Below are 56,655 nucleotides of genomic sequence, written 5' to 3' on the forward strand. Positions count from 1 at the left end.
CTCGTGGGCGACGAGGTACGGCCGGACGAGCCCGAGCGCCTCACCGCAAAGCGCGGGCACCGGGGCGGACGGGGCCGCCCCGGCCTTCGTACGTACGGGTCAGCCGGCGCGGCGGACCCGGGCCGCCTTGCGGGCGTCGGCCAGCTGGCGGGCCTCGGCGGACCGGCGCGAGCCGCCGCCCTCACGGCCGGGACGCGAGCCGATGCCACGGAACGGGGCACCGCCGCGCTTGGGCTTCTCCGCGGTCGGCGCGCTGCCCGTGATCGGGACGCCGGACGGCGCCTGCGCACCGGTGATACGGCTCAACTCGGCCTCGCCGGAACGGACTTGGGTGATCTTCGGCCGGATACCGGCGTCACGCATCAGCCGGCTCATGTCGCGGCGCTGGTTCGGCAGAACGAGGGTGACGACGCTGCCGGACTCGCCCGCGCGGGCCGTGCGGCCGCCCCGGTGCAGGTAGTCCTTGTGGTCGCTCGGCGGATCGACGTTGACGACGAGGTCGAGGTTGTCGACGTGGATGCCGCGCGCGGCGACGTTCGTGGCGACGAGCGCCGTGACCGTACCGGCCTTGAACTGGGCCAGGGTGCGGGTGCGCTGCGGCTGGGACTTCCCGCCGTGCAGTGCGGCGGCCCGCACACCGCTGCCGAGCAGGTGCTTGGTGAACTGGTCGACGGCGTGCTTGGTGTCCAGGAACATGATCACGCGGCCGTCGCGGGCGGCGATCTCCGTGGCGGCGGCGAACTTGTCCGCGCCGTGCACGTGCAGCTCGTGGTGCTCCATCGTGGTGACCGCGCCGGCCGACGGGTCGACCGAGTGGACGACCGGGTCGTTCAGGTAGCGGCGGACCAGCAGGTCGACGTTGCGGTCCAGGGTGGCCGAGAACAGCATCCGCTGCCCGTCGGGCTTCACCAGGTCGAGCAGCTCGGTGACCTGCGGCATGAAGCCCATGTCGGCCATCTGGTCGGCTTCGTCGAGGACCGTGATCTGGACCCGGTCCAGGCGGCAGTCCTTGCGCTCGATGAGGTCCTTGAGGCGTCCGGGCGTCGCGACGACGACCTCGGCGCCCTTGCGCAGCGCTCCCGCCTGGCGGCCGATGGACATGCCGCCGACGACGGTGGCCATCCGCAGCTTCAGTGCCTGCGCGTACGGGGTGAGGGCCTCGGTGACCTGCTGGGCGAGCTCACGCGTGGGGACGAGGATGAGTCCGAGCGGCTGCTTGGCTTCGGCCCGCTTGCCGGCCGTGCGCGCGAGGAGCGCGAGACCGAACGCGAGGGTCTTGCCCGATCCCGTACGGCCGCGACCGAGGACGTCCCGGCCCGCGAGGGAGTTCGGCAGGGTGGCCGCCTGGATCGGGAACGGCACGGTCACGTCGAGCCTCGTGAGCGTCTTGAGGATCTCGGCGGGCAGGTCGAGCTCAGCGAACGTCTCGGCCGCGGGGAGGGCGGGCGTGACGGTGACGGGGAGAGCGAACTCGCCCTGCGGTGCGGCGGGCCTGCGCCCCTGACCTCGGGACCCCTGGCCGGGACGCCCCTGGCCATGGCCCTGGCCCTGACCCTGGCGAAAACGGGCGCCGCGGTCGCCGCCGGCGGAACCCCTGCGGGGATTGGAGTAACGGTCGTTCGTGCGAGCTGAACGGTTCAAGGAGAACCTTCCTCGATATGGCACGTATCGAGGAATTCCCGGCGCAGCTGGGCCGGACGAATTGCAAGAACGAGCCGAATAACAGACTGAAAATCATCTGGCGCGCCGGTACTCGGAGAGTGGCGCTGCCGGAAGTAGTAATTGCGGGGAATTCACCGCAACGGCCGGAACCCGGACGGACCTGACCAATGAGACACGGCGTCCGTGGGCCCCGCGGGGGCACCGCGGCGCCCGGCGGACCTGCCTGCCGGGCGGGTGACCCCTCAAACAGCAACGAGCTGGTACCCGCACCACGAGGGTGCGGGTACCAGCTGTGCTGGGTGCTTCAGCGTCAGGCGGGAACGATGTTCTCGGCCTGCGGGCCCTTCTGGCCCTGCGTCACGTCGAAGGTGACCTTCTGGCCCTCGAGGAGCTCACGGAAGCCCTGGGCGTTGATGTTCGAGTAGTGGGCGAAGACGTCCGGGCCGCCACCCTCCTGCTCGATGAAGCCGAAGCCCTTTTCCGAGTTGAACCACTTCACGGTGCCGGTAGCCATATGTAAATCTCCTTCGGGGCAATGCCCTGGGCCCGCACCTTGCGGACCTCGGCGTCGCTGCAATGTTGCCCCGCCCGGAAAATACATCCCGGAAATAGAAAAGTGCCTGGCAACGTGAAGTCGCCTAAGGCACTTGAAGTATCTATGGGAACCACAACTGCAACTTCGTCAAGGCTAGCACGAATCGGGCTTCAGAGCCCAGTGATCCAGAAATATTTCGCGCGTCGCCATCCCGTCTTCACCCGAACCGTCACTCCTCATTGACCGAAATCCGGCGGCGGCCCCGTGAGGAATATTCACCCTCCTCGACCAGCGACGAGTAGGCCGTGCGGCTGGCGCCGCCGGCTCAGGCGGGGCCGGCCGGGTCACGGTGGATCGGAGCGGTCGAGCCGGTCAGCGGCACGCCCGTGCCGCCCTGCCGGACGGCGACGATCTCCGCCGCGATGGACAGGGCCGTCTCCTCGGGGGTGCGGGCGCCGAGGTCGAGGCCGATCGGCGAGCGCAGGCGCGACAGCTCGTCGTCGGTCAGGCCGACCTCGCGCAGCCGCTTGTCGCGGTCCTCGTGCGTGCGGCGCGAGCCCATGGCGCCGACGAACGCGACGGGCAGCCGCAGCGCGACCTCGAGCAGCGGAATGTCGAACTTCGCGTCGTGGGTGAGCACGCACAGGACCGTGCGTTCGTCGGTGGTGGTGCGCCGCAGGTACCGGTCGGGCCACTCGACCACGATCTCGTCCGCCGACGGGAAGCGGGCCTGCGTGGCGAAGACGGGGCGGGCGTCGCACACGGTGACGTGGTAGCCGAGGAACTTGCCTGCCCGCACCAGCGCCGCGGCGAAGTCGACGGCGCCGAAGACGATCATCCGGGGCGGCGGCACGCTCGACTCGACGAGGAGCGTCAGGTCGGCCTCGCAGTGGGAGCCGCTCGCCGAGAGGTCGAACGTGCCCGTCCGGCCGACGGCCAGCAGCGCTCGCGCCTCGGCGGCCACGGTGCGGTCCAGGGCCTCGGGACCGTCGAGGTCGCCCTCGTACGTGCCGTCCGGGTGGACGAGGAGGGGTCTGCCGAGGAGTTCGGCCGGGCCCCGGGCCACCCGGGCGAGTGCGGCCGTTCCGCCCTGCGCGGCGGCGGCGAGCGCCGCCGTGAGGACGGACCGGCCGGGCGTGTCCGCGCGTACCGGGGTGACGAGGACCTCGATGACTCCGCCGCAGGTGAGGCCCACGGCGAAGGCGTCCTCGTCGCTGTAGCCGAACCGCTCCAGGACGGTGGTGCCGTCCTGGAGCGCCTGGGCGCACAGGTCGTAGACCGCGGCCTCGACGCAGCCGCCGGAGACCGAGCCGATGACCGTGCCCTCGCTGTCGACGGCGAGGGCCGCGCCGGGCGGGCGGGGTGCGCTGCCGCTCACCGAGGTGACGGTGGCGACGGCGAACTCCCGGCCCTGCCCGGCCCATCGGTGCAGCTCGTCGGCGATGTCAAGCATCGCGGGCCTCCGCGGCCGGGGCGCCGGCCGACAGGACGCGGTCGGGCCGGATCGGCAGGTGGCGGTGGCGGGCGCCGGTGGCGTGCCAGACGGCGTTGGCGACGGCCGCCGCGGCGCCCACGATGCCGATCTCGCCGATGCCCTTGATCCCTACGGGGTCGTCCGGGTCCGTGTCGTCGACCCAGTCGGCCTCGATCAGCGGTACGTCGGCGTTCGCGGCGAAGTGGTAGCCGGCGAAGTCGGCGCCGACGTGGCCACCGGTCGCCCGGTCCCTGACCGCCTCTTCGTGAAGCGCCATGGACAGGCCCCAGACCATGCCGCCGACGAGCTGGTTGCGCGCGGTGAGCGGGTTGACGATCCGGCCCGCGGCGAACATCCCCAGCATCCTGCGGACGCGCACCTCGCCGGTGGTGACGTCCACGGCGACCTCGGCGAACTGCGCCCCGTACGCGTACCGCTCGCGCTGGGCGAGTGCGCCGATGGCGGCGCTGGTGTCGGACCGTACGGTGATGCCCTGCGGCGGGATGTCGCCGCCGAGCGCCAGCTGTTCGCGCAGGTCCTTCGCGGCGGCGGTGACGGCCCAGCCCCAGGAGCGGGTGCCCATGGAGCCGCCCGAGATCGCCGCGGGGCCGAAGTCGCTGTCGCCGATGCGCACGTCGACGCGGTCCCGGGAGACGCCCAGGGTCTCGGCGGCGAGCAGGGTCAGCGCGGTGCGCGCGCCCGTGCCGACGTCGGAGGCGGTGACGCGGACGGTGAAGGTGCCGTCGGCCTCCGCCGTCACGGCCGCGGTGGACGGCATGACGACCACGGGGAAGGTGGCGGAGGCGGTGCCGGTGCCCACCAGCCAGCGCCCGTCGCGCCGAACGCCGGGACGCGGGTCGCGGTCCGCCCAGCCGAACCTGCGGGCCCCCTCCTCGTAGCAGGCCAGGAGGTTGCGGGAGCCGAACTGCAGCCCGGAGACGGGGCCGACGTCCGGTTCGTTGCGGGCGCGCAGGGCGATCGGATCCACGCCGGAGCGCTCGGCGAGTTCGTCGAGCGCGGACTCCACGGCGAAGGAGCCGGGGGCCTCGCCGGGTGCGCGCATGAAGGTCGGGGTCGGTACGTCGAGACGCACGACGCGGTTCACGCTGCGGTGGGCGTCGGAGGCGTACATCGAGCGCGCGAAACCGGCGCTGCCCTCGACGAACTCGTGGACCTTCGACGTGAGGGAGTGTGCCTGGTGTTCGAGGGCGCGCAGCCGTCCGTCGGTGTCGGCGCCGAGCCTGACGCGCTGGGCGGTGGGGCTGCGGTAGCCGACGAGGGAGAACATCTGGCGGCGGGTCATGACGACCCTGACCGGGCGGTCGAGCAGGGTCGCCGCCATCACGGCGAGGATCTGGTGGACGCGGACGCCCTTGGACCCGAACGCGCCGCCGACGTGCTCGGACCGCACATGCACCGAGGCCGGGTCGAGGGAGAACAGCTTCGCGAGCTCCTGCGCGACCCAGACGCTGCCCTGGTTGGAGTCGAGGATTTCGAGACGGCCGTTGTCCCACCGGGCCATGGCCGCGTGCGGTTCCATCGAGCTGTGGTGCTCTTCGGGGGTGGTGTACTCCTCGTCCACCACGTGGGCGGACGCGGCGAGTTCGGCAGCGAGGTCACCCTTCTCGACCTCGCTGCCTTCCGGTGTGTACGTGTCCGGGTGGCCGGAGGAGAAGGTGACGTCGTGCGGCTCCTCGTCGTAGTGCACGACGAGCGCCTCGGCGGCCTCCCTGGCCTGCTCGGACGTCTCGGCGACGACGAGTGCCACGGGCCAGCCGACGAACGGCACGCGGTCGTGCTGGAAGACCTCGACGATCGGGTCGGGCTTCCCGAGCATCCCGATGTAGTCCCCGTCGACGCGCGGCGCGTTGCCGTGGTGCAGGACGGCGAGGACGCCGGGCATCCCGCGGACGGCGTCGGACTCGACGGAGCGGACGCGGCCGCGCGCGACGGTCGACAACACCAGCCAGCCGTGGGCGAGTTCGGCGAAGGGGACGTCGCCCGCGTACCGGGCGGCCCCGGTGACCTTGTCGACGCCTTCCACCCGGGTGTACGAGGTGCCGACGGCTCCCGTCACCGGGACGCTCGTGGTCGTCGTGGTCATCGTGCGGCCCCCTCGTTCGTCTCGGTCAGCTCGGTCAGCACGGCGACGACGAGGTTGCGCATCAGCGTCACCTTGTAGCCGTTGTGGGGCAGTGTCTCGGCGGCGGCCAGCTCGGCGTCCGCCGCGGCGGCGAACGCCTCGGCGGTCGCCGGGCCTCCAGTCAGTACGCGCTCGGCCTCCGTGGCGCGCCACGGCCGGGACGCCACGGCGCCGAACGCGAGGCGCACCTCGTGGACGACTCCGTCGCGGACGTCGAGGGCGGCGGCGATCGAGCCGATCGCGAACGCGTAGGACGCGCGCTCGCGCACCTTGCGGTAGCGGGAGTGGGCGGCGACCGGGGCGGGCGGCAGTGTGACGGCGGTGATGAGCGCGCCGGGCGGCAGCGCGGTCTCCAGATGCGGGGTGCTGCCCACGGGCAGATAGAAGTCGGCGAGCGCCAACTCGCCGGTGCCGTCGGCCGTTTCGTACGAGACGACGGCGTCGAAGGCGGCGAGGGCGACGCCCATGTCGGAGGGGTGGACGGCCACGCAGTGTGCGGTGGCGCCGAGGATGGCGCCGTTGTGGTGCTCGCCCTCGATCGCGGGGCAACCGCTGCCGGGGGTGCGCTTGTTGCAGGGCTTGGCCACATCGGTGAAGTAGCCGCAGCGGGTGCGCTGGAGGAGGTTCCCGCCGACGGTGGCCATGTTGCGCAGCTGGCCGGAGGCGCCGGCGAGGACGGCGGCCGCCAACGCCGGGTAGCGGCGCCGGACTTCGGGGTGGGCCGCGAGGTCGCTGTTGGTGACGGTCGCGCCGATCCGCAGTCCGCCGTCGTCCGTCTCCTCGATGCGGTCGAGGGGCAACTCCCGTACGTCGACGAGGAGTCCGGGGCGTTCGACGCCGGTCTTCATCAGGTCGACGAGGTTGGTGCCGCCGCCGAGGACTCGCGCTTCGGGGTCGGACCCGAGCAGCGCGACCGTGCCGGGCACGTCCTGTGCCCGCTGGTAGCCGAATTCCCTCATGCCACGGCCTCCGTGGTCTCGGTGCTCCCGGCACCCTTGGTACTGGCCGCTGCCGCGCGGGCGACGGCCTGGACGATCGACACGTACGCGCCGCAGCGGCACAGGTTGCCGCTCATCCGCTCCCGGATCTCGTCGGCGGTCAGCTCGGGGACTCCCGCCTCGGGCCGTACGTCGGTGGTGGCGGCGCTGGGCCAGCCCGCCGCGTGCTCCTCGATCACGGCGATGGCCGAACAGATCTGGCCCGGCGTGCAGTAACCGCACTGGTAGCCGTCGAGGTCGAGGAAGGCCTGCTGCACCGGGTGCAGACCCTCGGCGCCCGCCACACCTTCGATCGTGGTGATCGCCCGCCCCTCGGAGGCGACGGCGAGCTGCAGACAGGAGACGGCGCGGCGGCCGTCGATGAGCACGGTGCAGGCGCCGCACTGGCCCTGGTCGCAGCCCTTCTTGGTGCCCGGCAGTTCGAGGCGCTCGCGCAGGGCGTCGAGGAGGGTGGTGCGGTGGTCGACGGGCAGCGTGTATTTCTCGCCATTGATGTTCAGCGTGACGACGCTGGACGTCGATGGGGCCATGATCAGCCTTCTTTCACTGATGGGGTGCGAGGGCTGTGCGTAGCGGGAAGTGTGCCGTGATTCCGGGTCCGGTGCGTGGTCGTCGGCCGGAAAGCCGCTTGCACCGGTCACCACCTGTTCACTCGCGCCGGGTCGCCGCTATGGTGGACCTAAGCGGACAGCTGTCCGCTACCGGAAAACCTAACGGACAGTTGTCCGCTTAGCAAGGGAGTTCCGGTGAGCGAGGGCGTTCCGGTGGGCGAACGATGGCGTTCCGGTCCGCGATTCCCGGAAGGGGCAGGGGTGCAGCAGAGGAAGGGCGCGCCGCTGCGCTACGACGCGCAGCGCAATCGCGACCGCATCCTGGAAGTGGCGCTCGCCGAGCTGACCCTGTCCGCGGACGCCCCGCTCAGCGTGATCGCGAAGAAGGCGGGCGTCGGCCAGGGCACGTTCTACCGGAACTTCCCGAACCGCGAGTCCCTCGTCCTGGAGATCTACCGCCACGAGGTGGAGCAGGTCGCGGACGCCGCGCCCCAGCTGCTGAAGACGCATCCGCCGGCGGAGGCCCTGCGTGCCTGGATGGACCGGCTCGCCCAGTACGCCATGGCGAAGGCGGGCCTGGCCGACGCGCTCCGCAAGGCCACGACGCACGGCAGCCTGATGGGTCTCAGTCACGGCCCGCTGATGGCGGCCGTGACGCTGCTGCTCACGGCGAACGAGGACGCGGGCACCATCCGCCCCGGGGTGACCCCGGACGACTTCCTGCTCGCCATCGCCGGGATCTGGCAGATCGACCCGCACGGCGACTGGCACCCACGCGCGGCACGACTGCTCGACCTGGTGATGGACGGGCTCCGGGCGGGGGCGCCTGGGACGCCTGGGGGTGCCTCAACTGATTGAGGTCGGCCCGGTTACCTCCCCTGTACGAGTGCCGCGCGCAGGTGGCCGAGTGTGCGGGACAAGATGCGGGACACGTGCATCTGCGAGATCCCCAGCTCCTCTCCGATCGCGCTCTGGGTCATCTCGGCGCCGTAGCGCAGCGCGAGGATCCGGCGTTCGCGGGCCGGGAGCGCCGCCACGAGCGGCTGGAGTGCCTGTAGGTCCTCGACCTTCTCGAGGCCCGGGTCCGCGAAGGCGATGTGGCCGGCGAGGGTCTCCTCGGGGTCCGTGGTGTCGTTCGGGTGCTCAAGGGAGGTCGCGCAGTAGCCGTTGGCCGCGACCAGGCCCTCGACGACCTCGTCCTCGGACAGGCCCAGATGCGCGGCGAGTTCGGACACGGTCGGCGCGTGCCCCTGGACCTGTTCGAGGTGGGCCGAGGCGTTCGTCAGGTCGATACGGAGTTCCTGGAGCCGGCGCGGGACACGTACGGCCCAGGTGCTGTCGCGGAAGTAGCGCTTGATCTCACCGATGACGGTCGGCATGGCGAAGGTGGGGAACTCGACGCCCCGTCCCGGGTCGAACCGGTTGATCGCCTTGATGAGCCCGATCGTCCCCACCTGCACGACATCCTCGTACGACTCGGAACGCACCCCCATCCGGCCCACGGCGTACCGGACGAGGGCGAGGTTGAGCTCGACCAGGGAGTTGCGTACGTAGGAGTACTCCGGGGTGCCTTCCTCCAGGGAGTCGAGGCGTGTGAACAGGGTTTTCGAGAGTGCTCTGGCGTGGGTGGCGTCGACGATCGCGGGGTCGGGCAGGGACGGCAGGTCCGCCAGGGCGGAAGGCACTGACTCCAGGTCGCACGGACCGGCGGTGGGCGGTTCGGCGGTGGGCGGTTCGGCGTACGTGGCCGTGCCCGCGTCCGTGCCGACAGGATTGCTGCGGGGCGTGGCCGCCATCGTCTCTCCCGGAAACGCACAGGGCGCCCCAGGCAGGGAGCGCGTCGTGGACGGGCTGCTACCCGGGTCTTCCGTCCGTACTCCCGTTGGTACCTCCGTCGATGGCCGAAGCGTCGGGGCTCGGGGCCGGGGGCCAGCGAGGACGGTGCGACGCGGGCAGGGTCAACAGAGCCTGTCCTACGGACTGTTGGGCGGGCAGCAGGTCAACACTGCCGGTGTGGGTGAGCAGTTCGGTCAGCCTGCGCCCCGCCCCGGCGAGCAGGAGCTTGCCGCCCCGGCGGTCGAGGAGCCAGCGCATGGCCAACAGGCAGTACAGGCCGCGCGAGTCGCAGAAGGTGAGCGCGGTGACATCGAGGACGAGGTACGGGTGACCCGCGTCGACGCGGGAACCGAGCGTGCCCAGGAAGAGTTCCTCGCCGCTGCGGTCGAGTTCGCCGCTGACCCGCAGCACGGCACAACCGTCGCAGCTCGCAAGTTCGGTGATGGTCAAACGGTGGCCCTGTGTGGACATCGCACCTCCATCGGGCATACCTGCCGGGCGGCCGATGTAATGAGTAGCCCCCCACAATGCCCCCGATCGCGCCGCGCGTCACCGGTCGTGCGGTGGATACGCGAGCGTGCCTCCATACGTCGTAGGGCGGAGGGGTCCCCCGTCTGCCGTACGACCTGTGGTGGAGCCCCGGCGCGGCCGTCACTCGGCCACACCGGGGCCCACTGGGGCTCACCGGTCTTGCGTAGACGTACCTACGTGGACATGCCTACGTGGACATGCCTACGCGGTCTTGCCGAGCATCTTGTTCATCTGAGCGATCTCGGTGGTCTGGGCGGTCACGACGTCGGCGGCGAGGCGGGTCGCGGGGCCGTACTTGCCGCCGGCCTTCTCGGTCTTGCCCATGGTGACGGCGCCCTCGTGGTGGTCGACCATCATGGCGAGGAACTTCTTGTCGAAGGTGGCGCCGGAGGCCTTCTTGAGCGTGTCCATGTCGCCGGCGCTCATCATGCCGGGCATGGGCGCGGACATGTCGTGACCCATGCCGGACATGTCGGCGGGAACGTCCTCGCCCCACGCCGTGAGCCAGCCGGACATCTCCTCGATCTCCGGGTCCTGGGCCCCCTGGATCTTGGAGGCGAGGTCCTTGACGTCCTGGGACCCGGCGCGGCTTGTGGCCAGTGCGGCCATCTCCACGGCCTGGCGGTGGTGCTGGATCATGTCCTTGGCGAAGGTGATGTCGGCGCTGTTGTGACCGGTCGCCCCGGCGGCAGCGGCCGCCGAACCGGACGGGGACTCCGCCCCCATGTCGTGCTCGGCGGCGGGCTTGTCGCTGCCGCAGGAAGCGAGGACGAATGCGGCAGCCGCCGCTGTGGTCGCGAGGGTGGCGCGGCGGAGGTGCGTACGGATCGAAGTCATGCCTGAACTCCTGGTGCTGGTCCGGGAAAAGGGCTCGCGTGAGCGCGGCGCCGCCCGTCGGGCGTACGGCACCACGCGGGCCGTTCTAGATCCGCAGGAGCTGGAGTTCGGAGAGTGAGGGCGGGGCACGGCCGCCGTCGGGTTCGCCGACGGCCGACGAGACGCGGCCCTGCGGCTGCGCGGGGCAGGCACTGACGTCGGGCGTCAGCGCGGGGTCGACGAGCGTCGGCGGTCCGGCGACGGAGGCCGAGGCGCACACGGAGTCGGCGTGGGCCATGTAGCCGTCGCAGCCGCCGCCGTTCTCGTGGTCACACTTCTCAGGGGCCGAAGCCCTGGACGCGTGTTGCGGTGCGACTTCCGGGGCGACGTGGTGACCCGTCGCCGTGCCCATACGCATCGGGGGCGCGGAGGCCGAATACCCCTCGCCGCGCGTGCCCATGGGGATGGATCCCAGGCCGTGCATCCCGAGCAGGCCCAGGAGGACGGCGCCGACGAGCAGCCCGAGGAGCCGCGGCGTGGGCCGCGGCCGGGGGGGCCGTACGGGTCGGGGGGTCACCGCTGCATCGTAGGCAGGGAGTTGCGGTCGCCCGCACTCCGGGGGGCGCCGCGTGTCAGCCACTCGGGTCGGCAAGGGGGCCGAAGGTGTCGGGTTCTGCGACCGCAGCGTCGTGTGGAGGGATGCCGGAAAACGGCGGCAGCCGGAGGGATGGCGGAAAACGGCGGCGGCCGGAGGTCCGGAACGGTGATCGTCCCGGGCCTCCGGCCGCTGTGAGCGCCTGGAAGGTCAGGCGGCAGCCTTCTCGCTCAGGGCGGAGAGGACCTCGGACAGGCCGGTCACGACCTCGGCGTCGTCGGCCGGGTGCAGCTCGGCGAAGCGGGTCACGGAGCCGGGGATGGACAGCTTGACGTCCTCGAGGACCGCGCCACCGGCGATGCCGGCGACCTTGCGCGCGTCGTCCTGCGCCCACACGCCGCCGTACTGGCCGAACGCGGTGCCGACGACGGCGACCGGCTTGGCGGAGATGGCGCCGGCGCCGAAGGGGCGGGACAGCCAGTCGATCGCGTTCTTCAGGACGGCCGGCATGGTGCCGTTGTACTCGGGCGAGAAGAGGAGGAAGGCGTCGGTCTGCGCGGCGGCGGCACGCAGGGCCGCGGCGGCGGCGGGGACGCTGCCCTCGACGTCGATGTCCTCGTTGTAGAACGGCACGTCGGCGAGGCCCTCGAAAATCTCGATGTCGACGCCGGCCGGGGCGTGCTTGGCGGCGGCCTCGGCGAGCTGACGGTTGTGCGAACCGGCGCGGAGGCTGCCGACGAGGGCGAGGATGCGAACAGACATGGCGAACTCCTGATATGTGGGTACGAACTCATGCTCGGCGTAACCGGACCGAAGTCCGTTTCAATGTTGTACCACTTATCCGGACCGCGGTCCACTTCTTGTTTTCGACGCTACGCTGAAGTCATGACCGGACCGATCCCCCCTCTCGTCACGACGCCCGGCGCCCTGGGCGGACCGACCGACCTCACCCTGACCTCCGCCGACGAAGCCCCTGCTCTCCGGGCCGACGCCGCCCGTAACCGCACCCGTCTGCTGGACGCGGCGTCCCGCCTGCTGGGCAACTGCGGGGCCACCAATCTGACCATGGAGGCGGTGGCCGCGGCCGCCGGCGTCGGCAAGGGCACGGTCTTCCGGCGCTTCGGAGACCGTACCGGGCTGCTCATCGCCCTCCTGGACCACCGGGAGCAGCAGCTCCAGGCCGCGTTCCTGTCGGGCCCTGCCCCCCTGGGCCCGGACGCGCCCGCCCTGGAGCGCCTGTACGCGTTCGGGCCCGCGCTCATGCGCCATGAGCGGGACCACCACGAGCTGATCCTCGCCGCCCGCACGGACCCGCTGCGCAACTACTCAGTGCCTGCGGCCGGCCTGCGCCACACCCACGTCATGATCCTGCTGCGCCAGGCGGGCGTGACCGGCGACATCGATCTCCTCGCCCACACACTGCTCGCCACGACGGACGCGGCCCTGGTGCACCACCTGACGGTGGAGCGGGGGATGCCGCTGGAGCGGGTGGAGGCGGGCTGGCGCGAACTGGTCGACCGGCTGACAAAGCCCTGACCTGGGGCAATACCCTCTTGTCATCCTGGTGTCACGGAGCCACTTCCGGACCGTCCGGCCCCCAGTAGTCCGGGCCGGCCCCGTGCCAGTCGATGAGTGCCGGGTCGTCGATGGTCGTGTCCGCTTCGGGGAGACCCTTGGCACGCAGGAATTCGAGGACGTCAAGAAGGTTGTAGGCGGTCCCCACGTCCTTGCCGCGAATCGTCACACGTCGCCCGCCGTCCGATCGGGGCGGGTACACGGTCACCGGCGCGGTGTGTGCCATACCTCCAGCATGATCCAAACGGCGGGAACGTGCACCTGGGGTGGGATTGCCGGCCGTTCGAGGACCCAGCGGACACCGAGCGCCTCCATCGCGACCACGATCACCCACGAGCGGGTCGCCCCGCTCCGCTCCCCCGGCGCCCGGGAGCCCAGGTCATGGATGCGGCGGCGCAGCGCGCGCAGATGCACCTAGCTGCAGCGCGGCGGGACCCCCTCGGTCACAACGCGAAGCAGTCGCGAATCGGGGCACAGCGCGTGAGATGGCGTCGATGTGCCAGGAGAGGCGGGCGGCTGTGCCGGACTTGCCGGGGGTTGGCTGAGGTGCCGGCGAGGGCGCGTCGCGGTACGCGGTGCTGGGAGACGGTGGCGCACCGGCGGGCATTGGCACCGGCTGAGGAACCGGTCCCGCACGGCCGCGGCGTTGCCGTGTTCATGTCCGCAAAGCCCCCATAAGGGCAACCATCGGCACAGCCGCCCCATGGCTCGTTCGCCCCTGTTGCTCAGGCGGCCTGCATCAGGCGCGGCTCACTGACAGACACCCTTCGCGGAGCCCGGGCTAGAGTGATCCCTCTTGCGCTTCACGTGCCGGGCGGTACAACCGTCGGGACTCGTGAGGTTCGGTCTCAGATCCTGCGAAGGTGAGGGTTTCCGTTGGGGGGAGCAAGAGGGCGGCGGCCAACCGTGGTCGTACTCACTGCTTTGCAAGTGGAATACGAGGCGGTGCGCCGACACATGGCGGACGTCGACGAGGTCGAGCTGCCGCAGGGCACCCTCCTCGACGTCGGCCGGATACCCGGCCTCAACTGGGATGTGGCGCTGGCGGAGACGGGGCCCACCAACACCCGTGCGGCCCTCGTCACGCAGTCCACGATCGAGCACTTCGACGCCGAGGCCGTGCTCTTCGTCGGCGTCGCCGGTGCGCTCAAGGACGATATCGACCTCGGTGACGTCGTCGTCGCCAGCAAGGTCTACGGCTACCACGGTGGACGCGAGAGCACGGACGGTTTCGCCGCCCGCCCTGACGCCTGGGAGCCGGCGTACGACATGGACCAATTGGTGCGCTCCGCCCGCCGCAACGAACCGTGGGCCTTCCTCGCCCCGGAGAGCAGCACCACCCGGCCCAGGGTTCATTTCCAGCCGATCGCGTCAGGCGACGTATTGCTCGGCCACCGCGACTCCGAGACACTCCGGCGGATCCGCCGGCACTACAACGACGCCGCGGCCGTCGACATGGAGAGCCACGGCATCAGCCATGCGGTCAGGATGAACCGCGCGATGCGTGCCCTCTCCATCCGCGGCATCAGTGACTTCGCCGACCAGAACAAGGCCACACGCGACGCCGCAGGCTCGCAGGAGACCGCCGCGCGGCACGCCGCGGCCTTCGCCCTGCGCGTCCTGCGCGACCTGCGCCCCAAAAGGCAGGCGCCCCAAGACTCACCTGCCGCGCCCACCGTCGTCGTGGTGTCCGGACCTGACCGCTCCCCCGAATCGGCCGCCTGGGGCAGCGGGCCCGTCGTCAAGGTCGTGGGACAGGAGTACCTGCTGTACGAAGGCCCCGAAGACCTCGACCACCAGTCGCGGGACGGCGACGTGCTCCGACGTCAGTCCGTGGCACGGCTGGTGCCTGACGGGAATACCCGCGGCACCTACGCCTGGCTGCGCCAAGTCGAGTGGGTACGACCGCTACCCGGCCCGAACCACTTCGACCCCCTGCGATTGCTCGAACAGGAGGCCGAGCTGTGCCGAAGCCTCCGCGGCCCTGACGTCGTACAGCTGTCCCGATGCGGGAACAGTGCCACCCTCGCCCTGGCCTGGCCGAATGACCCGATGTCGGGCCGCCCGGTGGGAACACTGCATGAACTGCTACCCGAATCCCCTGCGCCGACGGACCCGCTGCGTCTGTGGACCATCGTGAAGGGCCTCGCCGACGTGGCCCAATTCCTTGAGCGGCTGAGCGACGGAGGATTCTCCCACCGCGCGCTCCGGCCCACCGCAGTCGTCATGCAGCGACCGCACATGGTGCTGCGCGACCTCGGTCTGGCCACCGTGCCGCCCCGCCGGGGCGAGAACGCCGGGCCCTATCAGGCACCCGAACAGCGACACGGCTCCAGCGTCCGCCCCGGGCCCGCCACCGACGTCTACCAGTTGGGCGCGATACTGCACCGCGCACTGACCGGCCGCATCCCCGAGCCCGGGCTGCCTGCCTACCGAGGTTCGGCCTCCGTACCCGAGAGTCTCGTCCACGCGGTCGCCGGCGCACTGCAAGAAGACCCGAGTGGCCGTCCGAAGGCCCGTACGCTCCGCATCGCTCTGTTCGCCGCCGCGCGTGAGCTGACGTCCGTCCCGCCGCCCCAGCGCTGAGGAGCGTCGCCGATGTCCGTCACCACCGTCACCTTGCGCGCTCCCTTGGTCCTCGTCCCCGGGTTCGGACTTGACGACCGGCTTCGCGCGAACGCCGAATCCAGTGCGGGTCCACCACCCGACGTCTCACAGATCGTGCACGATCTGAACCAGCTGGAACGTGGCGTGGCCGTGAGCGTCAGCCCGGCCAACGGCAAGTACAAACCATCCCTGTTCGTTCACACGAGTACGTACCGGATCCTCCTCGAGGCTACGAAGCGAGGAACCGGCTACCTCGTCAAGCGCATAGATCCGCTACGCCTCGCCGACCACGCGCGCCTCGCCAAGTCCTACCTCATCGTCCGCCCGCCGGCATGGCACATGGCGTTCGAACTGAGAGCCGTGCCCGAGGGATCGGACGCCCAGTGGCAGGTCCTCGAGCAGGCTTGGCGGAACCTCGGTCAGGCACAGGCGCAGTCACAGCAGCCGGGGATCTCTGCCGTCAGCGAAGCCCAGTCCGGGTTCCTCGACTCGGTGGACCGGCTGATCGACGCGACGGAGGAAATCACCACCCGGGAGGAACGCCAGGCCGCTCCCTTCGCGTATCAGCGGCTCAGGGCGACCGGTGGTAAGCGCGGCAGCACTCCGTACCCCGTCTACGAATTCGAGCTCATCGAGCCGAAGCTGCCACCGGCCGGCGCGTTCGTCCGCGTTCAGGGGGACACGGAGACCCGGGGGAAGGTGAGCCGGGCGTCGGGCTGTTCCGTCACCGTCCGCTTCGATACGCCGGTGTCGTGGGACCGCCTGCCGGCGCGCGGCGCTCTGGAACTCATCCCGAACAGCGTGATCTTCAACAAGCAGCGACAGGCCGTGGCGAGCCTCCGCAGACAGGACACGGAGAACGCCGGTCTCCTCCCGGCTGTGGTCGAACACCAGGTGCGTACGATCCCCGACACGATCGCGCAGCCGCACCAGGGACTCGACCCCGAGCAGCTCGAAGCGTTCCGCAAGGCGTTGACCACCCAAGACCTGCTGGTGGTGCTCGGTCCGCCCGGGACCGGGAAGACCCGGACCATCACGGAGATCGCCCACAGCGCCGCGACGACGACAGCCGCCGACCGCGGCCGAGTACTCGTCACCTCCCACACCAACCGTGCCGTGGACAACGTGCTGGCTCGACTGCCACGAGATCTCGTGGTGATCCGGGTCGGGGACGAGAGCAAGGTTCACGCGGACGTCAAACCACTGCTCCTGGAGGAACAGGCGGAGAGCCTCTCCGCAGAAATCCGGCACACCATGGCCCAGCGCGCCCAGGCCTATGGTGAGGCAGCAGCCGTAAAACCATGGGCAGGTGAACTCGCCATTCGTCTCCACGAGGTCGACGGTCTGGCCGAGGAAGCGCACACCGCGGCCCTGCGTCTGCACGAGGCGATCCGAGCCGCAGCCGCACCGGCCCAGGAGTTGCTGGCAGCACTGCACCATGAGGAGCAGGGACGGGAATCGACCTTGGTGTCGCTGAGTGACCGTGCCGCGCGGCTGCAGAAGAAGGCCCAGTCCGAACGGCAGCGTTCCAAGGCCCTGTTCACCGGTCGCCTGCACCGCTCCCGGGCAGAACGCCACGAAGCAGAGCTCGCCACGGTGGCGGCGGAGATACAGCGGCTCAAGGCCCAGGCACCCGATGTGCTCCGACAGACCGAAGCAGCGCGCGCCGAGGCAGAGCGTGCGGTCCGCGAGGACGCCATTGTGATCGCAGCCCAGGCGACACGTCAGGCAACGGAAGGCCGCCTCGCGAAGAGCGTCCAGTCTGCCTACGAGGCAGGCGACATGGCCGTCCACGCGCTCCGCGCAGTCGTACCAGGCGCTCTCATGCCTGATCGCGTGGCTGACTCGGCCGAAGCGGCGGCCACGCTGCGCACCTTGTACGGGCAGCTCGACGGCTGGATCCCGCTGCTCTCCCGCCGCCAGGACCTGGCTCGGCAGTGGCAAGCGGCCATGGGCCAGGACCCGGGCCACCTGGTGCCCGAACTCGTCCGTTACGCCCAGGTGGTCGGCGCCACCTGCATCGGAGCCGCATCCCGTGCGGAACTGTCAGGAGTCGACTTCGACTTGGGCATCGTCGACGAGGCCGGGCAGATCGGTGTCGCGGACACGCTGGTGCCGCTGACCCGGGTCCGCCGTGGCGTCCTGGTCGGTGACGACCGACAACTGCCGCCGTTCCGCGACACTGAGGTGGACGAGTGGGCCCAGGGCACCGGTGACCCTGAACTGGTCAGGCTGATGTCACAGAGCGCCTTGGAACGCCTGCGTGCCGGACTGCCCTCCTCCCATGTCGTGCAGCTGACCCGTCAGCGTCGTATGCCGGCCGAGATCGCCGACTTCATCTCGACCTCCTTCTATGGGGGCGAACTGCTCACGGAGAAGAATCACCAGCATTCCGATGCCTTGTTCACGAGCCCGATGGCCTTTGTGGACACCTCCGCGCTGCCTGACGGCCTCCGTCGAGAGCACGGGAGTCGTCGCGCCGAAGGCCGCGGCCACAAAGGCCCCTCCAACCCCTGTGAAGCACGCCTCCTGGCCAGACTGGCCGCCTTCTACCACCGCCGGGGTACCGAGTGGGTGGTGATCGTCCCCTACCTCGCCCAGCGCGCGGAGGTCGTCCATCACCTGACGCCGCTGATCGGTAATTCCGATCTCGCGGAGTCCTCGGTCGGCAGCGTCGACTCCTACCAGGGTGGAGAGCGCGACGTGGTCCTCTATGGCTTCACGCGCAGTAATCCCGAGGGCCGTATCGGCTTCCTCAAGGAACTGCGGCGCGCCAATGTCGCCTTCACCCGCGCCAAGACCCAACTGGTCCTTACAGGTGACCTGAGCACTCTGATGCGTGCGGACGACCCCGGCTTCCGCACCCTCATGGGCGACCTGCATCGGCATCTGCTCGATCGGGGTGATCTGCGCGATTACCAAGAGGTCATGACCGCCTTGGACGAAACCGTCCCGGACGTCGGCGAAACCGCCGGCCGACCTTCGGAAAGAGGTCGACCGTGACGGCCGCTCCACGCCTGATCAAGTTCCCCGAAGAGCGAGTTCTGGAGGACGCCGCCTTCGGCCAGGGCATCGTGCCCTCCCGGCTGTACGCCCTGCTGTTGCCGGTCTGGGAGGTGGAGATCCGCGCCGACGTCACCGAAGGCGAGGCTTTCTACCTGATCGACCGGTTCCTGGAGCGCGGACTGCGTCACGGCTCCCTCCACACGGTGGACGAGCTCGCCACGTTCTTCGGTCTGGACCGCGCCTTGGTCGCACAGGCCGTCCGCTTCCTGACCGCGATCGGCCACCTGCAGGAAGGGGCCGGAGGCCGGCTGCGTCTGACGCCGCTGGGGCAGCGCTCCGTGGACGACGACATCCGCTACGTGGTCACCCGTCAGGACCGTCGCAAGCTGTACTTCGAGGCGCTGAGCTGCACCCCGCTGACGCGAGCCCACTACGACGACAAGGTCGTGACGCTTCTTTCCGCCGAAGAGATGGACCGGGCAGTGCGAAGCAGCCACTACCCTCGCTTCACACCGATCTGCACGGCATCAGGCTTCGACCGCTCTGCCCTCGCCCGCCTCAAAGACCGCAAGGACAGGGCCCGGTTCAACCTGCCCGTCGCCCTGGACGCTGTGGAGTGTGTGAGCGAGACGCTCGTCTTCCTGCCTGTCTACCTGGTGCGTGGCCGGGACGGACTCCTGGTATACGGACAAGCCGAGGCCGGCACCGCACACGATCCTGAGCTCAGCGAACTCTGCGCCCGCACACCGGAGTTGACAAGCGTTCTCGACACCGAGGAGATGGACGCCGAGGCTGACGAGCGCCTCCTCCGGTCCGCCCAGAAGTGGCTCCGCGAGCTGGGTCTCGACTCGGTGGCACCGGAGCAGGACGAGGACGGCACCTGGTCGGTGTCGCTGCCCGCGACCGCGTTCGGCGAGGAGGGCATCCCCAGGTCCCGCATCGGTGGTTACCGCATGGCCGGCAGCCGCTTCTTCCGCGTGTGGTGCCGGGAGGAAACGCCACGTAAGCTCGCCCTCCTCGACCGGCTGGACCAACGAATGGGCTCGCGTCAGCAGATCACCGCACAGGAGGCGGAAGACCTGATCGCTCGCCTGTCTCTCCAACTGCGCCTGAAAACCCCTGAATTGTCCCGGCTCCGCAGCGGCGCGGAGAAGACTGGTCTCACCGGCCTGGCAGCGCAATTGGCCCGACTGGAGAATGAATAAAAGTGATCGACATCGTCCAGGTCCTGCTTGCCGAGTACGAGCAGATCAAGGAGGAGCAGCGAGCCCGTATCGGCTTCCGCGACAACCTCATCTACGCCACCTTGGGCGTCATGGCAGCGGTCATCGGCTCCACGCTGGCCCGGGGCGGGCACCTTGAAATGCTGCTGTTACTTCCCCCGCTGTCGGTCGTCCTGGGGTGGACCTACCTGGTCAACGACGAGAAGATCTCGGCCGTAGGCCGGTACATACGAGACGAACTGTCCCCTCGTCTTGCAGAATTGACGTCCAATCAGGCAACGGCGTTCGGATGGGAATCCGCGCACCGTCGCGACGTGCACCGTCGCTCACGTAAGCGATTCCAGCTCGCCGTGGATCTGATGACATTCTGCGGGGCACCACTTGCGGCACTGGTCGTCTACTGGCTGCTCGGGCCGGTCCGGTGGCCCCTGCTCGTGGTCTCGTTGGCCGAGACGGCCGTTGTCATCGGCTTGGCCGTCCAGGTCGTGCGCTACGCCGAACTCGGGCGCTGATCCAGCCCAACGATCCAGCGCCCGTCAACACCGGCTTCAACTACCGCGCTTGACCCTGCCACGGATGGCAAGGGCTGCGAAGCCCAGGAGCACGGGTTCGAACACGCGTGAGCCCATCTCGATGTACCCGCCGGCCGTCGTCAGGTCTTGACCGCTGGAACGGAACACCACTGAGTTGAAGGTGAGGTTGAGGGCCTTCTCGAACCGCTTGCTCGTGAAGCGGTCTCCGGTCGGATTCTTCGGCTCGGGCTTGTCGATGACGGTCGTCCACTCGCCATCGGCCATCTCCCTCACGATCTCCTGCTTCGGAGTCTCGTCGGGGAGACCGAAGCCCATCAGCAGAACGATGGTGGTGGCCATGGCCACGATGAGCCAGCCCAGCGCGCGGGCTGCACGGAGACCGTAGCCGGACAACAGCCAGTACATGGTGAGCAGGGCACGCTCGGACCAGGGGATGTCATCGGCGTGACGACGCATCTCCATTTCGCCGTAGTAGAAGTCGGCTGCGCCCGGCTCGTGTTTTCCGTCTTCCAATGCTTTCCGTAGCTGGCGGTACACAGGCGCCAGCGCAAGAGGCTCCAGCACCTCCGCACCGTCCGGCGCTGAGGTCCAGCCGTCAGCGCGTGCGCTGCGGCGCGCCCGCCAGTGGTGTTCCTCGGCCAGCGTCCGACGGAGCATCCAGCGAGTCGGCGGCCGGCCGCGCCAGCGCACTCCGGAGGGAGCGGCTGAGAATTCTCCGGCAAGGTAAATTCTCGATGATACGAAGCGATACTCATCGGGTACTCGATGACGGCGTCACTCAGGTCGACGGCGGCGTATCGGAGGCGCAGTGTCACCGTAGAAGACCAGCGCGTCCGGTGGCATCGCAGGGCCGGTGCCGCCGCCTCGATGATCACGGGGCTTCCGAACGTCGCCCACGCTATGTCCAGCACGCCTCTGCACGTCAGAGGCCCTACCTGCGGCGCCTGCGGGAATGTCGCATAGGTGAACAGGGCGTCAGCGTCAAACGCCGCCCCTTCAAATCGAGCGCCGCCATCAAACTGCGTTGCATTGAACCAAGCGTCACCTCTAAAAGACGTACTGATGAACCACGAATTACCCTTGAAGGCCACGCCCCTGAATCGGGATACAGCTCCAAACTTCACCTTGCCGAACCAGGCGTTCCCGTGGAATATCGAACCGTCGAACGTGACATCGCAGCCGAACACGCACCTATTGAACGCGGCCCGACCACTGAAGGTTGATTCATCGAATGCGGCGTCACCGTCGAACTGCACACCGTCGAAGTCGGCCCTGTCGAACTCCGCCCCAGAGAACAAGGCACGGCCCAAGCGGGGACGGTCAGTCGTCGGGTCCGTGAGGGCCGAGAGCAGTTCGCCCAACAGCTCTCGGCTCAAGGCGGCACCCCGGTGGTCGATGTCGTCGCCAGGCCGAAGTCCAGCCAGATAAGCGGATCGGTCGACATCAGAGAGATGGGCTACGCATTCGTCGAACGGATCGACCCGACGCCCCCGGCAGCCCACGGGGTCAGAGTCGGGGGCGGCTCCGTGTCCGCAATGCGGCCAGCCCGGAGATGTCGCGGCGGTCATGAACAGATCACACCACGAGGGAACGAGCGCAGGAGCAACTTCCCTGCTGTACATGCTGTACCTCGCGCAACGAATCGGGGCCAAGCGCGAGCTGCGACGGGGGTCGCCCTCGGCGTGGCATCCCCGTCAATTACCCTCTCCATGAGGGCACCCCGGAAGTTCCGGCCGTCGGCCTCCGGTCGCGTTCGGTGAAGATGTTCGCGGCGGACGTACCGGCGCTTCCGTCCGGCCCGCGGAAGGAGTGTGAGCAGGGACCGTGACGTCGTCATCCTCCAAGCTGTACCGCAACAAGAAGCCCCTGCGAGAGATCGTCGGCGAGCACCTTCGTAACGGCATCTACGACGGCACGCTCCAGCCCGGCACCCGGCTCGTCGAGCAGGAGCTCGCGCAGCAGTACTCGGTGTCCCGGCTGCCCGTGCGTGAAGCCCTGCGCATCCTCCACAACGAGGGCCTCATCGAGCACCTCCCCACCCGCGGCATGGTCGTACGCACGCTGGACCGGCAGCAGGTGTCCGAGCTGTACGACATCCGTGAGGCGCTGGAGGTTCTGGCCTCGCGGCAGGCCGCCGAGCGGGTCGCCGAAGGTACACCGACCGATCTCGCCGCCACGATGAAGCGGGCCGGCGAGGCCGCCTGCGCCGGCGACACCGCGGCCGTGCACGCCGCCAACTCCAGCCTGCATGACGAGATCACCGCCCTGTCGGGGAACGTGACGCTCACCAAGATGCTGGAGCCCATCGTCGGGCGCGTCCAGTGGCTCCGCCACAAGATCGAGGACTTCCCCCGCATCCAGTCCGAGCACGAGGCGCTGGCCGAGGCGATCGCCGCCGGCGACCCCGAACGAGCCGCCACCGCGTCCCGGCATCACGTTCGCGCGTCCCGCGAGCGGACCATCAACTGGCTCTTCGGCTGAGCTGAGCTGAGCGAGTCGAGTCGGCATCACGACTTCGTAACCGGTCGGCTTCGTAACCGACCGACTTCGTGCGCCGTCGGTCACCCATCGACGTCGGTCACCCTTCCCCGTAACCCGCTCCCCTCGCGCAGCGCGCACCGTACCCGAGTGCGGCCCGCCGCGACACCCCTCGCGGGCGAACCGACACACCACACCCGCGCTTTCGCCACTTGGCTTGCCCACACGCCCAGTTGGCGGTCGGGGCCACACCACCTCGCGCCCAACTGCCCTCGGCAAAACGGTTCTTGACGACCCCTTGACTCCACCGTTGCCAGCAGATGAAACTTCCGCGTGTCAAAACTTGGGATCCCATTATTCGGGATCTTGCTCTGCTCGGGAAGGACGCGCATGGAAGCTCCACCGGTGGTTACGAAGACGGACGCCAGCCCGCGGCACCGTCAGTTGGAAGAGACGCTCGACCGGATCGGCGTCACGGGCGCGCACCGGCAGATCGGTGCCATGGTGCTGATGGGCGTGTTCTTCGACGCGCTGGAACAGAACGCGGTCGGCCTGGTGGGACCCGTACTGCAGGAATCGTGGGGCACCTCGGCCGCCGAGCTCGGCTTTTTGAACACCATCACCTTCACCGCCGCGGCTCTCGGCCGGCTCACCACCGGCATCGTCGGCGACAAGATGGGCCGCCGGGCCATGCTCACGGTGAACCTCTTGCTGTTCTCGCTCGGTGCGCTGATCTGCGCTTTCGCGCCTGTCTACTCCGTGGTGGCGATCGGCCGGTTCATCGTCGGCTTCGGTCTCGGCGGTGAGATCGCGATCGCCGTGACGATGATGAGCGAGTTCTTCGCGGCCCGGCACCGCGGCTCCGCCGTCGGGATCATCAACGTCACGGCGGGCGGCCTTGGCAATATGCTCGCGCCCGGATTCGGTGTCCTGGTCTTCACGATGTTCTCCGGACCGGACCGCTGGCGCTGGCTGTTCGGGCTGCTCGCGGTGCCCGCGCTGCTGGTGCTCTTCTACCGCCGGTTCGTGCCCGAGACGCCTCGCTACCTGCTGTCGAGAGGCAAGGTCGACGAGGCCAACCTGGTCCTCAACCGGCTCGCCTCCGGCAAGCTCCGCGGCGACCTCGGCGAGCCGAAGCGGTACATCACGGCGGTCGACAGCGGCGAAAAGGTCGTCCCCGAGCGCAACCGGCTGCGTGACGTCTTCGCCGGTGTGATGAGGCGGCGCACCATCTCCCTCGGCGTGGCCGTCTGCATGTCGTACGGCGCGCAGATCTCGATCCTGTCCCTGATGCCGACGATCCTGGTGGCCCAGGGCCACAGCATCACCAAGTCGCTGGTCTTCACGCTGGTCATGCAGTCCGGTTCGCTGGTCGGAGCGCTCGTCGCGTCCACCGCGGCGCGGTACATACCGCGCAAGATCGTCCTCACCGTGGCCGCCGCGCTGGGCTGCGCCGCTGCGTTCGCCTTCGGCTTCCTGGCGACCAACGTCGCGCTGATCCTGATCCTCGGTGCGGCCGTCAACTGCTGCATCATCACGCTGAACACGACGATCTGGATCTTCGCGCCCGAGCAATTCCCCACCCGCGTAAGGGCGTTCGGTACGTCGATCATCCTGGCCCTCGGCTCGCTCGCCGGCGGTCTGACGCCCCTCCTCGCCGGTGCCGCGTTCGACTCCTACGGCATGGCCGGAATGTTCACCCTGCTCGGCATCCTCTTCGTGGGCCTCGCCATCGCCGTACAGGTGCCGCCGGAGACGTTCGGGAAGTCCATGGAGGAGGGCCCGGAAACGGCATCGGTCGGCGCCGCGGGCAGTGCTGCGCCGGCGGGTGCGGCGGACGACACTTCGGAGAGCGGCAAGTGAGCGTCGTAGCACTGATCAATCCGAACACCTCTCGGCCCACGACCGACATGATGGCGGGGATCGCCCGGCGCACGCTGCGGCCGGAGGACGGGTTCGAGGTCCGCGGCGTCACCGTCGCCGAGGGGCCCTCGATGCTGGTCCAGGAGAACGTGCTGCGGGCCGCGGGTCCGCATGTGGTCGCCGCCGCACGGCAGTTGCTCTCGGGTCCCGACGGGGAGCGGATCGCCGCCCTGGTGGTCAGCGCGTTCGGCGATCCGGGGATCGAGCAACTGCGGGCCGTGGCACCGGTTCCCGTCGTCGGGATCGCCGAGGCCGCCATGGCGGAGGCGGCTGAAGGCGGTCGCCGCTTCGGGATCGCCACGACGACTCCCGGTCTCGCCCGAGCCATCGACGCACGTGTCGAACTGCTCGGCCACGCGTCCCAGTACACCGGCATACGGCTGACTCCCGGCGACCCGCACGAGTTGGCGGCCACCCCCGAGGTGATGCGCGAGCGCCTGGCCGAAGCGGTCGAGGCCTGCGTCACCGAGGACGGCGCCCAGGCAGTGATCATCGGCGGCGGCCCCCTGGGCGAGGCGGCCGAGGCCCTGCAGGGCCGCTTCCCGGTACCGGTCATCGGCCCGATCCCGGCGGCGTGCAGGGAAGTACGGCGAGTGCTGGCGGCCGCCTCCGTCGGAGGCGTCAAGGAGGCGGCCAGGCGCACTGCCTGACGTGGTGTCAGCGGGCGAACGGTTCCGCATCACCGCACCTACGGTTCTGCCACCTGCGCCCAAAGGAGCAGGTGGCAGAAGCATGTGGGCCCTCCCCCGCAACCCGCACGAGGGAGGGCCCACCTAGGCACTCCGCGGCGCACCGAAACAGCACGCCGCTACCCGAGCGTCAGATGACGCCCTGGGCCAGCATCGCGTCGGCGACTCGCTCGAAGCCGGCGATGTTCGCGCCCGTCACGTAGTCGCCGGGGGCGCCGTAGCGCTCGGCGGTCTCGTGGCAGGTGGCGTGGATGTCGTTCATGATCCGGGCGAGCTCGCCCTCGACCCGCTCGGCCGTCCAGGACGTCCGGGCGTGGTTCTGCGCCATCTCGAGCGCGCTGACCGCGACGCCGCCCGCGTTGGCCGCCTTGCCGGGGCCGAACGCGACGCCCGCCTTCTGGAACAGGTGGACGGCCTCGGGGGTCGTCGGCATGTTGGCGCCCTCGGAGACGGCCTTCACGCCGTTGCGGATCAGGGCCGCGGCGTCCTTCTCGTCCAGCTCGTTCTGGGTCGCGGACGGCAGCGCGATGTCCGCCGGCACCTCCCAGACGCGCCCGCCGGGCACGAAGCGCGCCGAGGAGCCGCGGCGCTCCGCGTACGTGTCGACGCGGCCGCGCTCGACCTCCTTGATCTGCTTGAGCAGGTCGAGGTCGATGCCCTTCTCGTCCACGACGTAGCCGGACGAGTCGGAGCAGGTGATCGCGTTGGCGCCGAGGGCGGCCAGCTTCTCGATCGTGTAGATCGCGACGTTGCCGGAGCCGGAGACGACGGCCGTCTGGCCCTCCAGGTCCTCGCCGCGCTCGCGCAGCATGGCGGCCGCGAACAGCACGTTGCCGTAGCCGGTCGCCTCGGGACGGATGAGCGAGCCGCCCCAGCCGTTGCCCTTGCCGGTGAGGACGCCGGCCTCCCAGCGGTTGGTGATGCGGCGGTACTGGCCGAAGAGGTAGCCGATCTCACGGCCGCCGACGCCGATGTCACCGGCGGGGACATCGGTGTGCTCGCCGATGTGCCGGTACAGCTCGGTCATGAAGGACTGGCAGAACCGCATGACCTCGGCGTCGCTGCGCCCGTGCGGGTCGAAGTCACTGCCGCCCTTGCCGCCGCCGATGCCGAGGCCGGTCAGCGCGTTCTTGAAGATCTGCTCGAAGCCCAGGAACTTGATGACGCCCAGGTTCACCGACGGGTGGAAGCGCAGGCCGCCCTTGTACGGGCCGAGCGCGCTGTTGAACTCCACACGGAAACCGCGGTTGACGTGTACGCGGCCGTTGTCGTCCTGCCACGGCACCCGGAACATGACCTGGCGCTCGGGCTCGACAAGGCGCTCCACGAGTCCGGCCTGGCCGTACTCGGGGCGGGCGGCGAGCACCGGCGCGAGGGTCTCGAGGACCTCGTGGGCGGCCTGGTGGAACTCGGGCTGCGCGGGGTTGCGGTGTTCGATCTCCGCGAGGAGATCGTTCAGGATGGTCTGCGTCTCGGATCGAGTCGTCACAGAAGGCCTTTCTGGCGCGGCTTTCACCGGATCCGCTACGGGTGCGGCTCGCTCGGTTCCGGTCCACTGGTGGGTGCTACGGCGCCATTGCCGCACACGGGACACGCTAAGTGTTACGCGCATGTAAACCTGTGACCAGAGTCCCGGGCTCTGACTGCTCACGATGTGAGACCGCGGAGATCGTGTCGAGCGACCTCACGGCGACCGGCGTACGGGGTCCGGATTCATTCGTCCGGACCACCGTAGGCCTGCCGGGGACGGCGCGGAAGCCGCCATCAGGACAGTCCTCGGCCGACTGTCCGACCAGCAGTTTGACGCAGAACTGCCGTGCCTCACCAGCCCCTTCCGCCCTACGCTCACCGTCCGGCCGGCCCGCTTCGCTCCTGTGACGAGCCGGCTCCCGCACGCGTACCCGCCTGCCCCACGCCGATATCTTCGACGCCACGCGCGCGTCCAGGGACCACCTGGCCTTCGGATACGGCGTCCACTACTGCCTCGGCGCTCCCCTGGCCAAGATGGAGGCCGATGTCGCTCCGCGGGGGCTCTTCGAGGCGTTCCCAGGCCTCGAACTCGCCGTCCCTGTCGACCAGTTGAAGCCGCAGGAGACGTTCATCGTCAATGGCCACCAGGAACTGCCTGTCACCCTGACAAAAGCCTGATACCACGCAGAACGGCCGGGCCCCCAGGCCCGGCCGTTCGTTCAAACCGTTCAGACAGTCAGCTCAGCACTTGCCCGCAGGGCGGTCGCGCTTCACCAGGCTCGTCCAGCCCGTGGTGCCGTCGAGCCAGAGCACCCGCTTGCCGGTGTCGGCGGCCGGGAAGATCTGGTCGCCGCGGTTGCAGGAGACCCTCTGCGGGCCGCCCTTGCCGTCGGGGGCGAGCTGGTACAGCTTGGGCATCATCGCGTTGTCCCAGGCCGTCATCGGCGGCACCGCGGAGACGGTGACCGCGTCGTCGGAGGCGGTGAGCAGCTGCCCGTACAGGGCGCCGGCGCCGGACTCCGGGCTGATCGTGACCGGGGACGTACCGTCGACCGCCGCGCGCTCCACCGAGACGAGGCCCTGGTCGTCCGGGTTGGTGTCGCGCATCCAGAACACGCCCTTGTTCGTGACCGCGGTCTGGCCGATGTTCACGGTCTTCGCCGGGTCGCCCGGCATCAGGGCGCGCTTGCCGGTGGCGAGGTCCAGCGTCTCCACGCCCAGCTTGTACCCGTCGGTCTCGGGCCACATCTTGCCGTAGGCGATGACGCCGTCACGGACGGACGGCACCGCGGTGGCCATGTAGTAGCGGCCGCCGTCGACCCAAGTGCCCTGGCCCGTCTTCAGGTTGCGGTAGCCGACGTGCTGGTTCCCGTACGGGTCCGACTCGGTGAACACGGCGATGTCACCGTCGACGGCCAGCGAGGAGATGCCGGTCCAGGAGGAGTAGAACTCCTTCTCCGGGCCGCCCGCGAGAGGCCGCGACTTCAGGTGGATGGCGTCGTAGCCGAACTCGGCCCACACGACGGTCTTGCCGTCGGTGTCGGCGTACACGTTGTAGTTGCCGTTGTTGCCGCTGATCTGCTGCAGCGCGCCCTTGCGGTCGGTGGACCCGGCCCACACGGAGTACGGCTCGCTGCCGTCGTCGTTCGACTGCGAGACGGCGAACTTGCCGCCGCCCGCGCCGACTCCCGTGCCGGTGATGTTGACCTTGTCGATCAGGGTGTCGCTGTCGACGCCGAGCGCCTGCTCCCAGCCGGGCACGATGCCGTGGGCGGTGAACGCCTGCTTCACGATGTTGAGCTGAGGGCCCGAGACGCCCAGCTCCTGCGCGGCGGCGATGACCGCCTCACGGCCCTGGGTGAAGCCGTCGAGCGGGGTCATGTACGCGGAGAGCGCCCGGTACACGATCTTGTCGGCGAGCTCGGGGTTCAGGTTCTGGCGGATGTCCCAGAGCGACCCGGAGAAGATCGTGGAGTTGAGGTGGACGCCGCCGTTGTCGCCTCGGTAGGAGATGCCGACGAAGTCCTTCGACGTGGTGTGGCCGTCGTCGAGGTCGCGCAGCGCGCAGTCGCGCGGAGCGGTGTTCACGCACAGGCCCTCGCCGAGCAGCGACGCGTTCGGGTCGGACATGGAGATGCCGTTGGCCTCCACGTCGATGGCGTTGCCGAAGTAGTCGGCGAGCGCCTCGTTCATGGCGCCGGACTGGCCCGCGTAGACGAGGTTCGCGGTGTGCTCGACGACGCCGTGCGTCATCTCGTGGCCGACGACGTCGGTGCTGGCGGAGAAGGTGCGGTAGTTCCCGCCGCCCTTGCCGTACACCATCTTGGAGCCGTCCCAGAAGGCGTTGTCGTACGGCTGACCGCCCGAAGTGACGCCGACGAGGGAGCTGATGGAACCGCCGCGGCCGTCGAGGCTGTCGCGGCCGAAGTGCTTGCGGTAGAAGTCGTAGACCTGGCCCGCCGCCCAGTGCGCGTCGACCGCGCCCGCGTCGGTGGCGTCCTGCCCGAACTCCGGCGTGGCGGAGGAGAACGCCGCGATGCCGCTCGGCCAGCCGCCCAGCGCCTCACGGACGTCGTGACCGCGGGCGTCGTAGGTGGTCAGCGGGTTGCCGCTGGTGTCGGCCGTGCGGGCGTAGTCGATCATCTGGTACGTGCCGTCGTAGCCCTTGTACAGGTTCAGCTCGGCCGTCTTGCCGTTGTAGCGCGTGCCCTCGCCCTTGACGACCGGGGCCGCGGCGATCGCGGCCGCGTCGGGCGCCGTGCCCTGCGCCGCGCTTTGGGCGACGGCCTGCTGCTCCGGGGTGCCGAACGTCTTGAGCTTGCTGTACTGCAGCACCGGGAACCCGGAGTGCGCGTCGACGTACACCTCCTGGGCGACCGGTTCGCCGGTGACCGCGTCGGTGCCGGTGACGGTGATGTGCCGGGTCAGCACGCCCTTGCCCTGCGGCAGCACGGTCAGGCCGTGAGCCTCGCCGGCGAGCGTCGGCGTGCTCTGCGGCTTCTCGGCGGTGGCCTTTTCGGGCTTGCCGTCCGGGCGGGTCAGGCGCGCGCCGCCGGTCGAGGAGGCGGTCACCGCGGCGACGGCGCGGGCGATCGCGGTCTTCTCGGAGACGGCGGGCGTCGTGGTCTTCAGGTGGAGCGCGGTGAAGTAGCGGCCGGAGGTGCCGGTGACGGTGCGCTGACCGTCCTTCTTCTCCATCCGGACGACGTACTGGCCGCCGAGGACGTTCACGCCCCGGTACTTCTGCTGGAGGCGCACGGTCTCGTCGGCGCCCTCGCGCCGGCTGTCCACCGTGGTCAGGTCCCGCCCGGGGTCCGCGATGTGGTAGCGGCCCTTCTTGGCGGCGAGGTGCCCGCGGGCCGCGTCGGCGGCGCTGCCGGTGTCGGCGGCGGCTTCGTCGAGACCGGTGACGAGGGCGGGGGTTTCGGTGTCGGTGCCCGGCACGACGTCACCTGCGGCGGACCCGGCGGCCTGGGCGGCGGGCACCCCGGTGAGCAGGAGTCCGGCGGTGGCGAGCAGGGCGGCGACGCCGTACCCGAGGGATATCCGGGAGCCGGGCCCCCCGCCCGTTCTCCCTCTCCCCCTCTTTCTCGTTCTTGTCCTCGTCGTTACGGTCCTGCTCATACGCGACGAACTGCGCATGACGCTCCCCTCCTGTGCGGCGTGCGGTACGCAAAGTGCGGTTGTGCGGCGGCTGCGTGATCGATCGGGGCCATGCAATACGTGCGGCGGGTGGGGAACAATGCGTCTCACGTGCCTACTTGTGGACATGCACACTTGTGTGGCCCGGGCACGGGAGCGAGGATCGGGCCGTGAACAGGGCGGAAGTGGACGCGGAGTGGAGCACGCTGGGGCTCGGCCCCGACGAACTGCGGGTGTACGAGCATCTGCTGGGCGGCGGTGCGCCGGCCTCGCGGGCCGCGCTCGGCCGCACCCTGGGGATCACCCCGCGCCGGGTGACGGCGGCGCTCGACCGGCTCGCCGCGCACGGATTCACCACGCCGGGCAGCCCGTTGCCCAGCCCGGTCCCTCCGTCCTCCGCGCTGCGCACGCTGCTGCATACGCGCCAGGCCGAACTGCACCAGCGCTCCGCGGAGCTGGAACGGATGACGGCAGGCGCCGACCGGATCGCGGCCCGGCTGACGGGCGGGCTCCCGGGGGCGAGCGCGGGCGGCATCGAGACGGTCACCGGCCGCCGGGCGATCGCCGAGCGCGTGGCCTCGCTCGTCCTGACGGCCACGGACGAACTGACCCTGCTCGACCGCCCGCCGTACGCGGTCCGTTCGGCGGACGACGAGCCGGAACCTCTGGACCTGACCGCTCTCGTGCGCCGGGGCGTGAGCGTGCGCGTGGTCGTCGACCGTGAGGGTCTGGACTACCCGGGCCGCATCCGCTCGCTCAACGAGATGGCACGGGACGGGATCGACGTCCGCATCGGCACGGCGCTACCCACCAAGATGATCACCGTGGACCGGCGCGTGACGCTGCTGCCCCCGACGGACGTCGGCGACCCGACGGCCTCCGCGCTGGTCGTCGGCGACGCGCTGCTGCGCAACGCCCTGATCCCCCTCTTCGAAACGGTCTGGGAACGGGCGATGCCGGTCGCCCCGGACCGCCCGGACGAACTGACGGAGGAGGACCGGGAACTCCTGACGCTCCTGACGGCGGGCCTCAAGGACGAGGCCATAGCCCGCCGCCTCGGCGTCCACGTCCACACGGCCCGCCGCCGCATCAGCCGCCTCCTCCAGACCCTGAACGCGGAGACGCGCTTCCAGGCGGGGGTGCAGGCGTTGCGGCGGGGGTGGCTTACTACGTAGCGCGGGGGTGGCCTACCCCGTAGACGGCGCGAGGCAGGGAACCCGGCGGCGTTGCCGCTGGAGTTCCCTGCCTCGGGCGGGTGTGAGAGCTACTTGCCCGTGCCCGTCAGGTGCGCCGCCCACGGGTAGTAGACGTAGTCGAACGCCGCCGGGGCGCCCGTGATCTTGCTGCCGAGCCAGACGTCGTTCGTCAACTGGATGCCGTTGAACATCGGGTTCATCTCGTCGTGCAGCTTCGTCTCCATCTGGACGACCAGCTTGGAGCGGGCGGCCTCGTCCTTCGTGCCGACCGCCTTGGCGTAGAGGGCGTCGATGCCCTTGTAGCCGGACTGGTTGAAGGTGCCGCCGGTCACCGCGGTGAGGCCGAGCCAGTCGAGCGGGTTCGGGATGTTCGGCCAGAACTGCGTGTAGAGCAGGTCGGTGCCGCCGCGCGTGGCCGGGTCGTAGAGGTAGTTCGAGTAGCCGGTCGCCGGGACGACGTTGAGCTTGAACTTCAGGCCGATCTTGTCGGCCGCGTCCTTGATGCCGACGCCCAGCTGCTGCGTCTCCGCCTGCTGCGGGACCACCATGCTGATCTGCTTGGACTTCACGTCGGCCGGAACGCCGGCGAGCAGCTTCTTCGCCTCGTCGAGCTTCGGGGTGCCGTCGGTCTTGACCGAGTCGCCGTACTTGGTCAGGTCACCCTTCGCGAAGCCGTACACGGCCGGAACGGTCTGGAGCGAGGCGGGGGTGCCCTCACCGGCGTACACCTGCTTGCCGATGCCCTTCCAGTCGATGGCCATCTGGAGCGCCTTGCGTACGTCGGCGTTGCCCATCGCGCCCTTCTCGTTCGCGACCACGAGCGTGACGGCCAGCGGGGCGGGGCCCGAGTAGAGCTTGCCCGCCGACGACGCCCGCAGCTGGGATATGCCGGCCACCGGCGGACCGTACGTGCCGTCGATCTGGCCCGAGAGGAGGCCGGAGGTGATCGCGGAGTCGTCCGTCAGGAAGGTGAAGTCGATGTTCTTGACCTTCAGCGGCAGCGACTTGTTCCAGTAGCCGTCGTAGCGGGTCGCGCTGATCGACTGGCCCCGCGTCCACTTGGCGAACTTGTAGGGGCCGGTGCACATGACTCCGACGCCCGGCGTACCGACCTTCTTGCCGTGCTGCTCGTAGAACTTCTTCTGGACGACGACGCCGGCGTAGCTCGCCAGCTCGTCGTTGAAGAGGTAGTCGGGCTTCTTGAGCTTGACGGTCACTTCGTCGGCGCCCGTCTTCGCGACCGAGGCGACGTTCGCGTAGAGGTAGCCGTAGAAGCTCGACTTGGCCGTCATGTTGTGCTGCATACTCCACGCGACGTCGTCGGCGGTCATCGGCGAGCCGTCCCAGAAGGTGACGCCGCCGCGCAGCTTGTAGACCCAGGTCTTCGGGTCGGGGTTCGTGTACGACGCCGCCAGATTGGGCTTGATCTTGTAGTCGGGCGTCTGGGCGAACAGCGTCTCGCACATGTTCGAGTTGATCATGTTCGGCGTGTAGTCGGCCGACTGGAAGGGGTCGACGGTCTGCGGCTCGCCCTGGAAGACGTTCCAGGTGATCTTGTCGACCGAGCCCTTGCCCGTCGGGGTGAAGGTCGTCAGCGCGTCGGCGGACTTGTTCGCTCCGCCGCCGGACGTACCGCCGCCTCCGGAACCGGAGCAGCCGGCGAGCAGGAGAGTGGTCGCGGCGGCGACGGCGAGTGCCGACGCCCGTCCGCGAGAGGGGGGTGAGTACATGGCGCAACTCCTGGTCAGTGTCGGGCGGTGACGGTTTCGGGGTCCCACCCGCCGCGGGGGACGCTGTCGCGGAGCAGGCGGGTGTAGGGGTCCTGGGGGTTGTCGAGCACGTCGGCGGTGGGGCCTTGCTCGACGACGGCGCCGTGACGCATGACGATCGTGTCGTCGGTCACCTGCCGGATGACGGCGAGATCGTGGCTGATGAACAGGTAGCTCACGCCACGCCTGCGCCGGATGTCCGTGAGGAGATTGAGGATCTGGGCCTGGATCGAGACGTCCAGGGCGGACACGGCCTCGTCGAGGATGAGGATGTCCGGATCGGCGGCGAGCGCGCGGGCGATGGCGACGCGCTGGCGCTGCCCTCCGGAGAGCGACCTCGGCAGTGCGGCGAGCTGCCGGTCGTCGAGGCCGACGAGTTCGGCGAGTTCGCTCACACGCTTCCGGGTCTCGTCACGGCCGAGCTGGGAGTGGACGCCGACGACCTCGGCAAGGCAGTCGCCGACGCGCTGACGGCGGTCGAGCGAGGTGTACGGGTCCTGGAAGACGATCTGGATGTCCCGGCCGCGCTGGCGGCGGCTGCGTGCGGAGCGCGCCGGAAGCGTCCGGTCCTCGCCCCGGAACGTGATGCGGCCGCCGGAGGGGCGCTCCAGGCCGATGATCATCCGTGCGGTGGTCGTCTTGCCGGAGCCGGATTCGCCGACGATCCCGAGGGAGCCGCCGGGGGCCAGCGCGAAGCTCACGTCGGCGACCGCGGTCGCCTCGGCACGTCCGCGGCCGAACGTCTTGGTCAGGTGCTCGACCACGAGCAGGGGTTCGGTCATCGCTGGACCTCCTCGTTCGAAGCGGAGCCGATGTCGTGCGACGCGGAGGCGATCGAGTTCGGAGCGGAGTCGATCTCGTGCGACGCGGAGCCGATCGCGTTCGCAGCGGAGCCGACCTCGGCCGACGCAGAGCCGACCTCGGCCGACGCGGAGCCGATCTCGTGTGACGCGGAGCCGATCGAGTTCGCGGCAGAGCCGGTCTCGTCAGAAGCGGAGCCGACCGGCTCCTGCGGCGCCAACTGCCCGCGCAGGCCCGGCATTCGGACACACCGGGTCTGCGACGGGCCGATCCGCAGCAGGGGCGGCACCCCCGCCCGGCACTCCTCCTGCGCGAAGTGACAGCGCGGCGCGAACGCGCACCCGTCCGGCGCCTCGTACGCGGTGGTCGGGTGGCCGCTGATCGCGGGCAGCCGGTCGACGCGCCGGCCGATCTCGGGCCGTGCCTGCACCAGCGCGGCGGTGTACGGGTGGAGCGGGTCCTCGTGCAAGCGCACCGAGGCCTGGCGCTCCATGACCTGGCCGGCGTACAGGACGATCGTCTCGTCGCAGACGGCGCCGGCGAGTTCCAGGTCGTGCGTGATGAAGAGCATCGCCATGCCGTACTCGCGCTGCATCCGCCGCAGGATCGCCATCACCTCGGCCTGGGTGGTGACGTCGAGCGCGGTCGTCGGCTCGTCCGCGAGGATGAGCCGGGGCCGTGCGGCGACCGCGGCGGCGATCATCACGCGTTGCAGCAGACCGCCGGAGAGCTCGTGCGGGTACTGCCGAAGGCGGCGCTCCGGGTCCCCGATGCCGACCTCGGCGAGCAGCTCGGCCGCGCGCTTGCGGGCGGCGGCCTTCGGCATCCGGTCGTTGATCCGCATCGCCTCGGTGAGGAAGTCGCCGATCGTACGGACGGGGTTGGTGTACGCCCGTGCGTCCTGGAAGATCATCGCGACGTCCTTGGCCCGGTAGGAGCGCAGGGCGTCGGCACGCAGGTCGAACACCTCGGCACCGTCGAAGCGGACACCGCCTCGGACGTCGGCGCCGTCGGGCAGCAGCCGCGCAATAGTGCGTACGGTCATCGACTTGCCCGAGCCGGACTCGCCGACCAGGCCGAGCGTGCTCCCGCGGTCGAGCGAGAACGAGACGTCGCGCAGCACGGTGCGCAGCTCCCCCGCGACCGGCAACTGGACCGTCAGGTCCTCTACTTCGAGAAGTGCGTTCACGAGCGTGCCTCCCAGCGCTCCGTGAGCCGGTCGCCGAGCATGTTGACGGCGCCGACGGTGATGACGATGAGCGCGCTGGCGAACAGGGCTTCCTGCGGGTGCTGTTGGAGCACCCCGGCCATACCGGTGCCGACCATCGCGCCCCAGTCCGAGGTCGGCGGCTGGACGCCGAGTCCGATGAAGGAGAGGCCGGCGAGGTCCATCAGGGCGAAGCCGAAGGCGAGGGTGGCGTTGGCGACGATCAGCCCGCCCACGTTGAGCAGGATGTGCCCGAGCGCGATCCGCAGCCCGTTCACGCCCTGGACCTGGAGCGCCGCGATGTACGGCAGGTTGCGCTCCCGCAGCGCCGCGCTCCGCACGATGCGCGCGATGTAGGGGACGTACGCGATGGACAGTGCCACGACGGCGGCCGTCAGGCCGGAGCCGAACAGGGCGGTCGCGAGGATCGCGAGGAGCAGACCGGGGAAGGCGAAGACGGCGTCGACGACGCGCACCACCAGCTGGTCGAACCAGCCGCCGAACCACACGGCCGAGAGCGCGAGGACCGTACCGAGGAGCGTCGAGATCAGCACGACGAGGAACGGGCCGATCAGCGCCGTGCGGGAGCCGTGGATGAGACGCGAGAGAAGGTCGCGCCCGCTCGCGTCGGTTCCCAGCAGATGCGCGCCGCTCGAACCCTGGTACGCGCCGGAGAGGTCGACGGCGTTCGGGGCCTGCGGTGAGAGGAGCGGCGCGAGGACCGCACAGCAGACAACGAGTCCGATGAGCGTGAGCGCCACCCAGCCGGAGACGCCGACGCCTCCCGTGCCACGCTTCGTCCGCCGGCCGGTCTTCCGGACACCGATGCGGCGTACCGCCGCTGTTGCGCTCATGAGTCCTTCTTCCCGATCGACACGCGTGGGTCGAGCAGTGTGTAGGCGATGTCGATGAGGGTGTTCAGCACGATGAAGGCGGCGACGTACATGAGGCAGATGGCCTGTACGACGGGGAAGTCCTTCTGCTGGACCGAGCCGACGAGGAACTGGCCGAGCCCGCCGAGCTGGAAGACCTGTTCCACGACGACGCTTCCCGCGATCAGTCCCGCGATCGTGAGACCGGCGACGGTGAGGACCGGCATCGCGGCGTTGCGCATCACGTGTCTGCGGACGACGGCACCGCGCGGCAGTCCGCGGCTGATCGCCGTCTGCACGTGATCGGCGGACAGCTCCGCGCGGACGGCGGTCTGGGCGAGTCGCGCGACGAACGCGACGGACGCGAGCGCGAGCGCGATCGACGGAAGGACCATGTGGTAGATCGCGTCGAGGCCCGAACCGCCTGAGCCGAACACCGGGAACCACTCCAACTGGACGGCGAACACGACGATCAGGACGACCGCTCCGACGAAGGTCGGCACCGCCATGACACCGGTCGCGGCGGTCATGGCCGACCGGGACAGCCAACCGGGCTTCAGACCGGCGAGCGTGCCGATGGCCAGACCGAGCACCAGGACGATCGCCGCCGCCATGAGGACGAGCAGCGTGGTCACCGAGGCACGGCTGCCGACCAGCGACGACACGGGCTGGTTGTAGATGATCGAGGTGCCGAAGTCGCCGTGCAGCACACCGCCCAGCCACCTCAGATACTGCTGCCAGATCGAGTCGTCGAGGTGGTACTCGGCCTTGATCGCGGCGATCGCCTCGGGGGTCATGGTGCGGCCGTGCGTGAGATAGGTGAGCGGGCTGCCCGGCGCCGCGTAGAGCGCTCCGAAGACGACCAGGCTCGCGATGAACAGGGTCACCACAAGGCCTGTGATGCGAACGGCGACGAACCGCGCTATCGCCCCGCCGGGCCGCCGCTTCGCCTTGGCCTGCCCGGTGGGCACGGGTGCCGACATGGTCACGTCGCTCATCGGTTCACCGCCGGTTCCATGGAATGAACCACGCGGCCGCCCACGACCGTCCGCAGCACGCGCGTGTCGAGCAACTCCTCCAGCGGCCTGGCGAAGATGTCCCGGTCGAGCACGATGAAGTCCGCGTACAGCCCTTCGGCGATACGGCCGTGCAAGTGCTCGGAGCGACTCGCCCAGGCGGCGTCACGCGTGGCGTGCACGATCGCGTCGGCCAGCGGCAGGGCGTAGTGCGCGAGGTTGGCGGGCAGCGACGGGTCCAGTGCGGAGCGCCGGGTCGCCGCGATGAACATGTTGGGCAGCGGCGCATGGGGCGAGGTGGGCGAGTCGGTGCCGAGCACGAGGGTCGCCCCGGCGTCGGTCATCTCGGGCCAGGGGAAGCCGCGTTCGACCCGTTCGTCGTCGCCGAGTACGCGTCGCCAGTTCTCCTGGATGGCCGGATCGGCGTGCACGGGCTGCATACTCGCGGTGATGCCGAGTGCCGCGAGCCGGTCGATGTCGGCGGGGTCGACGACTTCGAGGTGTTCGATGCGGTGGCGGCGCTCCTTCGGGCCGTTGAGCCTGACCGCGTGCTCGACGGCGCCGATCGCGACCCGGATCGCCTCGTCGCCGATGGCGTGCATGGCGACCTGGAGGCCGGCGGCGTCGGCGGCGGCCACCACGGGGGCGAGTTCGGCGAGACTCCAGATCGGGTCGGCGTTCGTGCCGTCCACGTAGGGCTTCCCGAGCGACGCTGTGCACCCGTCGACGGTGCCGTCGACCATGACCTTGATGCCGGTGACGCGCAGGAACGGGGTCGCGTGGTGGGCGGCGAGTTCGACGGCGCGCTCGACCTGGGCGAGGTTCGCGCTCTGGTCGCCGGTGGGCTGGACGCGCCAGAACGCGCCGATACGCGTCGTCAGGGCGCCCGCCGCGTCGGCACGGCGCATCGCCGCGTAGTCGTCCTCGCCCAGCGCCATCTCGGTCGACCCGACGACCCCGGACTCGGCGTACGCCGCGAGGGCGACCGCGAGGGCCTGGTCACGGTCGGCGTCGGTGGTGAACCCGTCGAGCACCGGCCACACGAGGTGGTGCATCGCGGTCTCGTCGACCAGGCCGGTGGCCGCGCCGCTCTCGTCCCGGTGGACCGTTCCGCCGGGCGGTGAGGCCGTGGTGTCGTCGATGCCCGCTTCGGCGAGGGCCGCCGAGTTCAGCCAGATCGAGTGGAAGTCGTAGGCCTGCGCGTAGACGGGCCGGTCGGCGACCACTGCGTCGAGCATTCCTCGGTCGGGCTGGCCGCCGGGTATATCGCCGTGCTTCCACCCGGTGGCGAGGACGCGGGGCGCGTGGGGGTTCTCCTGCGCCCATGTCCGGATGCGCCGCTGGATCTCCTGCACGGTGTCGGCGCCCCAGAGGTCGACCTGGGCGGCCGCTTCGCCGGTGCCGACCACGTGCGCGTGGCCGTCGACGAATCCGGGGAGGACGGTCGCGCCTTCGAGGTCGTGGACCAGGGCGTCCGGTCCGGCCACACGTGCCGCGGTGGCGTCGTCGCCGACGTAGGCGAGCCGGTCGCCCACGACCACGAGCGAGTCGGCCCAGGTGCGCCGGTCCGAGGTGAAGATGCGGGCGTTGCGGTAGAGGTGGGGCTTGGTCACGTCGTTGTCCATCGGGTTCCTCAGAACTGGTCGAGACCCTCGCGGGCCGCGGTGTCGGGGTTGCCCGCCCGGTGCTGGAGGGCGAAGCCGGGGAGGTCGAGGGAGGCCGTGAGCAACGTGCTCCACTGCTCGTGGCCCGGCCGGGACGCGTCGGCTCGGACGCACACGACCGCGTCGGCACCCTCGCCGCCGCAGAAGGCGGCCGCGCGCTCCGGAGCGGAGCGGCCGGTCATGGCGCCGAGCACCCCGCGTGCGTGGAGGTAGCGCTCGGCCGACACCGATTCCGGGCTGCTGGTGTCGCCGTCGGCGAGGCCGGGGTCGAGAAAGTGGTTCGTGTGGACGACCCAGCCGTCGGCGTCGGGTTCCACCACAGCGATTCCGGACGGCGACATCTCGATGGACGCCGCCGCGGCCCGGCCGTCCCGGTAGGTCGCGACGGTCAGGACGGTGGACGCGCTGAGGGTCGCGGAGGCGGCAATGTCGCGGGCCTCCCCCACCGTCGTCGCCTCCTCCAGGACGCGACGCGCCACGGCGTGGACGGGTACGCCACCGGTGGCCTGGTCGGAACGGTGGTGAAGGATGTTGAAGTGCAGGCCGAGACCGGCGTCGTTCACCCCGATCTTCGCGGCCGTGCCGAATTCGGTGAAGAGCTTCACCCTGCGCCCTATTCCGGTCACGAGGGACAGCAGGAGACCGTCCGGGGTGAGCGCGTCGTGCCAGTCCCAGGTCTGGATCGTCTCGGGCGGGCCGCCGGCGGGCGGTGCGTACACGGCGGTCGTGCACTCGCCCTTCCCGGGTGCGGCGGCGAGCACCTCGGTCCGTGCGCCGACAGCCGCCACCTGCCAGGGCTCGAGCCCCGATGCCTCGGCGATCGCGTCGGACTCCACGGCCGGCCCCGGGTACCAGGCGCGCAAGGCGTCATGGCTGTGGGCGACGATGTCGCGGACGGTCGCCTCCGGGATGCCCAGAACCGCGAAATGCGCCAGGTAGCGGGCGCTGATGTCACGCACCTGATCCGCGTATCGCGTGCCGATCTCGCGGCCCCGCTCATGGGGGTCGGTGGTGGTCGTACGAAGTGTGTGCAGCTTCATCGTGTTGCTCTTCGACCTTTGCTTGTGAGGCCAGTCACAGTGAGAAGTGGGCGACACGTTAAGTGGGTAAAACGTTTAATACAACGGTCTTGTTCATCTCGTTTTCCGCTCCCTGTGACGCCCCGGACCGCGCCGTCCGACAGCCGGCCCGGCAGCCGGTCCGGCACCGGGCCGGGCAGTATGAGGCGGCGGTCCGGCATCGGGGCCGGGCAGCATGAGGCGCCGGAAAGTACGGACCGAGGAGGTCGCCATGGCCCGACCGAAGGGCGTCACCATTCGCGACGTCGCGCAGCGCGCGGGTGTCTCTGTCGCGGCGGTCTCGATGGCGCTCAACGACACCGGGACGCTCAGCGCGGCCACCCGGCTGCGCATCCGGGCCGTCGCCGAGGAGCTGGACTACGAGGCGGACGCCTTCGCGCGCGGACTGCGGCGTTCATCGGTCGGAGTGATCGGGCTCGTCATGCGCTCACTGGACGCGCTGGGCGAGTACACGCCGCGGGGTGTCGACGTGTTCACCCGCTACATCGGCGCGGTCTCGGCGCAGGCGATGGACCGCGGGCTCAGCGTGATGCTCGTACCGGACCTGACGAAGCGTCCGACACCACCCATGGCACTGTCGCTCGACGGCTACATCGTGACGATGCCTCATATGGACGACCCGGTGGTCGCCCTCCTCGAACGGCGCGGCATCCCGTACGTGACGCTGGGGCGCGACCCGAGCCGCCCGGACTTCACCGACTGGGCGACCGAGAACGACATCGCGAGCTTCCGGCGCATCTACGACCACTTCGCCGCCGGCGGCGCCCGGTCGATCGCCCTGTTGCGCGGAACTGATCGCAACGCGTGGAACATCGACAGCGAGGCGACGTACCGCGAATGGTGCGAGAGCGCCGGGTTCACACCGCGCGTCTACATGTCGGCCGAGCGCGAGGGCGAGGAGGGCGGCGAGCGCATGGCGCACGCGATCGTGGATGACGCGATCCCCGACGCGATCCTGTGCCACACGGGCCGTCAGGCGGCCGGCGTACTGGCGGGCCTCACGGCACGCGGCATCGCGGTACCGGACCGCACGATGCTCGCCGCGGCCTCCGACTCCGAACACACCCGGCACAGCAGGCCGGCCATCTCGGCGGTCGAACTCCACGCGGAGGAAACGACGTTGGCGCTGCTCGACCTGCTCCAGGCCCGCATCGCGGGCGAGCCGAGCCAGGGGCCGGTCCTGACGACGGATCGGTTCCGGGTACGGGCGTCTTCGCGGAGGACGCAGTCGAACGCGTGACGCTCACCGAGTGGCCCTCGTGGTCAACCCAGGTGCTCCTGAACTGAGTTGCGCCCCCATTGCGACTTGGAACAGATCCCATCCGGCTCTGGAGGCTGCCGTCGATGCCCGGAAGCACTCGCTCCAGCGCCCGAGCGCACGGAGGTCAGCCTCCGGGCAGGAGCGGGTGGCCTTGGTCCCCGAGTAGTCCTTTCCCGCCGCTTCTTCAAATCTTGGCAGCAGGTCGGCTCGGCACGTCAGCCTCGCGCAGACACGGCCACTCACCGGACCTGCTGGGCGCTGGCACGGGCCCGCTTCTGTTCCCGTCCGTGTCCTGCCGAACCGCGCCCTGACGTACCCATGGGCTCGCACCGGTGGGAGCAGAATCGCGTACTGATCCGCCCGGAACCGTTCAGCGTACGCGGAACGATTGCCCGTTCAGACCGAACCTCAGCGTTCGTAGTTGTGCATCACATGCTTCGTCCGGGAGTAGTCGTCGAGGGCGTACAGCGACAGGTCACGGCCGTAGCCGGAGCCCTTGAAGCCGCCCCAGGGGACCTCGTTGGCCAGGACGAGGTGGGAGTTGACCCAGACCGTGCCGAAGTCGAGGCGGGCGGCGACCGTGTGGGTGCGGCGTGCGTTCTCCGTCCAGACGGAGGCCGCGAGGCCGAAGGAGACGTCGTTGGCGCGGCGGATCGCCTCGTCCTCGTCGGTGAAGGTCTCGACGGTGACGACCGGGCCGAAGACCTCTTCGCGCGCGATGTCCGCTCCTTCGGGTACGTCGACGAGGACCGTGGGGGCGACGAAGTAGCCCGGGCCTTCGAGCGCGGTCCCGCCGGTCGCGGCGCGGATGCCCTTCTGCTCCGCCCGGTGGAGGTGGTCGAGGACGCGTTCGTAGTGGGCCTTGGAGACCAGTGAGCCCATCTCGACCTCCTCACCGGCGCGCGGGTCACCGACCGTGATCTCCTCGACCTCACGGACGATTTCGGCCACGAAGCGGTCGGCGACGGAGGCGTGCACCAGGACCCGGCAGGCGGCCCCGCACTCCTGGCCGGAGTTCCAGAAGCCGGCGTTCCGCAGTGCGGCCGCGGCGGCCTTCAGGTCGGCGTCCTCGAAGACGACGACCGGGGCCTTGCCGCCGAGTTCGAGGTGGACCCGCTTGAGGGATTCGGCAGCCGCACGGGCGACCGCGCGCCCGCTGCCCACCGATCCGGTCAGCGCGATCATCGCCACGTCCGCGTGTTCCGCGAGGCGGGCGCCGACCACCGGGCCGCGGCCGGTGACCACGTTCAGGACGCCCGGCGGCAGCAGGTCGGAGACGAGCTCAGCGAACTTCAGTGTGGTCAGCGGTGTCTGCTCGGAGGGCTTGAGCACCACGGTGTTGCCCGCGGCGAGAATGGGCGCCAGCTTCCAAACGGCCATCAGCAGCGGGTAGTTCCACGGCGTGACGACTCCGACGACGCCGAGCGGCTCGCGAAGGATCACGGACAGGTGGTGTTCGGCGTACTCGCCGGCCGCCATGGAGGTGGTCGCGCGCAGGGCGCCGGCCATGAACCGGAACGTGTCGATACTGCTCTCCACGTCGTCCCGGGCCACCGTCAGCGGCTTTCCGGCGTTCGCCGCTTCGAGCCTGACCAGGGCGTCCGCATTGGCGGCCAGCCGGTCGGCGATCCTCAGCAGCACCGCGGCCCGTTCGCGCGGCACCACCCTGCCCCACCGCTCCCGCGCGGCGTCGGCCGCGGCGACCGCACGGTCCACGTCGTCCGCGGTGCCTTCCGGAACACGGGCGATGACGGCCTCCGTACACGGGTCGACGACCTCGGTGTACTGCTCGGCGGGGGCCTCAAGGAAACGGCCGTCGATGAAGTGGCGGAACGGCGGCAGATCGCCTTCGCGGAGGAGCGGCGTCGTGCCTTCGCTGCGCAGAACGTGCTGGGTCATGGGAGAAGGTTCCTTACGTCGTGTCGCGGGGCCGTGCCCGTCACTTGTGGAGGTCGAGCGCCTTGAGCTCGGCGGCGATCCGGGCACGGGTCCCGCCGTCCACGGCACGCAGCGGCTCGCGCGGCTCGCCCACCGGCAGGCCGAGCTCCTGAAGGGCGGCCCGCACGGCCTGGATGAACGGCGCGGTCATCAAGGTGTCCATCAGCGGGTAGATCCGGTCCCACACCTCGCGGGCGCCCTTGAGGTCGCCGGAGGCCAACGCCCGGTGCACGGCGACGAGTTCGGCGGGCATGATGTTGGCGCTGCCCGCCATCACACCGGCCGCGCCCTCGGCGACGGCGGCAAGGAGCAGCGAGTCCCAGCCGACGAACGTCGAGATGACGTCGCGGTGGTGGTGGATGAGCTGCCCGGCCTGCGCCATGTCGGCGCTGGTGTCCTTGATGTAGCGGATGTTCTCGCACGAGCGGGCCAGTCGGCCGACCGTGTCCGGGTCGAGGTTGACGCCCGTGGCGCCCGGCAGGTTGTAGAGCATGACGGGCACGGACACGGAGTCGGCGACGGTACGCAGGTAGGTGAGCGTCTCGTCCATGGTCAGCGCCTCGTAGTACGGGGCCACGACCATCAGTACGTCCGCGCCGGCGGACTCGGCGTGCTTCGACAGTGCCACGGCCTCGCGGGTGGCGACGGCGCCGGTCTGGGCGACCACGGGGACGCGGCCGGCCGCCTGGTCGACGACGGTCTCGACGAGGTGCCGCCGCTCGTCGCCGGTCATGGCCGCGAACTCGCCGGTGGAGCCGCAGGCTACGACGCCGTCCACGCCGCCGTCGATGCTGCGGTCGACGAGGAGGCGCAGCACCTTGTCGTCGATGGAACCGTCGGCCGCGAAGGGGGTGGCGAGGGCGGTGAGGATGCCGCTGAGCTTCTCGGTCATGGCGTAACTCCTGTACGTAGAAGGGGTGTTGATGTGTTCAGACGACGGAGAGGGAGCGGTGCGCTGTCTGTCGGTCGGTGGCCAGGATGCTGCGGGCCTCGTGCGCCGCGGTCAGGCCGGAGGAGATCGCGGTCTCGGTGTAGAGGGTGCCGAGGTAGTCACCGGCCAGGAACACACGTCCACTGCGGCGCATGAGCGCGGGCTGCAGCTTGGCGCGGCCGGGGAAGCAGTACGGCGCTCCGGTCGGGAAGCGCTGGACCTCGGCCTCGACGACGTGGTCGGGGAAGCCGGGCAGAACCTGGTCGAGGTCCTCGAGATAGGTGCGGCGGATGGTGTCGTCGTCCTGTTCGAGGAGGCGGCGCGCGAGGGTGCCGGGCGAGAAGGTCATGAGGCTGGAGCCGGGTGCCCGCTCCTGCTCGTGGCCGCGGACGATGTTGGACATGTTGAGGACGACGTTCATGGAGCGCTTCGGGGTGGCGATGCCGTAGGCGTCGTCCCACTGCTGCCGCCCGGTCTCGTCCGACAGGAACGCGGCGCTGACGTACGGCCCGTAGACGACCTTGCCGAGGGCTTCGCGCACGTCCGGGTCGAGGTCGACGGCGACGCGGTGGGAGACCGTCGCCGGGGTGGCGAGGACCACGGTGCGTGCCTCCACCTCCCGCTCGACGTCGTTCTCGCGGTAGCGGACCACCACGGAGTCCTTCTTGTGCACGATCTCGTCCACGTGTGCGCCGAGGTGCAGATCGTCGCCGAGCGAGGCGGCGATCGACTCGGTCAGGGTCGAGGGGCCGCCGAGGATCACCTGCGTCAGTCCGCCGCCGATGTTCCACACAAGGCTGAAGTAGCCGACGCCGGCCCCGGCCGAGAGCTGGTCGATGTCGGCGGCCGAGCGCGTGACCGTGGGCTCGAACAGAGCCTGGGTGTCCGGGTGGACGTCGCCGATGAAGTCCTTGAACGACCGGTCGTTCATGAACTCGTAGATGCGCTGCTGGCGTTCGGCCGCGTTCTCGCCGCGGCGCTGCCCCACTATGCGGGCGTAACGCGCCACCCGCAGCGCGACCTTGGCGCCCGTGGTCATCATGCCGACGCGGGCCTGCCACGCCATGGGGATGCGGAACGGGTACGTCTCCACCCGGCCCTTGATGATGGTTCTGCCGTTCATCGACAGGCCGGACAGGGAGCCCGGCACCGGGGCCCATTCGACGCCCGTGTTGTTCATCAGCCAGCTCGTGGCGGAGTTGCCGCCCGCGTAGACGTGACCGCCCCAGTTGAGGAAGTACTGACCGCGACGCTCGGAGCGGATCCTGCCGCCGACACGGTCCCCTGCCTCCAGCAGCATCGTGTCGAAGTGCCGCAGCCGCCACGCGGCGGACAGGCCGGCGATACCGCCGCCGACGATGACCACGTCCTTCATGACTGGTTCCTGTTCTCGATGGGGCCGGTCGCCTCGGTGAACCGCGCGAGCTCGACGGGCCCGTGAAAGGGAAGCCGCACACGAACGCCGGATGCCGGGCGCCAAGACGCATTACGCGCCGGAGGTGTGTGGGGCTGACAGCCAGACTAGGATGTGATCACAGATCACACAATAGGTCGCGGGGTACCGGCCGAGAGTCCGGACAACCCCCGCCACCCCCACACCCGGCTGTTTAGGATGCGCACGTGGATACGTCGAAACGCTTGGAACCGGCCCTGTCGATGGCCGACCGTGTGTACGCGGTACTGCACGAGTCGATCATGAGCGGAGAGTTCCCGGTCGGTTACCGCCTGCGTATCCGCGACCTCGCCGCCCTGGTCGGCACGAGCGAGATGCCGGTCCGCGAGGCGATTCGGCGCCTGGAAGAGGCAGGGTTCGCCGAGCGCGTCCCGCACCGGGGGTCCGTCGTGAAGGGCCTGGATCTCGGCGAGTTGATCCACGCCTACGACGTACGCCTCCTGGTCGAGGTCGAGGCCACGCGGCTCGGCGCCGCACGCATCACCACGGAAGACATCGCCCGTATGCGCGACGGCCTGGAACAGATGCGGCGGGCCGTCACCGACGGCGACGTGATGGCCTACCTCGACCGTGACGAGGACCTGCTCGCCGTCCTGTACGAAGCCTCCGGCAACCCGGTCCTCGTGAACACCGTGCGCACGCTGTGGGGCCAGTGCCGCGCCTACAAGACCGTCGGCGCGCGCGCCGCCCTCGACAAGCCCGGCGACGACGCGCTCTGGCGGCACCAGGAGCGCCTGGTGACGGCGGTGGAGGCGGGGGACGCCGAGGCGGCGGCAGCCGTGACGCGCGAATCGCTCGCCAGCGCCACGGACCGCATCAAGGCGCAGCTGAAGGAACGTCAGCTGCAGAAGTAGCCGGGGCGAGCACCCGTGCGCGCTCGCCCCGGACTTCAGACTCGGCCGGGCTCCTTGAGTGCGGCCGGCTGTGCGAGCCAGTAGTCGGCCCCTTCGATGCCGAGCCGGTCCGGTGCGAAGACCGGGTCGAGCCCGTCGCGCCGCTGCCGGTCGTAGTCCCTGATGACCTTGCGGACCACGGGAGTCAGCAGCAGGACACAGCCCATGTTGAGCCAGCCGAGGATGCCGTAGCCGATGTCGCCGGCCGCCCACATGGTGTCGGCCGAGACGGCGGTCCCGGTGAAGGCGATGCCCAGCGTGCCGACCTTGACCAGCGCCTCCCACACCTTGCTGCGCCGCTCGCCGAGCAGGAACACGAGGTTCGTCTGGGCCACGTAGAAGAAGAACACCATCGAGATGAAGGCGAACATCGTCACGGCCACCGCGACGAACCCCGAACCCCAGCCCGGCAGGCTGGAGTCGATGGCCTCCTGCATGTAGTTGGGGCCCGCGACCGCACCCGGCACGTTCTGGACGAGGAAGCCGCCGGCCGGGTCGGTGACGTTGTACGCGCCCGTGACCACGAGGAGCAGGCCGCTCGCCGTGCAGATCAGCAGGATGTCGATGTAGATGCTGAAGGCCTGGATGATGCCCTGCTTGCCGGGGTGCGAGACGGTGGCGGCGGCAGCGGCGAAGGTGCCCTCGCCCAGACCGGTGGCGGAGGCGAACACGGCCCGGCGTACGCCCCAGGCCACCGCGTAGCCGACGATGCCGCCGAACAGCTGGTCCTTGCCCATGGCGCTGGAGACGATGAGCAGCAGCGCGTGCGGCACCTTCGTCGCGTTCAGGGCGATGATCACGAGTGCGCTCAGGATGTAGAGCAGGGCGACGAAGGGGACGACGGCCTCGACGACCTTCACGATCCGGCGCGTACCGCCCACGATGACGAGGCCGAGGACCGCGGCGACCACGACACCGGTCACGGGACCGTTCACCCCGAAGGCCAGCTTGGCGCTGGAGGCGATGTTGTTGGCCTGGATGCCGGGGAAGACGAAGCCGTAGCCGATCAGCGTCGCGACCGCGACGACGGTGGCGAGCCAGGGGGCCTTGAGCCCGTACTTGATGTAGTACGGCATTCCGCCACGGTCCTCGTCCTGTACCCGGCGCTTGTAGACCTGCGCGAGGACGGACTCGGCGTACGCGCAGGTGGAGCCGAGCAGTGCGGTGATCACCATCCAGAGCAGGGCGCCGGGGCCGCCGGCGGCGACGGCGGTCGCGACGCCGGCGATGGACCCGACGCCGATCCGGCTGGACAGGGACAGCGCGAGGGTCTGGAGCGAGGTCAGTCCTCCCTCCCCCGCCTCGCCCGTGCGCAGGTGCCGCAGCATGTCGGGGAAGCGACGGAATTGGACGCCCTTGGTGAGCAGCGTGAACAGCACGCCGATCCCGAGGGCGACGTAGGCCAGCGGATTCCAGATCCAGCCGCTGATCGCGGACAGCATTTCCATGGCGGTGTCTCCAGTGGCTCGGTGACACCCGTCCCTGGAAGACGGGCGGAACTCTACGCGGTGACACGTCCCACGGGAACCCTTGTGTGATCTGTGATCACATATTACTGTTCTGGCCACCCCGGGGTCATCGAGCCGTGCCGGCCCGCCACCCACCTGACACCCGTCCCTGCCGACCGCGCACGGCCGGCCACCCCTTGGGGTCTTTGGAATTGCCGAACGCCCTGGTTGGGGCCGGAAGCTTCCCCCATGCTCTCTTCAGTCCCCCTCGCATACCTGTGGCTCATGGCAGCCATCGCCACCGCCATCAGCACCTTCGCCGTGATCAAGGCTTGGCCGCAGGCGCCGGCCCGGCTCCGGATACTCTTCCCCCTGCTCACGTCCGCCGGCGGTGGCGGCATGGCCCTGGAGTTCCACTTGCGCGGCTACTCGCCGGCCGGCGGGCTCACCATGTATGCGTTCGGCCTCATCGGGTGCACTGTGGGAGCCACCCCTCTCGTCAGAGCCATCAACCGGCAGTTCGCCGAAACGAACGGAGTAGCTCCCAAGGGCGGATTCAAAACACCTCGCCGGCAGGCCGCCTTCCTTGCCGTCTGTCTGACCGTCTCCCTCTTCGCGGCGTCCATAGTGACCGACTAGGGCGTGTCCGGCGGACGTTGCATCAGTGGAGCATCGGCGTCGCCCGCTCGCCCGACGAGTTGGAGACCCCGGGCAGGACATCCCACTGCGGCATCGGGTGAGGCCGAGAAAGGGCACAGCGTGAACCAGGACCCCGCTCAGGACGAGGCCGACGTGACGATGGCTGTCGCGATCCATGGAGTGCTGCGCGAGCACCCGTGGATCGGGCAGGTCAGCGCGGACCACGATCTGGACGAGGACCTGTTCAGCCTGGCGGTGAAGCGGGCAGCGGCCTACGGCTTCAGCTCAACCCGCTTCAGCGCCGGCGCCGAGCTCGGCGGACAACGGTGGGCGCACGCCGACGCCGGCGGTGACTGGTCGCAAGACGGGCGAGAGCGGCAACTCGCCTGGCTGACCGTGTATCCCGCGACCGGGCTGCGCCATCAGCAGTTGCCCGTCCTGCCGATGACCCGTGTCCTGGTCGACGCCCTGCGCCGGGTGGGCACCTTGGAATTCACGGGCCTGTCCGTCAGCGCACCTCTACGGCTCGCCGCAGACGCCCGGTTCGATCTCGTCGGCGACGCCGCCTGGTACGCGCTGGCCGCACCCGACGCCCGTACCCGCGTACTAGTCACCGTGAACGGTGTGGCAGCCACGGCGCAGCACCTGTGCGAGCAGGCCCACGAACGCGGACACGGCCTCCTCAAGCTGGACCACGCCCCGAACGGCCTCGGCAGCCGGAATCCCGAGAGCGGCGCGCCGACGCGGCCCACTTTCGTCTGCGACGTCCCGGAGTGGACACCGGATGCCGCGGCCTGGCTTGCCGCAGTCTTCGTCGACTCCCTACGCGCCACCGGCGTACGGGGGACGGCCGAGATCGAGGTCACGCGCTTCAGCCACTGAAGGCGGCGGGTTGCCCCGAAGGCCGTGACCCGCCGGATACACCCATCACCACGCCCGCGGCGACGGCAAATCCGGCCACGCCCATGCGTCCACGCATGAGTCCCCCACTCCTTTGCACGTCGTTTCGCTCCCAGCACCCTCGGCGTCACGCCAGTGAATTCAGCAACTCGCCAAAAGAGCCGGGAAATCAAGTGGGGGCAAAGATAAGAATCAAGACGACCGCCATGTCAAGCGCACGGCCAATTTATGACAAACGATCCGCACCAATCACCACAAGAAAATGGATTACCCCCTTCCACTAAAATTACGGGCAAGTCAGGCATATTCGCACCTTCGCACTTGACGCGCCATCATTTCCGGCTCCATAGTCCGTTCACGTCAAAGTCGCAGGTGGTTCAGGCCCCACGCACACCGAGCACCCAAAAGGGCTGCTGGGCGGGTGCAAACCGGCAAACACGGCACACACACCTGCGCTGAATGTGGAGAGCGAGAGAACATTCCGTGAGATGCCCGTGAGTGCGCTTCACCGTATGCGCGGCCTTGATCATGTGGCTGATCACCCTCGACACGGGGATCAGTTCGGCAGCCGGCCGCAGGATTCAGGCCGGGCCGCCTGGTCCCGCTATTTCGCGGACCGCGGATACGCCGCCTCCTCCGTCGATTATCGGCTGAAATTCGACGCTACCCGGCCCGCTCCGCGCACGGACGCCATCTCCACGATCGACTGGGACCAGGGCAAACACCGCCGAGTTCGACATCGCCCCGGAGCGCCTCATCGTCCTCGGCTCATCCGCATGTGGCCAGATCACGACATGCAGTGGATCGCCGACCACGTCTGAACGGCCCCTGTGAACAGCCCCTGATCTCCACGGGTAACCACAACAGTCCCCCCCTCCTCTCCCCCAGTAATCCGCGCCCCCCACGCGTCAACTCCCCTGTGCCAGAAAGGCCGTTTCGGCATGACGTCCCGCCTCTCGTCCCTCGGTGAACGCCTCCTGCCCGCCCGCGTCCGGCGGGAGCGTGCCGCCGAACGTCTGGCCGCTCGGCAGACGGCCGAAGAGGACGCGGCCCGCGCGGCGCGTGCAGAAAAGCTCGCCGCCAGGCGCACCGCGCTGCTCGCCCAGGACCCCGACCTGCGCGAGATATCCGGCCCCGAGCGGACCTACTTTGGGCGTCGCGTCCGTACCCTCGCGGACGCCGATGCGCGCGGCCGCAACCTCACCCTGGTGACCGACGCCCTGGAGCACGCGGGCATCGACCACTTCCTCGTGCCCGGTCGCTCGCCCCTGCGTCATGTCGTCGGTGTCCGTTTCGCCGACCGCAAAGCGTTCCTCACGGCGCTGCGCGCGCTCTACGCCACCACCGCCCTGTACGCGCTCAAGCCGAGCAGCGACCGCTGGCCCTCCGACGCCGCGCTGTACGCGGACGGCGCCCTGCCCACCGCGCTCAAGCGCCAGGAGGTCATCCGCTTCGGCGAGATCCTGCTCGGCCCCGACGACCAGGTGCTCGCCGATCTCACCCAGGGATGCGACGTCGAGTTCTGGCGTGACGGCGCGGACCTTCTCGCCGACGCTGCCGAGACCGAGGCCTCCGACGCCAGGACCGCCGAACGCCTCGCCGCCCTACGCGTTCAGGCCCCCGAGGACGTCCTGGCCCACGCCCTCATCGCGCCCCGCCCCAACACGGTCTCCGACGTGCTGCCCGCCGACGCCCTCGTGCCCGCGACACTCTCCGTGTCCGGCCGCACCCACCCCACCTGGGACGCCTTCCGGCAGCCGAGGATCGACGCGGTCGACTTCCCCGTAGACGCCGTCTACACCTGGGTCGACGGTGACGACCCCGTACTCACCGCCGCCCGCGACAGCCACCGTCCCCCGACCGGCGAGGCTCCGCGTATCCACGCCCGCGAGACCGGCCCGTCCCGCTACACCAGCCGCGACGAACTCCGGTACTCCCTACGCTCGTTGCAGATGTACGCCCCGTTCATCCGCAACATCTACATCGTGACCGACGGTCAGACTCCCGCCTGGCTGAACACCTCGGCACCCGGCATCCAGGTCGTCGACCACAAGGACATCTTCACCGACCTCAGCGCACTCCCGGTCTTCAACTCCCACGCCATCGAAACCCAGTTGCACCACATCGACGGCCTGTCCGAGCGCTACCTCTACTTCAACGACGACCTCTTCCTGGGCCGCCCGATCACCGCCGGCCACTTCTTCCACGGCAACGGCATCGCCAAGCTCCCCTTCTCCCCCGCCCAACTCGGCCTCGGCGCACCCCATCCAGACGACCCGGCCCCCAACTCCGCCGGGAAGAACGTCCGCGCCCTCCTTCAGAACACCCACCACCGCTTCACCACAAGCAAGTTCATGCACACCCCGCAGCCGCAGATCCAGGCCGTGCTGCGGGACCTGGAGCGCCTCTTCCCCGAGGACCTGGACCGCACCAGCCGCTCCAAGTTCCGGTCCGTCACCGACATCGCGACCACCGCGTCACTGCACCACCATCACGCCTACCTCACCGGCCGAGCCGTCCCCGGCAAGTACCGGCTCCGCTATGTCGACGTGGCCCTTCCCGACGCCCAGGAGAAGATGGCGGGCCTGACCGACGAGCGCGCCTTCGACTTCTTCTGCCTGAACGACGTCAACACACCGGCGGACCGGCAGGACCGCATCGCCGAGGAAGTCCACACCTTCCTCGAGGCCTACTTCCCCTTCCCCAGCCGTTGGGAGATCGGCTGACCTGCGGGACGGCGGCGGCCGCCAATAACATGAGCAGTGCTCACGTTCGTCGTCCCGAATGGGATGATGCAAGCGTGAATCAAGACCGCACCGCAGGGACGCCTCGCCGGCTGCCGGTCCAGAAGCGCAGCGTCGAGCGCTTCGAACGGCTGCTTGACGCCTGCGCCGAACTCCTGGACGAGGCCGGCTATGCCGCGCTGACCACCAAGGAGGTGGCGCGCCGAGCCGAGGTGCCCATCGGCACCCTCTACCAGTTCTTCTCCGACAAGGAGGGGCTGATCGGCGCGCTCGCCGCCCGCAACCTGGAGTCGTTTCTCCAGCGGGTCACGGCCCGCCTCGAGCGCGAAGCACCCGATGGCATCTCGGGCATCGTGGAGGTGACCGTCGACGAGTTCGTCGCCATGCGCCGGACGATCACCGGGTTCGGCGTGGTCGACTTCGGTGCGGTGGGCCAGGACCAGATCCTGGAGCCGCCCCTGGACAACAACACGGCCGTCGCCGGACGCCTGCGCGCGCTGACCGCCTCCCTGACCGGCGTCCCGGACGACGCCGAGCTGGACATCGCCGTGCTGGTGGCCCTGGAGTGCGCGGACGGCGTGCTGAAGCTGGCCTTCCGCACGGATCCGCAAGGCGATCCCCAGCTCATCGCCGAGTGCAAACGCGTCCTCAACAGTTATCTGAACGACCGGATCCGGCCGCTCGCGAGACCTTGAAGTCAGCGCGAGCGGCCGGACGGCCTGTGCGAGCGGCCAGGCGGCCAGTGAGATCGGCCGGACGGCCGATGCCTCAGCGGCCGTAGACACCGACCTCGCGGAGTGAGTAGCCCCACTTGGTGCCGCGTTCAAGGCCCTTGATCCGTACGTAGCGTGCCTCGGTCCGGGCGAACCGTGCCGTGTCCAGGCCGCCGTCACCCGTGGTCGTGGACCACACCGTCTTCCAGTTCTCGCGGTCCGTCGACAACTCGACGCGGTACGACTTCCCGTACGCCTTCTCCCAGTCGAGAGTGACGCGCGAGACCGGCTGCGCGGATCCGAGGTCGATGCGCAGCCACTGGTCGTTGCTCCACTCGCTGGCCCAGCGGGTGCCGGTGTCGCCGTCCACCGCCTTGCCCGGCTTGAAGCTGACGGCCGGGTTCCACCACTCCGACGAGGACGCCCAGGCGCCCGCGCCCAGGGCGAGGTTCTTGGCGGGCTCGTACTTCTCGGTGTTCCCCCAGGTGCGGAGGTAGGACTCGGCTCCCGTGAAGAGGTCGTCGACGACGCTCTGGCCGCCGACGTTCCGGATGTCCTGGATCCAGTCCGGGACCATGCCGTAGTGCGCGCCGCCGTCGGTGTTGAAGTCCCAGGTGCGCTGACCGGTGACCTGCTTGTCGATCACCGAACCGCCGTCCACGCTGCGGAAGGGGTACTTCACCGGGTTCGGGGCGTCCTTGCCGCGCGGGGCCGGCCAGCCTCCGACACCGTTCATGTCGGTGCCGTAGCCGTAGCCGACCTTGTACTTCTCGCGCAGCTCCTTGGTGCGTGCGGCCTCGCCGACGAATCCCTGGGAGCCGCCCATGTACTGGGCGGCGAACCCGCCGAGCTTGTAGAGGCGCTCGGTCCAGCCCAGGTCCATCCAGCTGTGCGAGGAGATGACGCCCGGGTACCGCTCGGACTCGAGGATGTCGAGCGACTGGCCCACGGCCTTGACGCTCATGTGGTCGAGCTCCAGCATCATGTGACGCTTCATCATGCCGCGCACCGCGTACGCGCCCAGGTCGGTGAGCCCGCGCGTGTTGCACCGCGCACCCGAGGCGTACGTGGGGACTTCCTCGCCCTTCGGCAGTCGCTTCTCCGCCTCCGGCGCCGGTGCGTTGCCGATGGGGTTGTCGTGCTGCGGTCCGCGGCACGGCTCCGTCTTCCAGTACGTGCCGGTCGACAGGAACTGGCCCACGTTGATGGCCGTACCGAGCGCGCCCGAGTCGTAGCGCACCCCGCACAGGGCGTTGTCGAACTTGTGGCACAGGAACATGCTGCTGACGCCGAGCTTCTTGAGCTCGTCCAGGCCGCGGTCGATGTCTGCCTTGCTGCACTGTGCGATGTCGAAGATCTGCTTGCAGCCGAACGGCTCCGAGGTCTCGACGCCCATGACGACGGCCAGCTTGCCCTGCTCGATGACCTTCCGGGCCTGCGCGCTGTCCGTGACGATCCGGAACCAGCCCTTGCCCGGACCGCCGTACATCTTGTCGATGAAGGCCTGCATCTCGTACGTCTTCTTCGCCTCGAGACGGATGGCGGTCATCTCGTCACAGGTGCGGTCCTTGAAGAAGTAGATCGAGCAGATCACGCCGTTGGTGACCAGGTCGTTGACCAGCACGCGCTGTCCGCCGCGCCAGGCCCGCTCGATCCAGGCGTAGTAGTTCTGCTGGTGGGTCAGCGAGTCGTGGGCGGGCCAGTCCTTGAACGTCGGCCAGCCGACGGGGTCGTGCTTGCCGTTCCCCTTGGTGATCATGTCGAAGATGGCGAACGTGCCGTCGGGGTAGTGCTCGGGGCAGTCCTTGAGCGCGTCGGCGACGCCCTGCTCGGAGAACGGCTTGCCGCAGATCAGCCGGCCGCCGAAGCCCTCGTTGGACATGATGTGGTCGTGGGCGTCGACGAAGCCCCGGACGCGGCCCTTGGAGTCGGTGCCCTTGAAGGGCTCGCCCGTGACGCCGATCTGCGAGTCGGGCACGGGCCGCGCGGACGGGTCCCACCAGTGGGACTGCGCCGCGGAACTGGGCGTCGGGCCGAGCACCAGAGCGGTCAGAGCGAGAAGGAGCGACACGACCGTGAACGATCGGAGTCTGCGGCGCAAAGGTTGAACGATGGCCATCGCGTGAATCCTAAAAGTGAGCAGGGCTCATGTTCTGCCCTACGTTAGGGACGCGAGCCCCCGCCGCCAAGCCCTTGGGGGCATTCAGGTTGGGGAAGTTACTCGGCAGTTGCGCGGCAATTCACGCGGCCTTGGCCAGGGTTGATCGCATTTCGGCGCAACAAGCAACCAGCCCCGACCGATATCCCCTAGGACCGCAACGTCTCCGAAGGCGACTCCCCGAACTGCTGGCGGTACGCGAGCGAGAAGCGGCCCGGGTGCAGGAAGCCCCAGCGGCAGGCGACGTTGGTGACGGTCGTGGCGCCCGGGTCGGAGGACAGGAGTTCCTTGCGTACGCGGTCCAGGCGGACTTCGCGCAGGTACGCGAGCGGTGTCGTGTCGAGGTGCCGGCGGAAGCCTTCCTGGAGGGCCCGTACGCCGACGCCGACGCATTCCGCGATCTCGCCGACCGTGAGCGGCTCGGCGGCGTGGCCCTCGATGATCTCCATGGCGCGGCGGACCGCGGGCGGTGCGACGCGCGGCTGCTCGCCGAGGAGCGCCGGCGTGTAGTTGTTGGGCTGGGCCATCAACAGCTGGGTCATGAGCAGTGATTCGAGCTGCTGGGTCACGATGGGCCGGCTTGTCATGCCGTCAGGCCCCTCCGCCTCGCGGCGCATGAGGTCGACGATGTTCAGCCAGGAGCGGGAGCCCGGTGCGGTGAGGTCCATACCGAGCGAGAAGGAGATCGGGCGGCGGACGGTGCGCCCGAGCAGACTGCCCAAGTGCGATTCCAGGGATGATCGGTCGAACCACACGATCAGTTGCGGATTGCCCTCGCCCCACCGCATGTCCAGCTTTCCGGTCGGGGAAGGGACGGAGGCGAGTTCGGGGGAGGAAATGATCTCCTCGCGGCCGCACTTGATTTCCGCGTATCCGGCGAGCGGGATCTGGACGAGGAAAAAGCTCTCCAGGTCACCCGGCGTGATCCGGACCTCTGTTCCGTAATCGAGGTAATACAGACCCGTCCGGTCAAAGGGCACGCCGTGCAGCCGGGCGTCGAGCCTCGCCGAGCGCTGCGTGATGCGCAACTCGTGCGGACAGAAGGCTCGGGCGACCTCGGCCCGCGCCTCCCAGATGTCCGATGTGTGAAACCGCTGGTGATTTGCGAGGGGAGGCTGTTCAGCGGGCATGTGAACCTCCACCGCCGAGATGCGCGATCAGGACAGTAACCCGCGTGATTCGGATAGCAAAGATGATCTTTCCATACCAAGGTGGATCCCCGGCCGCCTCGAGAAGGAACCAGGGATTTAACGATGCAGGGAGTGCCGGGCCGGACCGCGCTCGTCACCGGAGCGGAGCCAGGCCCAGCGGGCAGTCCATGGTATGCGCGCTGCGTGAGCCGTGGGCACTGCGTGTGCTGCGTGTGCCGCGCGTGCTGCGTGTGCCGCGCGCGACCGGTGGGGAGACGGCCGCCGAGGGCGTACCCCCGCGCGGCTCGGCGCCCTTGCTTCCGCCGCACCGGCTCACCGAGTCGGTCGAACTCGCCGAATCGGCCGGGCCCGTCGAGTCGGCAGGGCTCACCGAATCGGCCAGGCCCAGGCCCCCTTTAGCCGGCCGGGCGCCCCGGGATCTCCCCCGGTCCCATGGGTGACCCCGGCGCGAACGGCAAGCAGGGTGGCAACGGCGACTACCACTTCAACAACGGCAACGCCCACTGATCGCGTTCGACAACGGCAACGCCCACTG

General features: G+C 69.6%; 45 protein-coding genes and 1 pseudogene. 17 read left to right on the plus strand and 29 right to left on the minus strand.

Annotation, left to right across the window (positions count from 1 at the left end):
• Positions 1–99: 99 nt before the first annotated feature.
• The 6 genes from ABZ893_RS34955 to ABZ893_RS34980 form a co-directional block, all read right to left on the minus strand.
• Entirely contained in the window at positions 100–1,641 is a 1,542-nt protein-coding gene (locus ABZ893_RS34955; protein WP_361412172.1) for a DEAD/DEAH box helicase, read from the minus strand.
• A gap of 331 nt (positions 1,642–1,972) precedes the next feature.
• Entirely contained in the window at positions 1,973–2,176 is a 204-nt protein-coding gene (locus ABZ893_RS34960) for a cold-shock protein (RefSeq protein ID WP_361412174.1), read from the minus strand.
• A gap of 346 nt (positions 2,177–2,522) precedes the next feature.
• The gene (locus tag ABZ893_RS34965; RefSeq protein ID WP_361412176.1) at positions 2,523–3,650 is read right to left on the minus strand and encodes an XdhC/CoxI family protein; all 1,128 of its coding nucleotides are present in this window, start codon (positions 3,648–3,650) and stop codon (positions 2,523–2,525) included.
• Positions 3,643–5,775, minus strand: coding sequence for a xanthine dehydrogenase family protein molybdopterin-binding subunit (locus tag ABZ893_RS34970; protein ID WP_361412178.1), 2,133 nt, complete (start codon positions 5,773–5,775; stop codon positions 3,643–3,645). The genes ABZ893_RS34965 and ABZ893_RS34970 overlap by 8 nt, the downstream gene beginning before the upstream one ends.
• The gene (locus tag ABZ893_RS34975) at positions 5,772–6,773 is read right to left on the minus strand and encodes a xanthine dehydrogenase family protein subunit M (RefSeq protein ID WP_361412180.1); all 1,002 of its coding nucleotides are present in this window, start codon (positions 6,771–6,773) and stop codon (positions 5,772–5,774) included. Before ABZ893_RS34975 ends, ABZ893_RS34970 begins: the two co-directional genes overlap by 4 nt.
• Positions 6,770–7,342, minus strand: coding sequence for a 2Fe-2S iron-sulfur cluster-binding protein (locus ABZ893_RS34980; RefSeq protein WP_361412182.1), 573 nt, complete (start codon positions 7,340–7,342; stop codon positions 6,770–6,772). The genes ABZ893_RS34975 and ABZ893_RS34980 overlap by 4 nt, the downstream gene beginning before the upstream one ends.
• A gap of 282 nt (positions 7,343–7,624) precedes the next feature.
• Between ABZ893_RS34980 and ABZ893_RS34985 the strand changes: the two genes are divergently transcribed.
• On the plus strand, positions 7,625–8,221 hold the full coding sequence (locus ABZ893_RS34985; RefSeq protein ID WP_361412184.1) for a TetR/AcrR family transcriptional regulator: 597 nt from the start codon (positions 7,625–7,627) through the stop codon (positions 8,219–8,221).
• Between the two features lie 11 nt (positions 8,222–8,232).
• On the opposite strand, the gene ABZ893_RS34990 is transcribed toward ABZ893_RS34985, so the two are convergent.
• The 5 genes from ABZ893_RS34990 to ABZ893_RS35010 form a co-directional block, all read right to left on the minus strand.
• Positions 8,233–9,159 carry a SigB/SigF/SigG family RNA polymerase sigma factor gene (locus ABZ893_RS34990; protein ID WP_361412186.1) on the minus strand — a complete coding sequence of 309 codons (927 nt, stop codon included), beginning with the start codon at positions 9,157–9,159 and terminating at the stop codon, positions 8,233–8,235.
• A 58-nt stretch (positions 9,160–9,217) separates the two neighbouring features.
• Positions 9,218–9,670 (minus strand): STAS domain-containing protein, encoded by a 453-nt coding sequence (locus ABZ893_RS34995; RefSeq protein WP_361412188.1) that lies wholly within the window; start codon positions 9,668–9,670, stop codon positions 9,218–9,220.
• Positions 9,671–9,931: 261 nt separating this feature from the next.
• Positions 9,932–10,567 (minus strand): DUF305 domain-containing protein, encoded by a 636-nt coding sequence (locus ABZ893_RS35000; RefSeq protein ID WP_361412190.1) that lies wholly within the window; start codon positions 10,565–10,567, stop codon positions 9,932–9,934.
• Between the two features lie 85 nt (positions 10,568–10,652).
• On the minus strand, positions 10,653–11,123 hold the full coding sequence (locus ABZ893_RS35005) for a DUF6153 family protein (protein ID WP_361412192.1): 471 nt from the start codon (positions 11,121–11,123) through the stop codon (positions 10,653–10,655).
• Positions 11,124–11,351: 228 nt separating this feature from the next.
• Positions 11,352–11,903 carry an NAD(P)H-dependent oxidoreductase gene (locus ABZ893_RS35010; RefSeq protein WP_361412194.1) on the minus strand — a complete coding sequence of 184 codons (552 nt, stop codon included), beginning with the start codon at positions 11,901–11,903 and terminating at the stop codon, positions 11,352–11,354.
• A gap of 123 nt (positions 11,904–12,026) precedes the next feature.
• Between ABZ893_RS35010 and ABZ893_RS35015 the strand changes: the two genes are divergently transcribed.
• On the plus strand, positions 12,027–12,677 hold the full coding sequence (locus ABZ893_RS35015) for a TetR/AcrR family transcriptional regulator (RefSeq protein WP_361412196.1): 651 nt from the start codon (positions 12,027–12,029) through the stop codon (positions 12,675–12,677).
• Positions 12,678–12,708: 31 nt separating this feature from the next.
• Here ABZ893_RS35015 and ABZ893_RS35020 read toward each other — a convergent pair whose 3' ends face one another.
• Entirely contained in the window at positions 12,709–12,942 is a 234-nt protein-coding gene (locus ABZ893_RS35020) for a hypothetical protein (protein ID WP_361412198.1), read from the minus strand.
• Positions 12,943–13,622: 680 nt separating this feature from the next.
• On the opposite strand from ABZ893_RS35020, the gene ABZ893_RS35025 reads away from it, so the two are divergent.
• From ABZ893_RS35025 to ABZ893_RS35040, 4 genes are all read left to right on the plus strand, one after another.
• Positions 13,623–15,302 (plus strand): hypothetical protein, encoded by a 1,680-nt coding sequence (locus ABZ893_RS35025; RefSeq protein ID WP_361412200.1) that lies wholly within the window; start codon positions 13,623–13,625, stop codon positions 15,300–15,302.
• A gap of 513 nt (positions 15,303–15,815) precedes the next feature.
• The gene (locus tag ABZ893_RS35030) at positions 15,816–18,326 is read left to right on the plus strand and encodes an AAA domain-containing protein (RefSeq protein WP_361412202.1); all 2,511 of its coding nucleotides are present in this window, start codon (positions 15,816–15,818) and stop codon (positions 18,324–18,326) included.
• On the plus strand, positions 18,323–19,534 hold the full coding sequence (locus ABZ893_RS35035; RefSeq protein ID WP_361412204.1) for a hypothetical protein: 1,212 nt from the start codon (positions 18,323–18,325) through the stop codon (positions 19,532–19,534). Before ABZ893_RS35030 ends, ABZ893_RS35035 begins: the two co-directional genes overlap by 4 nt.
• Positions 19,535–19,536: 2 nt before the next feature.
• Positions 19,537–20,064, plus strand: coding sequence for a hypothetical protein (locus tag ABZ893_RS35040; RefSeq protein WP_361412206.1), 528 nt, complete (start codon positions 19,537–19,539; stop codon positions 20,062–20,064).
• Positions 20,065–20,100: 36 nt separating this feature from the next.
• On the opposite strand, the gene ABZ893_RS35045 is transcribed toward ABZ893_RS35040, so the two are convergent.
• Together ABZ893_RS35045 and ABZ893_RS35050 are read right to left on the minus strand one after the other, a co-directional pair.
• Entirely contained in the window at positions 20,101–20,742 is a 642-nt protein-coding gene (locus tag ABZ893_RS35045; protein ID WP_361412208.1) for a hypothetical protein, read from the minus strand.
• A gap of 356 nt (positions 20,743–21,098) precedes the next feature.
• Positions 21,099–21,707: pseudogene (locus ABZ893_RS35050) on the minus strand (pentapeptide repeat-containing protein); the annotation flags it as partial.
• 202 nt (positions 21,708–21,909) lie between these two features.
• Here ABZ893_RS35050 and ABZ893_RS35055 point away from each other — a divergent pair.
• The 3 genes from ABZ893_RS35055 (at position 21,910) to ABZ893_RS35065 (ending at position 25,136) form a co-directional block, all read left to right on the plus strand.
• On the plus strand, positions 21,910–22,566 hold the full coding sequence (locus ABZ893_RS35055) for a GntR family transcriptional regulator (RefSeq protein ID WP_361412210.1): 657 nt from the start codon (positions 21,910–21,912) through the stop codon (positions 22,564–22,566).
• A 402-nt stretch (positions 22,567–22,968) separates the two neighbouring features.
• Positions 22,969–24,426 carry an MFS transporter gene (locus tag ABZ893_RS35060; RefSeq protein WP_361412212.1) on the plus strand — a complete coding sequence of 486 codons (1,458 nt, stop codon included), beginning with the start codon at positions 22,969–22,971 and terminating at the stop codon, positions 24,424–24,426.
• Entirely contained in the window at positions 24,423–25,136 is a 714-nt protein-coding gene (locus tag ABZ893_RS35065; RefSeq protein ID WP_361412214.1) for an aspartate/glutamate racemase family protein, read from the plus strand. The genes ABZ893_RS35060 and ABZ893_RS35065 overlap by 4 nt, the downstream gene beginning before the upstream one ends.
• Positions 25,137–25,305: 169 nt before the next feature.
• On the opposite strand, the gene gdhA is transcribed toward ABZ893_RS35065, so the two are convergent.
• Positions 25,306–26,664, minus strand: a complete 1,359-nt coding sequence (gene gdhA / locus ABZ893_RS35070) for an NADP-specific glutamate dehydrogenase (protein WP_361412216.1) — start codon at positions 26,662–26,664, stop codon at positions 25,306–25,308.
• A gap of 431 nt (positions 26,665–27,095) precedes the next feature.
• On the opposite strand from gdhA, the gene ABZ893_RS35075 reads away from it, so the two are divergent.
• Positions 27,096–27,323: a cytochrome P450 gene (locus ABZ893_RS35075; RefSeq protein ID WP_361412260.1), complete on the plus strand. Its 228-nt coding sequence runs from the start codon at positions 27,096–27,098 to the stop codon at positions 27,321–27,323.
• A 63-nt stretch (positions 27,324–27,386) separates the two neighbouring features.
• On the opposite strand, the gene ABZ893_RS35080 is transcribed toward ABZ893_RS35075, so the two are convergent.
• The gene (locus tag ABZ893_RS35080) at positions 27,387–30,269 is read right to left on the minus strand and encodes a M4 family metallopeptidase (RefSeq protein ID WP_361412218.1); all 2,883 of its coding nucleotides are present in this window, start codon (positions 30,267–30,269) and stop codon (positions 27,387–27,389) included.
• Positions 30,270–30,457: 188 nt separating this feature from the next.
• Between ABZ893_RS35080 and ABZ893_RS35085 the strand changes: the two genes are divergently transcribed.
• A complete protein-coding gene (locus ABZ893_RS35085) occupies positions 30,458–31,462 on the plus strand; it encodes a helix-turn-helix transcriptional regulator (RefSeq protein ID WP_361412220.1) in 1,005 nt (334 codons plus the stop codon).
• A gap of 89 nt (positions 31,463–31,551) precedes the next feature.
• Here ABZ893_RS35085 and ABZ893_RS35090 read toward each other — a convergent pair whose 3' ends face one another.
• Genes ABZ893_RS35090 through ABZ893_RS35120 form a run of 7 tightly spaced genes read right to left on the minus strand, consistent with a single transcriptional unit; the run spans position 31,552 to position 39,852 of the window.
• Positions 31,552–33,213, minus strand: a complete 1,662-nt coding sequence (locus ABZ893_RS35090; RefSeq protein ID WP_361412222.1) for an ABC transporter substrate-binding protein — start codon at positions 33,211–33,213, stop codon at positions 31,552–31,554.
• A gap of 14 nt (positions 33,214–33,227) precedes the next feature.
• Entirely contained in the window at positions 33,228–34,034 is an 807-nt protein-coding gene (locus ABZ893_RS35095; RefSeq protein WP_361412224.1) for an ATP-binding cassette domain-containing protein, read from the minus strand.
• Positions 34,031–35,242, minus strand: a complete 1,212-nt coding sequence (locus ABZ893_RS35100; RefSeq protein WP_361412226.1) for an oligopeptide/dipeptide ABC transporter ATP-binding protein — start codon at positions 35,240–35,242, stop codon at positions 34,031–34,033. The genes ABZ893_RS35095 and ABZ893_RS35100 overlap by 4 nt, the downstream gene beginning before the upstream one ends.
• Entirely contained in the window at positions 35,239–36,114 is an 876-nt protein-coding gene (locus tag ABZ893_RS35105; RefSeq protein WP_361412228.1) for an ABC transporter permease, read from the minus strand. Before ABZ893_RS35105 ends, ABZ893_RS35100 begins: the two co-directional genes overlap by 4 nt.
• On the minus strand, positions 36,111–37,130 hold the full coding sequence (locus tag ABZ893_RS35110; RefSeq protein ID WP_361412230.1) for an ABC transporter permease: 1,020 nt from the start codon (positions 37,128–37,130) through the stop codon (positions 36,111–36,113). The genes ABZ893_RS35105 and ABZ893_RS35110 overlap by 4 nt, the downstream gene beginning before the upstream one ends.
• On the minus strand, positions 37,127–38,773 hold the full coding sequence (locus ABZ893_RS35115; RefSeq protein ID WP_361412232.1) for an amidohydrolase: 1,647 nt from the start codon (positions 38,771–38,773) through the stop codon (positions 37,127–37,129). Before ABZ893_RS35115 ends, ABZ893_RS35110 begins: the two co-directional genes overlap by 4 nt.
• An 8-nt stretch (positions 38,774–38,781) precedes the next feature.
• Positions 38,782–39,852, minus strand: a complete 1,071-nt coding sequence (locus tag ABZ893_RS35120; RefSeq protein ID WP_361412234.1) for a C45 family peptidase — start codon at positions 39,850–39,852, stop codon at positions 38,782–38,784.
• Between the two features lie 250 nt (positions 39,853–40,102).
• Between ABZ893_RS35120 and ABZ893_RS35125 the strand changes: the two genes are divergently transcribed.
• Positions 40,103–41,131: a LacI family DNA-binding transcriptional regulator gene (locus ABZ893_RS35125; RefSeq protein ID WP_361412236.1), complete on the plus strand. Its 1,029-nt coding sequence runs from the start codon at positions 40,103–40,105 to the stop codon at positions 41,129–41,131.
• 429 nt (positions 41,132–41,560) lie between these two features.
• Here the strand turns inward: ABZ893_RS35125 and ABZ893_RS35130 are convergent, their stop codons facing one another.
• The 3 genes from ABZ893_RS35130 to ABZ893_RS35140 are packed head-to-tail and all read right to left on the minus strand — an operon-like array spanning position 41,561 to position 45,396.
• Complete coding sequence (locus ABZ893_RS35130; RefSeq protein ID WP_361412238.1) at positions 41,561–43,051, minus strand: aminobutyraldehyde dehydrogenase; 1,491 nt, start codon at positions 43,049–43,051, stop codon at positions 41,561–41,563.
• 40 nt (positions 43,052–43,091) lie between these two features.
• Positions 43,092–43,982: a 4-hydroxy-tetrahydrodipicolinate synthase gene (gene dapA, locus ABZ893_RS35135; protein WP_361412240.1), complete on the minus strand. Its 891-nt coding sequence runs from the start codon at positions 43,980–43,982 to the stop codon at positions 43,092–43,094.
• A 37-nt stretch (positions 43,983–44,019) separates the two neighbouring features.
• On the minus strand, positions 44,020–45,396 hold the full coding sequence (locus ABZ893_RS35140; protein WP_361412242.1) for an NAD(P)/FAD-dependent oxidoreductase: 1,377 nt from the start codon (positions 45,394–45,396) through the stop codon (positions 44,020–44,022).
• 245 nt (positions 45,397–45,641) lie between these two features.
• Here ABZ893_RS35140 and ABZ893_RS35145 point away from each other — a divergent pair, with 245 nt between their 5' ends.
• On the plus strand, positions 45,642–46,328 hold the full coding sequence (locus ABZ893_RS35145) for a GntR family transcriptional regulator (protein WP_361412244.1): 687 nt from the start codon (positions 45,642–45,644) through the stop codon (positions 46,326–46,328).
• Positions 46,329–46,363: 35 nt separating this feature from the next.
• On the opposite strand, the gene ABZ893_RS35150 is transcribed toward ABZ893_RS35145, so the two are convergent.
• Positions 46,364–47,815, minus strand: coding sequence for an alanine/glycine:cation symporter family protein (locus ABZ893_RS35150; protein ID WP_361412246.1), 1,452 nt, complete (start codon positions 47,813–47,815; stop codon positions 46,364–46,366).
• Positions 47,816–48,064: 249 nt separating this feature from the next.
• Between ABZ893_RS35150 and ABZ893_RS35155 the strand changes: the two genes are divergently transcribed.
• From ABZ893_RS35155 to ABZ893_RS35170, 4 genes are all read left to right on the plus strand, one after another.
• Positions 48,065–48,454, plus strand: a complete 390-nt coding sequence (locus ABZ893_RS35155) for a hypothetical protein (protein WP_361412248.1) — start codon at positions 48,065–48,067, stop codon at positions 48,452–48,454.
• Between the two features lie 120 nt (positions 48,455–48,574).
• The gene (locus tag ABZ893_RS35160) at positions 48,575–49,336 is read left to right on the plus strand and encodes a hypothetical protein (RefSeq protein ID WP_361412250.1); all 762 of its coding nucleotides are present in this window, start codon (positions 48,575–48,577) and stop codon (positions 49,334–49,336) included.
• A 959-nt stretch (positions 49,337–50,295) separates the two neighbouring features.
• Positions 50,296–52,080: a stealth conserved region 3 domain-containing protein gene (locus ABZ893_RS35165; RefSeq protein ID WP_361412252.1), complete on the plus strand. Its 1,785-nt coding sequence runs from the start codon at positions 50,296–50,298 to the stop codon at positions 52,078–52,080.
• 74 nt (positions 52,081–52,154) lie between these two features.
• A complete protein-coding gene (locus tag ABZ893_RS35170; RefSeq protein ID WP_361412254.1) occupies positions 52,155–52,793 on the plus strand; it encodes a TetR/AcrR family transcriptional regulator in 639 nt (212 codons plus the stop codon).
• 73 nt (positions 52,794–52,866) lie between these two features.
• Here the strand turns inward: ABZ893_RS35170 and ABZ893_RS35175 are convergent, their stop codons facing one another.
• Entirely contained in the window at positions 52,867–54,930 is a 2,064-nt protein-coding gene (locus tag ABZ893_RS35175; protein WP_361412256.1) for a discoidin domain-containing protein, read from the minus strand.
• 188 nt (positions 54,931–55,118) lie between these two features.
• The gene (locus ABZ893_RS35180; protein WP_361412258.1) at positions 55,119–56,099 is read right to left on the minus strand and encodes an AraC family transcriptional regulator; all 981 of its coding nucleotides are present in this window, start codon (positions 56,097–56,099) and stop codon (positions 55,119–55,121) included.
• Between the last annotated feature and the right edge of the window lie 556 nt (positions 56,100–56,655).

The organism is Streptomyces sp. NPDC046821, assembly GCF_040645335.1.
Classification (GTDB): Bacteria; Actinomycetota; Actinomycetes; order Streptomycetales; family Streptomycetaceae; genus Streptomyces.

What these genes read in the sequence shown, in the direction of transcription:
- ABZ893_RS34960 (WP_361412174.1), bottom strand. Translation starts at nt 2,176, where the DNA reads ATGGCTACCGGCACCGTGAAGTGGTTCAACTCGGAAAAGGGCTTCGGC.
- ABZ893_RS34965 (WP_361412176.1), bottom strand. Translation starts at nt 3,650, where the DNA reads ATGCTTGACATCGCCGACGAGCTGCACCGATGGGCCGGGCAGGGCCGG.
- ABZ893_RS34970 (WP_361412178.1), bottom strand. Translation starts at nt 5,775, where the DNA reads ATGACCACGACGACCACGAGCGTCCCGGTGACGGGAGCCGTCGGCACC.
- ABZ893_RS34975 (WP_361412180.1), bottom strand. Translation starts at nt 6,773, where the DNA reads ATGAGGGAATTCGGCTACCAGCGGGCACAGGACGTGCCCGGCACGGTC.
- ABZ893_RS34980 (WP_361412182.1), bottom strand. Translation starts at nt 7,342, where the DNA reads ATGGCCCCATCGACGTCCAGCGTCGTCACGCTGAACATCAATGGCGAG.
- ABZ893_RS34990 (WP_361412186.1), bottom strand. Translation starts at nt 9,159, where the DNA reads ATGGCGGCCACGCCCCGCAGCAATCCTGTCGGCACGGACGCGGGCACG.
- ABZ893_RS34995 (WP_361412188.1), bottom strand. Translation starts at nt 9,670, where the DNA reads ATGTCCACACAGGGCCACCGTTTGACCATCACCGAACTTGCGAGCTGC.
- ABZ893_RS35000 (WP_361412190.1), bottom strand. Translation starts at nt 10,567, where the DNA reads ATGACTTCGATCCGTACGCACCTCCGCCGCGCCACCCTCGCGACCACA.
- ABZ893_RS35010 (WP_361412194.1), bottom strand. Translation starts at nt 11,903, where the DNA reads ATGTCTGTTCGCATCCTCGCCCTCGTCGGCAGCCTCCGCGCCGGTTCG.
- ABZ893_RS35015 (WP_361412196.1), top strand. Translation starts at nt 12,027, where the DNA reads ATGACCGGACCGATCCCCCCTCTCGTCACGACGCCCGGCGCCCTGGGC.
- ABZ893_RS35020 (WP_361412198.1), bottom strand. Translation starts at nt 12,942, where the DNA reads ATGGCACACACCGCGCCGGTGACCGTGTACCCGCCCCGATCGGACGGC.
- ABZ893_RS35045 (WP_361412208.1), bottom strand. Translation starts at nt 20,742, where the DNA reads ATGCTCCGTCGGACGCTGGCCGAGGAACACCACTGGCGGGCGCGCCGC.
- ABZ893_RS35080 (WP_361412218.1), bottom strand. Translation starts at nt 30,269, where the DNA reads ATGAGCAGGACCGTAACGACGAGGACAAGAACGAGAAAGAGGGGGAGA.
- ABZ893_RS35090 (WP_361412222.1), bottom strand. Translation starts at nt 33,213, where the DNA reads ATGTACTCACCCCCCTCTCGCGGACGGGCGTCGGCACTCGCCGTCGCC.
- ABZ893_RS35095 (WP_361412224.1), bottom strand. Translation starts at nt 34,034, where the DNA reads ATGACCGAACCCCTGCTCGTGGTCGAGCACCTGACCAAGACGTTCGGC.
- ABZ893_RS35105 (WP_361412228.1), bottom strand. Translation starts at nt 36,114, where the DNA reads ATGAGCGCAACAGCGGCGGTACGCCGCATCGGTGTCCGGAAGACCGGC.
- ABZ893_RS35110 (WP_361412230.1), bottom strand. Translation starts at nt 37,130, where the DNA reads ATGAGCGACGTGACCATGTCGGCACCCGTGCCCACCGGGCAGGCCAAG.
- ABZ893_RS35115 (WP_361412232.1), bottom strand. Translation starts at nt 38,773, where the DNA reads ATGGACAACGACGTGACCAAGCCCCACCTCTACCGCAACGCCCGCATC.
- ABZ893_RS35120 (WP_361412234.1), bottom strand. Translation starts at nt 39,852, where the DNA reads ATGAAGCTGCACACACTTCGTACGACCACCACCGACCCCCATGAGCGG.
- ABZ893_RS35125 (WP_361412236.1), top strand. Translation starts at nt 40,103, where the DNA reads ATGGCCCGACCGAAGGGCGTCACCATTCGCGACGTCGCGCAGCGCGCG.
- ABZ893_RS35130 (WP_361412238.1), bottom strand. Translation starts at nt 43,051, where the DNA reads ATGACCCAGCACGTTCTGCGCAGCGAAGGCACGACGCCGCTCCTCCGC.
- dapA (WP_361412240.1), bottom strand. Translation starts at nt 43,982, where the DNA reads ATGACCGAGAAGCTCAGCGGCATCCTCACCGCCCTCGCCACCCCCTTC.
- ABZ893_RS35140 (WP_361412242.1), bottom strand. Translation starts at nt 45,396, where the DNA reads ATGAAGGACGTGGTCATCGTCGGCGGCGGTATCGCCGGCCTGTCCGCC.
- ABZ893_RS35150 (WP_361412246.1), bottom strand. Translation starts at nt 47,815, where the DNA reads ATGGAAATGCTGTCCGCGATCAGCGGCTGGATCTGGAATCCGCTGGCC.
- ABZ893_RS35155 (WP_361412248.1), top strand. Translation starts at nt 48,065, where the DNA reads ATGCTCTCTTCAGTCCCCCTCGCATACCTGTGGCTCATGGCAGCCATC.
- ABZ893_RS35165 (WP_361412252.1), top strand. Translation starts at nt 50,296, where the DNA reads ATGACGTCCCGCCTCTCGTCCCTCGGTGAACGCCTCCTGCCCGCCCGC.
- ABZ893_RS35175 (WP_361412256.1), bottom strand. Translation starts at nt 54,930, where the DNA reads ATGGCCATCGTTCAACCTTTGCGCCGCAGACTCCGATCGTTCACGGTC.
- ABZ893_RS35180 (WP_361412258.1), bottom strand. Translation starts at nt 56,099, where the DNA reads ATGCCCGCTGAACAGCCTCCCCTCGCAAATCACCAGCGGTTTCACACA.